This is a genomic window from Paenibacillus alvei DSM 29 (assembly GCF_000293805.1).
GTDB classification, from domain to species: Bacteria; Bacillota; Bacilli; order Paenibacillales; family Paenibacillaceae; genus Paenibacillus_B; species Paenibacillus_B alvei.
This window is the reverse complement of record NZ_AMBZ01000011.1, coordinates 1-52,512: the sequence shown is the minus strand read 5'-3', so window position 1 is coordinate 52,512 and position 52,512 is coordinate 1. Positions and strand designations below refer to the sequence as shown.

Genomic DNA, 52,512 nt, shown 5'->3' with positions numbered 1-52,512 from the left:
GATGAAGAATGGTGGATTGAGTACGAAGTCATACACGAACACTATAGCCTGTTGAAAGGAGATAGTAAGGATGCCTGAAACAACACAACAGCCGGCAAGAGACTGGGAAGATGATTGGATGCTTGTAAAGAATATGGAGCTTGAAACACTAAGTAACCGGGAACCGGGTGTCATATATCTATCGGCGGAAAGGGAGGAAGAACGGCTCGGTTACTGGCTACAACAGTATCGTATCAAGTCAGAATGTTACGAAGAGCTGAAAGAACAACTGGCAGGGATCAACTGCGATTACCACTCGCTTAAAACCAAATTCCTGAATATGAGGGAAGAGTGTGGAGCCGAGAAGAAACGAGCGGACGAAATGAAAGACATCTTACTTGATGCCATAGGTACATTAGCAATGCACGGACATAACGAAGAAGCCGACCGAATAGCGGACAAACTCAGAAACGTTGGAGCAGACAAGCTATGAACAAAATAACTGCTAAGACACATTGGGTATGGACGTCTCAGGCAGAAGAGACTTGGGACAACCGGTATAAAGGGCAGCAGCGCATTGCAGGGAAACCGATCAAAGGCGAGGCGGAAGAGTCCACAGAAGTAGAACCTGCTTGGCTGCTACGCGGTTATGTCATAGATGCATCTGATTATATATCTGAGGATGGACAGTTAGATCTATTCGAGATACTGGAGGGATAAGAATGGGGGAGCAGCTTTCTATGTTCAAATTGGACGAAAAGGAAACTTGGCGCCGCGTTGAGGAAAGATTGGAGTCTGCAAGGCTGTTCAAACGATTCGGATTCATCCGGCGTGAAGCAAAAGTTACTGCAACGTACAGCGATATGCCGCGAAGCAATACCAACGTTACCTCCGACCAGACGGCAGACTTATCCGTATACAATGTAGATCGTGAAGAGCAATTGCAGCGTGAATACGACCAGGTAATGCGTGCCGTAGGAAGGTTGGCAAGGATTCAGCGCAGAATAATCGAATTGAGGTATTTAGGAGAAGAGGATGTATATGATGTGAACGTGTACGTTGAACTGAACATGTCAGAGAGGGCATATTATTACGCAAAGTCAAAAGCTATTCACCGTTTGGCATTTGCACTGCGCCTGGAAGTATACGAGGAAGTATAAACATGGCCGTTAGGGGTAATCCCTAGCGGTTTTTATTAGCTATAAATATTGGTAAGGAAAGTATTGACATGCGCTAGCGCACGTGATATCTTAAATGTAGGAAGTGCGCTAGCGCACAAAACAAGGAGGAAGAGAAGATGAAAAACGTCATGACAAGAGCTTGGAAAATTGCAAAGTCGGCAGTGGTGAAATTCGGTGGTAGCGCAATAGAATACTTTGCAGAAGCTCTTCGAATGGCGTGGAAAGAAATTAAACAAGGAGGAGTTACATTGTTGGAGAAACTCGGGTTCCATAACGTGGGAAAGAAGCAAGATATGTTCCATTTCATTGTTAACTCAGATGTACAAGTCTTTCAAGTCCGTGTCAATAAAGATCCATACGGGAATAACTATGATATCAAAAAAGAGCTCGAGGCAATTGCGACGGGCAAAAGCAACAAGACAGGAATGGACATCAGGATGTACCGATTCGATGTATGCAGTGCTTACGAGTACGAGATTGCACTGGATAAAGAATCAGCGCGCTTTAAACTTGATAATAAAGGCCAACTTGTGTGGCTATAAGGAGGAATTATGAGTATGTATAATGAGCTTTTTCAGAACGAAAATCCATATTTCATGCACAAAGGATGTAAGATAAATCTGAAGGGGAAGCCGCGGATTGACCCGTGGTTTCTCCCAGGAAACCCGTGTTATGTTGATGCCTTCGGAATGGACGAGGAGGGCAGAGAATATATGCTTTCGTGGGAAGTAGTGACTGCAATCGATCCACATGCTACTAATGAGGAGATAGAGCGAATTGCTCTGCTGCCAGACACATGTGACTGGCGAAACCCAGTAGTGAAGATGTTCAACCAAAAAGCTCTCGAAAATATAATGACGGTAGAAGAAGCAGCGGAAGAATGGGGGCTTGCACCGGGCACAGTAAAAAACTACTGTGCGCAAGGGAAAGTACAAGCTAAAAAAGTCGGTAGAGATTGGGCGATTGATAGAAATCAGCCTAATCCTAGACAGAAGGCTTAATAACCGGCTACCGATACGTTAGGAGTGTAGCATATGTTGCTTGATCGGAATTGCCGCCAATGCAACGTTATATTTAGTGGCGGACCACGTGCATATTATTGCCCCGATTGCCGAGCGGAACGAACAAAGAAAGCTGGGAGAGATCACAAACGGCGCAAACGGCAAGGCAATACTAGGATATTGGGAAGCAGTGACACCTGTGAAAGATGCGGAAGCACATACATCGTTATGGGAGGGAGTCAACGACATTGTCCTGATTGCCAGCCAGTACATAATGCGGAGCATGACAGGAAGACAAGTCTAGAATATTACCATAAAAATAAGCAGGATCTTAACCCCATAAGAAACGAACGCCGCAGGGTGAAACGATAAAAACCTTGCAGTTTTTTTGCAGATATCTTGCAGGTCATTAGGTTTTTAAGGGTGTAAGATAGTAACATAGATGCAATGAACGAGAGGCGCGGCGAACAAACCCGGCGACAGCAAGAAGGATACCGGTGGAAACCGCGCAGCGTCTACATAATACGTTAATTCTATCCTTTTTTATAAAATAGCCGCTCCTTGATGAACGGCTATCCTCCTATTGATTATTGAAATAGAGACATAATGTTATTGATCAGATCGATAATTGCACTAATCAATTCAACTGCAAATAGTAGTATTTTTAAAAATAGTTTCATGGAATTACCTCCCTTCTTCGTATCATGTTTTGTTTTAGATTCGAAGAGAGGGATTGATAACTATCCTGTTGTTGAATGGTGTTTGATATGAGTTTGGAGGAAATACCTTCCTTACTGTCGAAATATGACATAAGGAGGTGAACGTCATTGAACTTTGATAGCCAAAATCGTGATCCTGAAGTAGAAAAACTTCTTGATTCTCTACCAAAAGAGGAAGCTAATATTTATCGATACATGAGAGAAGAGTATGACAGGGTAACAAATAACGGGGAAAACTACGACGAAACACATGATGACCTAGTAGCGAGATTAGCACGGGATAAATTCAACATTTCGGAAGAAAAGGCCGGACAAATTTATATAGATGTTGAATTTAAGGTTTCAAAATTCCAGAAAAAAAGATTCGAAACAATGTAAAGCACCCTACCCGGTGCTTTTTTCTATAGAAAGGATAACGGCGTATGAATTTAGATGAATTCAATCTAATGAATGTGGAAGAGGCTATGAGTAAGGCATTGCCAAAGGCAGAAGAAGCGGCAGAATCAATGAGAACGATTATGCGTCGTTTAAGCTTGAAAATGGAGGAGTGTACTTTATGCTTAAATACACAATAGTGAGTATAGACGATACCTCATTTGCAACCAAACGGATATCAGCCAGATACATAATTGAGGATCAAGCGATTATCGAAGATAAGGAAGCAATACGCGCTATCATTCTTGAACAGTTAGAGCAACTGAAAGTACATGCAGGCAAGACATTTGAAATAGTACATATGTACTATTACAGTTCGGCAGCTCAAGAGCACAACGGGTTACCATTCTGTCGGGTACAGTGGATATCGCCAGAATGTAAGTCAAAGCCTGACAAGATCAGTCACAACGAATACATGCAAGGCATCTACATTGAGTGGGATGAGATGTACAAGCATCTGAAGCTTTAGCAAAGAAGTCGCTCATTGCTTTTTGGTTTCGGGGAGAGTGAATTAAATGAAATGGATCATCGTAAGGATATATAACGATTACGAAGTATCTGTTGATGAATTTGAAACATATGACGAAGCAAAGGCTGAATATGATTCGCGGAATAACGAGAATAGTTTGTTTGAGAAAATTTATCTTGCGAAAATTGAAGAGAGTTCAGAACCAAGTCGCCAATAGGCGGCTTTTTATTATGTCCAGAAGGGATTGATACAGATGAATCCAGTAATAGAGAACAACTTTAAGTATCACGCACCAAAGGAAGGGCAGCCGGCTAAATACGAAGCTATCCGAGAGAAGGCAAAAGAATTGGCAAACGTGATCGAAGAACTGTGTCCAAACAGCCGTGAGAAGTCATTAGTAATGACCAACCTTGAACAAGCAATGATGTGGGCTAACGCTTCCATCGCACGTAACGAATAAGTCGAGGGAGCAACAAAACAACACTAACCAATTAATGGAGGTGGTGGTGATGACCTAATGGCAAGAGCACGCAGCCCAAACAGGGATAAAGCGAAGGAAATGTGGCTCGAAAGCGGCGGCGATATGAAGCTTAAGGATGTTGCTGCTGAATTGGGCCTAACAGAATCCCAGGTACGAAAGTGGAAGAGTATCGATAAATGGGATGACGATTTAAAAGGTAACGTTCCCTTTGACAATAGTAACGTTACCAATAAAGGAAAGCCCGGAGCGCCCAAAGGGAACAAGAACGCAGTCGGTAATGAAGGCGGCGCACCCAAGGGGAATAGTAATGCCGTTACACATGGCTTCTACCAAAAATACCTCCCAGAAGAGACGCTAGAAATCATGGGGGAGCTTTCAACGCGGTCGCCGCTTGACATCATCATGGATAACATAGTTATACAGCAAGCGGCAATAATCAGGGCGCAGAGCATTATGTTCGTCGAAAGCAAAGGCGAAATGATTAAGGAGCTTAAGAAAGCGAAATACGAGTATATTGAACGAGATAAAGAAGAAGACGGTAGCGGAGGCGGCTATGACAGAGTGGCTACTGAGGAAGAGTATGAGTTCCAGTTCGCTTGGGATAGACACGCTACCTTCCTAACAGCACAGAGCCGAGCAATGAGCGAGTTGAGGTCTTTAATTAGGCAATGCGAAGAAATGTGCCGCCAAGGGCACGCAGACGAAGAACAGCAGCTCAGACTCAAGAAGCTTAAGGGTGAGGTTGCTGTACTCGAACAGAAGGCGACCGGTAATGATGATAAGCCTATTGAGATTATGATTAAACGGGCTTCGAAGTCAGAAGGTAATGCCGATGGTTGAGAAAGAGGTAAACCCGCATTTTGAGGACTTTCTATTCGATTGGGATTATAAATTCTACTTCCTTGTTGGCGGATACGGCAGCAGCAAGAGTTACCATGTAGGCTTAAAGCTTATTCTCAAACTGCTGAGTGAAAAACGGACGGCGCTTGTAGTGCGGGAAGTATACGACACTCATAGAGATTCCACTTTTTCGCTTCTTGAGGAAATCATAGTTGATTTAGGTTTGGAAGGCATTGTTAAGCCGATGTCGTCACCAATGCAGATTCGTTTCCCTAATGGCTCCAAGATTATCTTTAAGGGGATGGATAAGCCTGCAAAGCTGAAATCAATTCATAACGTGTCTATCGTTTGGATTGAAGAATGCTCAGAGGTCAAATATGAGGGCTTCAAGGAACTACTGGGCCGGTTGCGGCACCCCAAATTGACATTACACATGATTCTTTCAACGAACCCAGTGGGAGAAGACAATTGGACATTCCTGCACTTCTTCAAAGATGAGTTGAAAGGCCGTATTGTTCTTGATGATTTGGAGTTGTATGAGAAACGCACTGTTGTAGTAGGCAACACGTACTATCACCATTCAGTGGCTGATGACAACCTATTCCTGCCGCTTGACTATATTACACAGCTAGAAGAAATGAAGGAATATGACCCAGACCTTTACCGGATTGCACGGAAAGGTCGTTTTGGTGTGAACGGAGTTAAGGTGCTGCCGCAATTCAGAGATATGCCACATGAAGAAGTCATGGAAGCTATAGGGCGGATCAGGAAACCGATTGAACGCGCTGGTATGGACTTTGGTTTCGAGACTTCTTACAATGCGTTGCTGCGTCTGGCCGTCGATCATGATGAAAAGATCCTATACATCTATTGGGAGTATTACAAGAACAAGATGACTGATGATCGCACTGCTGAGGATATTAAGGAGTTCAAAGAAACAGGTGAATTGATAAGGGGCGATAGTGCGGAACCGAAAACGATCAAGTATTTCAAGCAACAAGGATTCAACATTAAGGCAGCTAAGAAGTTTAGTGGTTCCCGCCTTCAGTACACCAAGAAGATCAAACGCTTCAAGAAGATAATTTGTTCAGACCAGTGCCCAAACACAATAAGAGAACTCAAATATCTGACATATAAGCAAGATAAGACAGGCAACATTATACCGGATGAATTCAAGATTGACCCTCATACATTTTCGGCAATATGGTACGCGCTGGACGATTACGAAGTGGCCGACTTGAAGAAAGGTGTTACATTTGCCTAGGAAGGAGGATGCCATGACACCTGAGATGAAGGAAGTTGTGAAGATATTGCAGGATGGGGCTAATTCTGCCATGACTTTAGAGCAGATCATCCAGACGGAGATTGCCGAATGGGAAGGTTCGGAAAAGCGCAAATGGATGTTGACCGGTGAGCGTTATTATCGTAATAAAACCGACATTCTAAAGCGAAAAAGAACCGCAATCGACGAGAATGGAATGCTGATAGAGGTTGAACATCTCCCTAATAACAAACTTGTGAACGGGTTTGTCCGTAAATTGGTTGACCAGAAAACGGACTATCTTCTCTCAAAACCTCTTAGCATTCAAACTGATAACGAAGAATATCAACAAAGTCTATCTAAGTATTTCGGGAAAAAGATGCTTAAGCTTCTGAAAAGTATTGGGAAGAGTTCCATAAACAAAGGCATTGCATGGATGCATGTGTTTTACGACGAAAAAGGTAATCTTTCATTTAAGGAAATACCATCTGAAGAGATTATACCTTTATGGAAAGATAAAGCTCATACGGAACTTGATGCCATCATTAGAAAGTATGAAGTTGTAGCATATGAAGGCATTAACAAGGTCGTGATAACTAAGATTGAATGGTGGGATACCGAGGGCGTAAAGCGCTATGAGTCTAGGAATTCGACTCTTAGGGCGGATGTTGAATTGGGAGATGTCGGATCACACTTCACGGCTTCAGACGAAAAGGGAAATGTAACACCTATGGTATGGGAAAAGGTTCCCTTTATCGCGTTCAAATACAATGATGAAGAACAACCGCTTGTTGAACTGATAAAGACCTTGGTAGATCATTATGACAGACGTAAATCAGATAACGCTAATGACCTGGAAGACTTGCCGAACACCTTAATCGCTGTCAGAGGTTTTGGAGGCAGTAGCGCCGGTGAAATTCGTCAAAATATTAATACTTACAAATTGGTCAAGATTGATTTAGACGACACTGGTGTAGGTGCTGGAATAGATGCGATTTCCATTCCAATTAATACGGAAGCTCACGAAGCGAATATGGCGCGAAACCGGAAGGACATTTATGAGTTCGGTCGGGGAGTTGATACGCAATCCGAAAACTTTGGCGGAGACAAGAGCGGTGTAGCACTGCAATTTTTATATTCAGACCTGGATTTGGATGCAAACGGCATCGAGACTGAATTTCAAGCCAGCCTAGAGCAGTTAAGATGGTTCATAGATTCTCATATACTAAATACCACAGGTAAGGATTTCTCAGAAGAAACAGTGGAATTCATCTTTAACCGCGACATAATCATAAATGAGAGTGAAGCGATTAAAAACGTCAAGGATAGTGTCGGCACGATATCTGATGAGACTATAGTCGCTAACCATCCTTGGGTTACTGATACCAAAAAAGAAATGAAACGTCGTGAAAAAGAAGCTAAACAGGCAGAAGGACGGTTTGAACAGTATGATTTCCCTAACGACAATGAACCAAAGTCAAAGGATGAGGGAGAATGAAGCCGGCTGAATATTGGCAGAAGCGTGCCGAGCAGGTAGGTGACTTGCAGCATGCAAAAGCAGGCCAGTACACCAAAACTCTGTACAAGGAATACGAACGCGCCAAACGCGTTATACAGCGCGATATTGAAGTGTTCTATGGACGCTACGCATCGAACAATGGAATCAGCCTTGCTGAAGCGAGGAAGCAACTCAGTGCAGGTGAATTGCAAGAGTTCAAAATGACTCTTGAGGAATTCATTGATAAGGCCAAGCACAACAGAGATGGTAAATGGACGAAGCAGTTAAACAACGTTTATTACCGGACGCGCGTTTCCAGGTTGGAGGCATTAGAGATGCAGATCGATGGTCAGATCCGCACACTAGCCCATAGTCAAGAACAGGGGCTATCTGACTTGCTAGGAGACGTTTACAAGGATATCTATTACCGAAGTATCTACGAGATACAAAAAGGCGTAGGAATTGGCGTGTCGTTTGCCAAAGTCGATCCCGTAGCAATAGAGCGCGTGGTGAAGACGCCATGGGCTGGAGGGAACTACAGCACCCGCATATGGGGCAATACTGACAAACTTGCATCACAACTTTCAACTACACTTACACAATCTATAATAAGTGGTCGGAGTACAGCGCAGACTTCGGCTGAACTCGCGAAACGAATGAATGTAAGCTATCGGGCAGCAGAAACATTAATAAACACAGAGACTGCCCACATCGTCACGGAAGCTACATTTGATGGATACCGAGAAAGTGGAGTAGTGAAGAAGTATCAATTCGTTGCTACCCTATCAGAGCGTACATGCCCGACGTGTGGGAGCATGGACGGTAGGACGTTCAAATTATCTGAAAAAATGACAGGGATCAACGCTGCACCTTTACACCCGCGCTGCCGATGTACCACTGTTGCTGCCTTCAACGATAACGAAGATGGAGGACAACGAATTGCCAAAGATGAAAAACGTATTATGTAGACGGTGACATGAACTACTCGCAGTGGAAAAAGAAATATGTTGATTAGCACAGGCCTTGATTGAGACTATCAGGGCCTTTTTGGACGTCTTGAAAAAGAAGAAGGCTGAGGTTGATTTAAATGTTACAACGGTACAAGAAAAACGTGTATATTGACGTGGTCGAGTTTACAAACACGCCTGAGAACCACAAGGCGATCATCGACTTCGCAGGCCTACCGATCAGTGTCGAGTATACCAGCGGAGGTGTGCAGTTGCGCGTGATCCGCGGCGCCTATAGCGTTTTGGTTGCGAAACTGGGTGAGTGCATTGTCAAAGAGGCCGACGGATCACTTCGGGTTTGCACAAAAGAGGCGCTTGCGGATGAGGGATACACCCTAGTTGAGTAACTCGGATAAACCTTTGCCCTGTCGTATGGCGTAAAACTAGGCATACTTAACGATCGGAGTATATCGGTCGACTCCCGTAGCTGGAGAGCAGCTATAAAAATCTATGGAGGTTGATTTATAGATGGAATGGTTAAAGGAATTACTAAAGAAATCTGGCTTCGACGAATCAAAGGTTGATGAATTGGTTGCTGATGTGAATAAGGAGTTACCAAAGCATTTTGTGGCCAAAACACAATATAACGATGTAGTTGAAGCGCGTAAAAAGGCTGAGAAGGAGGTTGCAGATCGCGACAAGCAACTAGGAGATCTGAAAAAATCCGTTGGGGATAACGATGAATTGAAGCAGCAAATCGCTAAACTCCAAGCAGATAACAAAGCCGCAGCAGAGAAGTATGCTTCTGATTTGAAAGAGCTAAAAACTAATACAGCTCTACGCCTTGCTATAGGTGATTCTGCTCATGATGCTGAATTGGTCTTGTCATTGCTGGATAAAACGAAAATTGAACTTGACGAAGACGGCGGCATAAAAGCTGGATTCGAAGAACAGTTGCAGAGTCTTCGTGAAACGAAGGCTTTTTTGTTTGCCCAAAAGCAGGAAAAAGAGGACGAGAAAAAAGGCCCGACATTCAAAGGGATTACACCGGCAGATGGGGCAGGCGGTAGCGGTGGACACCACGAAGTTGATTATGAAAATATGTCAGATGCAGAGTATTACAAGCTCATGGAGCAACAAAAAAACAAATAACAGGAGATGATATCCTATGCCAAATACATTCTTAACAGCCCAACTTATTGCACGTCAAGCATTACCTATTCTGAAAGAAAACATGACAATGCCGTTTTTAGTACACCGCAATTACGAAAATGAATATAAAAAGCAAGGTGACACTATTCAAATTCGTAAACCGGCTGTATTTAAAGCGGATGAGTTTGATAAAGAAATCCAATTGCAAGATGTGAACGAAGAAAACGTACTGGTGAAATTGGATAAAATTGCGGACGTATCGGTTCCAGTTACATCGAAAGAAATGACTCTCAATATTGAAGACTTCAACCAACAAATTCTTACGCCTGCAATGATAGCAATTGCTGAGAAAGTAAACCGTGATTTGCTCGGACTATATTCTGAAGTGCCGTATCATGTTGGCGTGGCAGGAAAAACACCTGATTCGTTGCAAAGCTTTGCCGATGCCCGTCGTATGCTGAATGAAAATAAAGTTCCCCTCGCCACACGGCGCGCAGTATGGAATCCAGAAGCCGATGCACAATTGACCATTATTCCGGCAGTTGTTAATGCTGAGAAATCGGGAACAACGCTTGCGTTACGCGAGGGTTCTATGGGACGTATTCAAGGACTTGATAACTTCATGGAACAGTCTGTATTTACACACAAAGCTGGCGGTTATACAAAGCTTGATGACGTTACAGTGTCCGCTTCTAAGGGAGCTACTACAATCAAGCTCGAAAGTGCTGCCAAGGCATCCACAGCATCACTTAAAAAAGGTGATGTATTCATGGTGGATGGTCACCAATATGTAGTTGTAAAGGACACTGCCCCTGCAGCAGCAGGAGTAATTGGAACTGTTGAAATCTACCCTGCTCTTAAAAATGACGTTAATGCAGGCGCTGTTCTTTTTGCGGATCAGAAGAGCGGTGGACACGTTGCAAACTTGGCTTTCCATGAATCAGCTTTTGCGCTTGTGTCAAGACCGCTTGAATTGCCACGCGGTTCGCAAGATGCATATATTACAAACTTTAACGGTTTGAGTTTGCGAGTGGTATTCGGATATGACGTTAAAACAAAAATGCAGACTCTTTCCTTAGATACATTGTATGGCGTTAAGTGTATCTATCCAGAATTGGCTACACGTATTTTGGGTTAAGGGGAGGGATTCTCCCCTAATTCTTTTCACAGGTGGTGGTAGTATGAAATGTCCTAATTGCGGAACTGATTATAGCGATTCTGTCTTACGTCTACATTTGGAACGCTGTGACAAGGTCGAAGAAGAGACACCTATTGAAGAGATGGGCCTGCCAGCACTTCGAGAATATGCTGCAAAGAACAGCATCGAACTAAATGGGGCGACTAAGAAAGCGGATGTCTTAGCGGCCATCTTGGGGGCTCACGATGACGGCAAATGATATTTGGGCTATTGTGAAAAGTCGCCTTGATCTTCCGGATGATTCTAAAATGGACTTGATTGGTACGTACATTGAGGAGATTGGCAACCGAATTAAGCATTATTGTGCAATATCTACAATTCCGGAAGCTCTCAAATTCGTGTGGGCATCAATGGTTATAGATGTATGCCGCATTGAATTGTCCCATATCGATGAAATAGACGACACTTCCGACAGGGGTGAATCTATCAAAGTGGGCGATACCTCGTCGGCACCAGCAACGAGTTCTGGGGTCACCAATACATCTAAGAAGGTCATTGATTCGGTTGTGACTAATTATCGTATTGACTTAAATCGGTACCGCAGATTGAGGTGGTAGATATGAATTATCGTAAGCATCGTAGGCAAATTGAGAAGACATACGAAGACAAGGCAACCATAAGCCGGTACGGGAAGGTAAAGAAGCCGAACGGCGAAACAAAGAATGAACTGTCGCCCGTATGTGTTGATCAACCTTGCCGTATCTCTCAAAAGGCACTAGCGGTGAACGGGCAACGCGAAGCGCAAAATGAAATCTCCTATGAAACAAGCTGTTTATTGCGCCAGAGTTGGATATCAGGCAAGGTGATCGTATTGAAGTTACAAGAGGCCATGTCAAAACAACATTCACAGCAGGCGAGCCATTCCCATATCCTACGCATCAAGAAATCATCCTGCAGCGAAAGGATAAGGCATAATGGCTAAATGGGGCAAGTTTGATATGAAAGAGTTCAAGGAATTCGCCGACACTCTTAAAAAAGCTAGTGATGAGAGAGTCATAGAACGTTTCATACGGGACTTTATCATGGAGATGGCCTACAGAGCCGAAAGGAAGATTAAGAAGCGCACGCCGGCTAACTCTGGCGAACTCAGACGGAAATGGGGAGTCGGAAGGGTACAACGCCGAGGGAATTCGTACATTGTTGAAGTATTTAATAACGTCGAATACGCTTCTTTTGTGGAAAACGGCTTCCGTTCTCACTGGGTTCCTGGATACTGGAAAGGGAACACATTTGTTTACGATTCTAGCGTCAAAAGCGGTATGCAGGTTGGGGAAAAAGGCGGATGGGTGGAAGGACGTTTTATGATGGCAATCAGCATGAAGGAAATAGAACGGGAGCTGCCAAAGTATTTGCAAAAGAGACAGACCGAGCTTCTGAACGACATCATGAATGGCCGCCCTGCTCGAAGGGATGGTGACGATGGTAACAGTTAACGATGTCCGCAGCGGCGTTATATCGGCACTGAATAGAATATACCCGGACATGGATATATACGGGGAGGAAATTAAGCAGGGCCTTGAGGAGCCTTGCTTTTTTGTTAAGCTCTTCCCCTTTTCACAGGATCGAGAGTTTGGCCGCCGCTACAAGAGATTCCATTCGTTCGATATTCATTACTTCCCTCGGTCGGAGACAGATGCGAATGAGGAAATGTTCGAAGTGGCGGAGAAGCTGCTGGATCACATGGAGTATATCGAGGTGGCCGGCAGCATATGCCGGGGGACGAATATGGAACATGAGATTGTAGACGGCATCCTGCATTTCAAAATCGATTATGACTTCCATGTTCTACGCCGAAAGAAAGACGAGCCAGCTATGAAAACGTTGGATCAGAAAGGGTTGATAAAATGAGCAAGGCAGCAGCCGCGACAACATACACCAAGGAGCAAATATTAGGCTCACAGCGCTTCTCTAATGTCCATAAGGACATATTGGGTGCGCTACTGGATGGAAGCCAGCAATACACCGTAGAACAAGCAGAGAAGCTTATCAAGGATTTTGAGAAGAAGGAGGCGCGATAATGCCAGGAGGAGCATGGACGACGCAGAACAAGGTTAGACCAGGCGTATATATCAATTTTGTAAGCGAAGGCAAACCGATAGGCTCGGTCGGAGAGCGCGGCATTGTAACCATGCCTCTGTCGCTCAGTTGGGGGCAAGAAAAGCAAGTAATTCAAATCAATGCTGGCGACAACGTCAGCGAACTACTTGGATATGATATTACGGCGCCGGAGTTGCTGTTGGTGCGCGAGGCGTTAAAACGCGCTAAAACGCTGCTCCTGTATCGGCTTAATGAGGGATCAAAGGCAAAGGTTACAGCAGGCACATTGACAGCTACGGCAAAGTACGGCGGATTACGGGGAAATGATATCAAGATTGTAATCCAAAAAAATATTGATGATGACACGGTATTTGATGTCATTACGGTATTTGCAGGACAGGCTGTAGAATTGCAGCTTGCCAAGAATGTAGAAGATCTGAAGCCGAATAGATGGGTAGACTTCAGCGGAACTGGTTCGCTTGAGGTGACGGCGGGGGCGCCACTAGTTGGCGGTACGGATGGCACGACCACAAACGAGGATCACACAAAGTATTTGACGGCCATCGAAGTACATGAATGGAATGCTATGGCATTGCCAAGCGCTGACAGTAGCTTAAAGGCCGTCTACGTTTCGTTTGTGAAGCGTCTACGGGATAAGGAAGGGGTAAAGGTGCAAGTTGCCCTAGAAAACTACCCTACGGCGGATTATGAAGGCGTGATAAGCGTTAAAAATGGTGTTGTCTTGTCAGACGGAAGAATGTTGACCGCTGCACAAGCAACGGCGTGGGTTGCAGCAGCTACGGCGGCAGCCAATGTTAACGAATCGCTCACATACACGGCCTATGACGATGCTGTGGATGTAGATAAACGATATACAAACTCGCAGATTGAGGCGGCGCTACTCAAGGGCGAGTTCATTTTTGTTGCTAATAATGGGCGTGCGGTGGCGGAACAGGATATTAATACCTTTACATCTATCACGCCAGAGAAAGGCAAACAGTTTTCTAAGAATCGTGTCATTCGAGTTCTGGACAGTATCGGTAACGACCTTAAACGTATCTTTGAGCAATCCTATATTGGGAAGGTCAACAACAACGAAGATGGCCGCTCTATTTTTAGGGCGCAATGTACAGATTACCTGAACACACTTCAAAATATAGCAGCAATACAAAACTTCGATCCACAGACAGATGTGATTGTTCTTCCGGGCAATGATGTGGACTCGGTGTATTGTGAACTTGCTGTCCAGCCGGTTGATGCTATCGAGAAGATCTATATGAAAGTGAAGGTGAAGTAATATGGGGTTCTTGCGTGCGAAAGATACGATTTCTGGACAAGAGGGCCGCGCGTATGCGACTATCAACGGTCGTATCGAGGAAATGTTCTACGTGAAGTCGCTGGAGGCGAAGGTTGAGAAGGAAAAACCGAGCTCAAAACACTCGGGCGCCGAGGTACGCAGCACAAGGCTACTGGTTGGAGTGGTAGCGGCAGCATGACTATCTATTACATGACGTCGATGTTTCGGCAGATGATGCTTGATTACATGAACCATGGCAAGGATACCTATTTCGATATCCAGATCATCAACGAAGATCCGACATCTAGCGTTGGAAAGCAAACGATTGTGTTGCAGGGCGTAAACCTAGACAGCATGGTTATTGCTTCACTGGACACGGATGCAGAAGCATTAGAAGAAGATATTGATTTCACTTTTGAAGGTGTAATAATGCAAGACCAATTTAAAACCCCGACATTGGGCTAGGAGGAATTATATTTATGAGTACTTTGAGTGCATTTTTCGCGCAAAACGCTTCGACTGAGGTTGTAGATGAATTGGTTGTATCGGACAGATTTAAGGACGAGAAGGGAGAGCCTATCCCTTGGAAACTACGCAGCATGACAGAAGAAGAAAACGAACAAGTCAGAAAGGCCTCTACGAAGAAGGTTAAAGGCAAAGGCGGAGTTTATACGCCTGAGACTGACTTCAACGAATACACTGCACGCCTGGTAACGACATGTGTAGTTTATCCAGATCTTAAGGATGCAGAACTACTAAAATCATATGGAGTCATGGGGGCCGAATCCTTGTTGAAGCGCATGCTTTTGCCTGGAGAGTACACAACGCTTTTGCAACGTGTGCAGGAGTTAAACGGCTTTAACAAATCCGAGCAAGACATGGTGGACGAAGTAAAAAACTAATTAAGGAGGGCGATCCAGAGGCGAATTACGCCTACTTCGCCCTTCATAAGTTACGAATACTTCCTCACGAGTTAATGGGCTTCAAGCCGTCTGAACGTGCAGCGGTCTATGCAATGATTGATATTCGGGTTGATGAGGAAAAGAGCGCGAGAAAGAAAAACAAGAAGTAAGACATAAACCCTTCTATGGAAGTTATAACCATGCTAGAATATGAGCATACGAACATTTATAGGAGGGATATATATGAAAAAAGGAATAATTGGTCTTGTTGCTGGTTTGTTCATAGGTTTGTCATTCTCTCTTGCTGGTCCTGCGTACTCAGCCGTTAAGCAGTACATCTTAACTGAGTTTACGCAGCCTGTAGTGGTGAATGGAGTTCAGTACAAGGATAAAGAGAATCCTATCTTGAGTTACAAGGGCATCACTTATATTCCACTTGCAAAAATCGGCGAGCTTACAGGCGTTGAATATAGATACAACAAAGATAAAAAGCAAGTGGAAATCGGTTCTCAATCAACTTCAAGTAGTATAAAGACATACGTTCCAGACAAAGGACGTGTAAGGGATAGTGATGCTATTTTGGCGGAAGAAGAAGCGATTAGAAAATTTACAGAAAGCAACAAAATCGAAGTAGAGAAACCGGAAGTACCAGAGGATTCTAGCTTCAAAGCAAAAGGGCCTATAGACTAAAATAAATAGTTTTCTCAATTAAGAGCGTCCCATTCGGGGCGCTTTTTTCATGCCCAAAAGGGGTGAGTGGATGGCAACAGTTGCATCAAGTCTAGCGTTGCATGACAACATGACTTCGGTGCTAAAGACAATTACGGGCGCAATGAACATGACCATGTCCACGATGCATGATATGCAATCGACAATGGGCAAGGCATTTGATACATCCAAAATGGACGCGGCAAGGAAAAGTATACGTGCTGCAGAAGTAGCCATACAGAGTATTCCAGCACCGATTGAACAAAGCACTAACAAGCAAAAACAATTTAATCAGCAACTGAAGAACGGAGCTAATTCGGCTGATGACCTTGCTAAAAAGGTTATGGGCTTTATTGCAGCATATGCTAGTTTCCGTACCACAATAGGAATGCTTAGTCATGGATTCGACTTATTTAAGAATTTTGAGCAAAGCATGGCAAATGTCCGGGCAATTACGGATGCGAATGAGCAAGAATTCATTGCACTCAGAAAAGAAGCCAAGCGTTTGGGTGAAACCACTGTCTTTAGTGCATCTGAGGCAGCGGATGGCATGAAATACCTAGGTATGGCCGGTTGGAATACAAATAGTATTCTTGCAGGCATGCCGGGGCTCCTTAACCTCGCTGCAGCAGCAGGAGAAGATCTTGCACGTACTGCTGACATTGTATCTGACACTATGACAGGCTTCCGCCTTTCCGCAGATAGAGCAAATCACGTTGCAGACGTTTTCGCATACACGGCCACTAAGAGCAATACTAACGTGGCAATGATGGGTGAAACGATGAAGTACGTTGCTCCAGTTGCTGAAAGCTTTGGGGCTTCGATAGAAAAACATCTGCGCTGATCGGCATTATGGCGAACGCTGGTATCAAAGCAAGCCAAGCAGGTACGTCATTACGTGCTGGCTTCTTGCGGATGGCCGACCCTAAAGCACGTGCAGAGATGTCCTTAGAACAACTAAATGTGTCCTTTACGGATGCAAAGGGCAACATGAAAGACATTAACGCTATTGTTAATGATCTATCAGTTGCATTTGGGCGGCTTACCGATGGCGACAAACTTGCTGCAGCACAACGTATTTTTGGTGTGGAAGCAGCTACGGGATGGCTGTCTATTATCAAAGAAGGCCCAGCAGCCTTAAATGAGTTCACAAAGGCTCTCGAAGGTTCTGAGGGGGCAGCAGCGAAGATGGCAAAAATTATGAACGATACCACTGCAGGGAAAATAAAGTTATTCCTTTCCGAGATAGAGTCCATATGGATTGACTTCTATGATGGCCTTGCTGCTGAAGGTGTGGGTGATGCATTTAGCGCTGTATTGGATGGGCTAGCGGTAAGTCTCAGATCTATATTACCTATCTTTAACGAGATAATCGTAGGGCTAGGAAATGTTGTCATGTTTATCCAGACTAATTGGACAATGATAGAGCCAATTATCTGGGGGATCGTTGCTGCATTCGGCGCGTGGTTAATCTCTACCAATTCGCAGGCGATAAGTACAGGGGTTCTCGCTGCTCGGATGGCTATTTTAACGGCAGCAATATTCACCCAAACTTTAATGACCCAAGGATTGGCCGCGGCATGGCGGACACTGAATGCTGCGCAAAGAGCGAATGTGTTTATTGTTCTCATTGGTGCAATTGTTGCATTGGTTGCATGGCTGATCCAACTTTGGAAAACGAATGATAAGTTTGCGGCTGCACTGATGCGTTCATGGAATGCTATTCTTGGATTTTTTGATCAAGTACCTATCTTCTTTGCACGAGTTGGTTTCGGTGTCGTAAATGCCTTCATGTGGATGAAAGCTAAGTCGCTTGAAATACTTGAGAATTTTATAAATGCAGTAATTGACGACATAAACGATCTTATCAAACTGTTGAATAACATACCAGGCGTATCAATATCCGCTGTAAATCACGTTCAGTTCTCTGCATCTGCACAAGCTGAAGCAGACGCAATGAAAAAGGCAGGCGAATCTGTTATCTCGCAGATGGAAGGGGAAGCAGCGAGAAAAGCAGCAGAACGGGAGCAAAATGTCCGTAACATGTTGCAAGAGCGTCAGGCCGAAAGAGATAAAGCAGCTAAAGAGCAGAAGGATCAAGCGGACAAGCTAAAGAATCAGAACCAACTTAATGGTGGCATCAGTGGTGGCAAAGGTGGCACAGAGCGTCTGAAAGGCATCGATGAAGTAGGGAAAGTAAAAAAGATCGAAGGGAAGGTTGACGTTGCTAGCGAGGATTTGAAAGTAATGCGTGAGCTTGCCGAAATGAAGAGCATTCAAAACTTTGTGACTCTTACACCATCTGTGAGTGTGGGTAAAGTCGACATCCGTAATGGGGCAGATGAAAAGTCATTCGTGGCACACATCACGAAAGAACTCCAGGAGCAGATGGTTACAGCAGCACAGGGGGTGTATGGTCAGTGAGCTACGGGATACAGTTGAGTTGGAACAATAAGCAGGAAGTTATAGAAATCCCCGTCATGCCTCCTTCCATTGGACTTACAGAAGGGGGCAATGGCAAGGGATACAATGTAGTGGGCTTGGGTGAGATAAATGTTATCAAAGATGCGAAGCTAACGGAATATCAGTTTAGTAGCATTTTTCCGGCCACACGATATCCTTTCGTGCATACAAAAACACTGCTTTCTCCAGGTCAATATGTGGAGTTTTTAAATCGATGGATACGGAAACGCCACCCTATCAGGTTGATAATCAAAAGTGATCTCTATGACATCAATACTCCGGCCAGTATAGAATCTTTTGAATGGAAAGAGAATGCAGGGACGCAGGATATCGAATACTCGTTAAAATTGAAAAAGTACATCTTTTACTCCGCCAAGCAAGTAAAAGTGATTAAGTCGGCTTCTGGTAAGAAGGCTACCAAGCCTACAACGCAGAAGAAAACGCGTCCTAATGAGAAAGTGACTCCAAAGACTTACAAAGTCCAAAAAGGGGACTATATGTATGCAATATCCAAAAAGACATTGGGGGATGGCAATAGGTGGCGTGAGATCAAAACTTTGAATAACATGTCCGACGCTGACATCAAAAACCTAAAGGTCGGGCGTGTGCTTAAAATCCCGACAACCGGGGTGAAAAGAAATGATAGAGGTCTTAATTGACAATAAGAACGGGAACATGTGGGACATATCCGAAATTGTTACCGGAATCCAATGGAAGACATCCCGATTTGGAGGAGCTGGAAGCCTCGATTTCACTTTAGTAAAGAATGCAATTTACCAGGCAAGAGCCTTCACATACCATAATGGCGATATTGTGAAGGTAAAGAAAGACGGTAAAAACGTTTTTTACGGGTATATCTTTAGCATCGATGGTGGCAAGGACGAGGATGTAAAAATAAAAGCATACGATCAATTGAGGTATCTGCAAGCAAATGATACCTACAAGTTTGTCGGTCAAACAGCAGGAGCAATAATAAAACGCATTGCAAGCGATTTTAAACTTAAGACTGGTACAATTGCCGATACAAAATATAAGATTACAATGCTAGAAGATAACAAGAAGCTTCTGGATATCATCTATAAAGCGCTCGATTTGACGATTATTAATACCGGCAGTAATTATGTTTTTTATGATGACTTTGGTAGCCTAACGCTAAAGAACGTCAAGGATATGTTGGTGGATTTCTACATTGGCGAAGGAAGCTTGTTGACCAACTACAGCATTAAAACGTCAATCGATTCTGACACATACAACCAGATTGTATTGTACAAGGACAATGAAGAAACGAAGAAACGCGAAAAGTTTGTTGCCAAGGACAGCGCAAATATAAAAAAATGGGGCGTGCTACAGCTTTATCAAAGTGTCGATCAAAACATGAATACTGCACAGATTAATAAGCTCTTGGACACGCTGGCAAAGATCAAGAATCGAGAGTCCAAGACGCTTAAAATAGAAGCACTTGGGGATTTACGAATAAGGGCTGGTAGTTATGTACGGATACTCATTTCTGAGTACGGCATAAACCAGCCTTTTCTTGTGGATTCCTGTACACATTCATTTGACGGAGCAGACCATACTATGACATTGGAGATGAAGGTCATATGAATCTACTCGAAGTTATTAAGAAGGCTGCAGCGGATGCCGTAGACGCTGGCAGTCCTATGAATGTCCTATATGGCACTGTTATAAGTTCGGCACCAATTAAAATTACCGTTGATCAGCGATTTTCCTTAACTAAGGAGTTCTTGATATTATGCGAAGCTGTACAGGAACTAAATGTGGAAATCTCCGGGGCTAAGCATGTAATAAGAAAGGGATTACAGGCTGGAGATACTGTTATATTGCTGCGAGTACAGGGCGGGCAACAGTATGTCGTATTGGATAGGGTGGTGGTTACATGATTCCAGAAGGAAACAGCGTAGATGAGGAACTAGAAGAGGTGGAGGAACCCACAAAAACATGGTTCCTAGACTTCGAGGCAGGGCGGGTGGTGGATATTACAGACGGTTTACAAGCTATCCAACAAGCCGTGTTTATGGCGCTATCGACTACAAGGTACGAGCAGTTGATTTTTTCTGAGGAGTACGGAAGCGAGCTGGTTTCGCTGATTGGATCAAATCCGGTATTCATCGAATCAGAAATACGACGTATGATCGAAGAAGCATTAATGCCTGATGACCGCATTTCAGGTGTCGAGGATCTAACCGTAGAGTACAAAGGGGACGAGTTACTTGCACGGTTTACCGTTGTGTCATCTTACGGCAATTTTGATGCCGAACAGGTGGTGAAATAGAAATGTATGAAAACCAAACATACGAAACCATTCTCGAACGCATGCTAGACCGCGTACCGGATGATGTAGACAAGCGAGAGGGTTCGGTCATTTATAATGCATGCGCGCCTGCAGCGTGGGAGCTTGCTGCAATGTATGCCGAATTAGGCATTAACATGGAGCTTTCCTTTGCAGACACGGCGAGCGGCGAGTATCTTTCCAGGAGAGCTGCTGAATTTGGGGTGAACAGAAAGCAGGCATCAAAGGCGAAGCGAAAAGGAACTTTCTTTGATGCCAATGGACAACCGCTTGACGTTCCCATTGGAAGCAGATATGCAATAGAAAATATCAGTTTTGTTTCTACCAGCAAAGTTGAAGCAGGTTCGTTCACACTTGAGTGTGAAGAAAGTGGATCAATCGGTAATAAAGTGTTTGGGGCACTGCTGCCGATTGATTATGTTGAAAAATTGGCCCGAGCTGAATTGAGTGACATACTTGTACCTGGTGATGACTTAGAATCCGATGACTCTTTACGACAACGTTATGTAGCTGCTGTAAATGAACCCGCCTTTGGTGGGAACGTCTCAGATTACAAACAGAAGTTAACATCTATTGATGGCGTTGGAGCCGTGAAAGTATTCCCAGTTTGGCAAGGGGGCGGAACCGTAAAATGCACCTTGTGTACATCTGAATGGATGGTACCACCTCCGTCAATGATTGACGATATACAGACGCTGGTTGACCCTGTGGTAAACAATGGGAAGGGGATTGGGCTTGCTCCTATCGGTCATAAGGTAACAATTGCAGCAGTAAAAGATGTGGCAATTGATATCGTAACAAAAGTTGTGCTGGACACCGGGATGACGGCTGGACAAGTAGAAGATTCCATAAAAGAAGCTATAGAAACCTATTTGTTAAACCTCCGCAGAAATTGGGCAAAGGTGACAAATATAGTCGTTCGAATTGCTCAAATCGAGGCAGCAATATTGAATGTTACCGGTGTGATTGATGTATCAGGTACAACACTGAACGGCCAAACAAATAACTTAATACTTGGAGACGAAGAAATCCCGATGCTTAAGGCGGTGAAGGTGGATGTCTGATGAGATCAGAAAACACTGGCCGTCTTTTTGTTGGGGATTATTGATTTTGTGAAGCTGGCTGAAGCACAAGAACCAGAGCTGGGAGACGCACGCGAGAAAATCGATAGGCTGCTTGATGATCAATTTGTAATGACATCGAGTGCCGAGGGGATCAAACGGCGTGAATCAATGCTAGGCATACAGGCCGACCCTGCCACCGAACCTATTGAGTTTAGGCGGCAGCGTATTTTGAACCGTTATCAGATGAAACCGCCCTTTTTCGATTCGCTTCCTCCAGCAGCAGCTTGACATGCTCGTTGGCCCTGGGATGACGATTGTCTCCCAAGACGTGGAAAAACATTTGCTTACGGTTACTGCCAATATTGACAAAGCCAGTGTATTCAAAGAGGTGCTGCATACGATCGAGACCATAAAACCAGCTAACCTTGTGTATCAGCAAAACACAGCTCTTGAGGGCGCTATAGAGTTCAAGGAGCATGTCAGTATAAAGAAAATGACCTGGAATTATAAGCTGGACGGGTCTTGGAAGTTGGGAGAAAACCCGTTTGTGACCTATGGAGTGGAGGTGCTAATTAAATGATAACTACAGGCTTGTTACATGATGTAGCGGAGTATGTGAATAGCCGGGTGGCAAAAGTGGTCATCAACAAAAACTACACCATTACGAAGTTTGAAGTTAAAGCCGTTACCAACAATGTACTGGCCCTTAACTATGTGGTTCCGGTCTCGGAAGTCTCTTTGATCACATTGGTCGAATTGAAAGACGCGGCGGATAATGTACTCTCATCTGATCCGGTAAACGTGCCGATCGCCGCAGATCATTTAATGTTGCAGACAATAGAAGTGAAAGAGAAATAAAAGGAGGGGCGATATGTCCTACAACGGAAAGACGGATTGGAAGTTAGACGATACGGTGCTTAATTCTGACCTAAACCGGATAGAAAAGGTATTAAAGATGCACACGATTCGATAGATAATATCTCTCAATCACTTACACCGGAATCAATCGGAGCGGCAACACAGGAGGATCTTAGTGCACACGTCCAGGACAAGAAGAGGCATGTAACAGAAGATGAACGTAATAACTGGAATAGCAAAGCCCCAGGAACACATAAACACGATGCCAACGATATTACCTCGGGCACTATGTCGGTTGATCGATTGCCAAGTGCGTCCACTTCCAACCCTGGTATTACACAGTTATCAACAGCAACAAACGGCACTCGGTCGAATGTAGCTGCAACAGAAAGTGCTGTTAAGGCGGCAATGGACAAAGCGAATGAGGCTTTTCAATCTGGCGTTGAGTGGAGGGGGAGAATCGCGGGTGCGATCAACGCCAAGGGGGTTCCAGCATCCGGGGTAGATGAATGGGGTACGCTTGAATGGAAAATTAGCCAGATTACAACGGGCGTGCCAATGGTAAGGATTACGACATCCGTATCTGAGTCGCAAAAAAATTTCCTTATTTCAGAAGGTGACACAACTACGTGGGGACTTTATTACATTATAGTCACCGGACTGAGTTTCCAAGCAAAAGGCATTGTCGTTTTTGGTGAAAATTTTTATTCATTGGCAGCATTTGATTTTTATACTAACCCAAGAATTTCGGTAAGCGGAGCGACGTATAATCATCAGGTAGTTTATCGTGATACGCTCCCCCCCAACAAGAGTGGTCTATACTGGCTACAGTAACGCCTAATAGTTTTATAGTACCTGTATCGCGTTATGATAGTGACAGCAATAGACCAGCAAACGTTATAGTTTATGGTTAGGGGTCAGAATGTGAAACACGGCCAAGAAATTGAAACGAGTAAATAAGGCGCTACCGCTTATAAACGGTTGGCGCTATTTTTATGCCCTCACAACTAAGTGGGGGCTATTTTATTACGAAGGGAACGAAAGGCATGCCAGATCCACAGATTGAAACATTGCAGCGATTAACACGGGTTGAAACAAAGATCGACGGCATAGAGGAAAAGTTGGACGACGCCATAAATGGCCGAGATGTGGCGATTAAAGCGTTAAGTTCTGCTGATTCAGCTCATCACCGTCTGAACAAAATCGAAGATAACCAAAAATGGTTGTGGCGTACCGTTACCGGGTCAGTTATTGGCATCGTAGTAGCGGCAATCGTCGCAGCAATTAAATTAACTTAGGAGGTACTTAATTATGCCTACGGAATGGAACATGATTTTTGAACTGATTAATCCTGCATTGATCGTTGTTGTTGCTGCATGTTGGGTGATTGGATTTGCTTTGAAACATACGCCGTTGGTACCAGACTGGACAATTATCTTTTTCGTAACAGCGATTGCAATTGTATTTACTACATCGATCCTTGGGCTTAGTGCTGAATCTGTAATTCAGGGTATTTTGTGTGGTGCTGTTGCTGTATTTGGGCATCAATCAGTGAAGCAAGCAAAGAAGGGCGGTGCTAAGAATGACTGAGGTTATTGTTGAATGGGATAGCGGTCATGGCGGTAGAGATCCTGGTTCAGCAGGGAATGGTGTCGTCGAAAAGAATATAGCTCTCAAAGTTGCAACAGAAGCAGCGAAGCGGATGGAGCGGGATTATGAAGGCGTTAAGTGTTTGCTGACTCGTTCCTCCGATGTTTACTTGTCTTTAGAGGAGCGAACGAACAAGGCAAATGCTGCAGGTGCTGATGTATTTGTTAGCGTCCATTGCAATGCTGGCGGTGGTAAAGGGGGCTTTGAATCGTTCACATACATCGGAACGCGTGACGCGACTACAGCAGCATTCCAAGATGCTCTCCATACTGAGATTATGAAGCATCTGAAACCGCTTGGAGTTATCGACAGGGGGCAGAAGAAAAAGGACTTGCACGTATGTAGGGAGACCCGAATGCCTGCCGTACTGACAGAAAACTTGTTTGTTGATGTCGCTAGTGATGCAGCTAAGTTGAAACGTCCAGAAGTGATCGAAGCCATCATTTCCGGCCATGTATCCGGTGTGGCGAAGTTCTTGAAGCTACAACCGAAAAAAGCGCAGCAGCCAGTTAGCAAGGAAACGAACATCATAGGTAAGGCATCGGCTACAGCGGAACAAGCAAAGGCATGGGCACGCAGCATGAAGGCACCTGCTGAGTTTGTGGAGTTAGCGGATTTGTACTGGCAGCTTGCACCACAATGCGGCGGCGTTGATCCAGCCATTGCTTACGTGCAGTTCGGGCATGAGACTGGATATTTGTACCGAGATGGTCGGAGTGCAGCAGGAATTGATGCCACTTACCACAACCCGTGCGGGCTAAAGATTACCCAAGGCGGAGGAGACTATCAGGCGAGTGCTCACAAGCGGTTCCGTGACTGGAAAGAAGGAGTAACAGCACACTTAGACCATCTCGCTCTTTACGCTGGAGCTGCGGGTTACCCGCGTTCCGATACTCCAGATCCTAGACACTTCCCATATCTGTATGGAACGGCGAAGACGTTGGAGCAGTTGGGCACGAAGTGGGCACCATCAAGTACGTATGGCACAGATCTGGTTGGCAAACTTTCGAAGCTTCGAGGCGCGGTAGCGTTGGACAAGCCTGCCACAGTGAAGCCTAGCGGAGAATCCGCAACGGTAGAGTTGAATGGAAAGGTAGTTGTAACCGGGGAATTTATGAACGGCCTTGTTACTGTCCCAGTTCGGCAGCTTGCCGAGGAGTTAGGGGCGACTGTTGGTTGGAACGGCTCACACGCCACTGTCAACGGAAAGGTGATAGTGGGCAGTAGGAAGGTTGGGGATACCGCTTACGCCCCAGTTAGGGAAATTGTTGAGGCAGCTGGTGGTAAAGTTACCGGTTGGGATGGAAAATTGCTGAAGGTAATTATTCAGAAGTAATTACGAATTCATGAGCCGCAGGAGGATGCTTGCGGCTCTTACACTTTTCAAGGGATGTGACATCTATGATCTACAACATGGAATGCATTGAAGGGGCTAAACAGTACATTGGGGACGAGACACTAGACCTCATCATCTGTGATCCGCCATATAATCTTGGATTCGGCGGGACTAACTTTACCAAGAATAAAAAACCGAGATTCGATATCATTGCCAACGACGCACTGTCTCCACGTGAATACCAACGGTTTACATTGGCTTGGCTACATGAAGCATACCGAACGCTGAAGACGGGCAGACATATATATATTTTCATTGACTGGCGTATGTATCCGTTAATGGCTTTATGGGTTCAAAGGGCGGGATTCGTTATCAAGAATTGCATCGTATGGGATAAAGAACGCATGGGGATGGGATGGCAATATAGATATCGCCATGAATTCATAATCATGGCCGTGAAGGGAAAGAAAAAGGTGCGCCGTATCTCGAAGCGCTCGGATACAGACGTATGGCGTATTCCTCGCATACCTGGAGCAAAGACTATTCATCCTACTGAAAAGCCAGTTGCACTTATGGAACGCATTATCCTGAATAGCAGCGAGGAAGGGGAACTAATAGGGGACTTCTTCCTTGGATCGGGACCGGTAGTAGAAGCGGGACATAAACATGGCCGATTCGTAACCGGGTTTGAGATTGATCCAACCCATTTCAAAAATGCTATGAAGAGAAACTAAAAATAAAAAAATTATAGCCGCGAGGAGCTATTGTTCCTCACGGCTTATTTTATCCCACAATTTATTTGTACTAGTCACTTGAAAGTGTCTAAGGAAAGTACCCACGTCAGGCATTCCTTCTTTTTTAAAGAGTTCACGCATTATCCTTACTGTGGGCTTACCATATTTTTTGTTGAAATCAACTAACATTTCCTTGAGTTCCTCTGTGTCATACTTAGAACCACGGCGTGACGTATCGAGACCGGCTCTTTTTCTTAAATTATTCAGTGTCCCGAATCGTAAAGCAAACACGTTTGGAGAATAAATATCCGATGAGCGTAGCAAATCGTTGTAGGTAGCAGGGTATCCGAGTTTGCCAGAAAAATCAACGTACATTTGGATTAATTCTTCATCGCTTTCTGTCACTATAGGCGTTCTAATTGTATTTGGTTCATAACCAGCGGAGATGATCGCGTCATTAAATGTGGGGAATATCTCCCTTATCTGACCGCTGTACCCCGCAGCTTTCCATTCATCGATTGTAGGAACGCCACCATGTGTGTCCACGTAATCGCGTATTTGACGTATGTACTCTTCTTTCGAAGTGCGATATAGATTAACTTCATCCTTCGTAAATCCTGCACGAATCAAGAAGTTGTTCCACCCCTTGAAACGAATGTTTAGGTACGAGCACGATGGTAAGTCTTCGCCTCTATTAGCTTCGTAATCATTCTTTTTTGTTGAGCCTATCTTATCAAACAACGGACGAACCATACTAATCAATTCATCGTCTGTGATGTCCCATCCTTTTTTAGTGTGAAATTCAGGCGTCAGACCGGCAGCGATGAGAGCCTTGTTCCACGAACCGAACCTACGAGAATAAATTTCGCGATCTCCCATTTCTAAAGCCCGGGGATTTCTTCCTAATGCTACTGCTTTTTTCCGTAGATCTTGAAGTAAATCTTCATTACTGACGCTTTTCCACTTCTTACTGTACTTTCGGGTCAAATTAATCCCTCCCGAACCGACTTTTTAGCCAAAGAGGACGCCCCTCGACAAAAGCGTCTGGCGTAATCATCTTCCCGCGATAATCAGGCTTAGACGCCGCTTTTGCAGACTTGTCAATGTTTTGGCGGGATGTACCGTAGTAATTCGCCAACCACGGTACATCTACATATTCGAGGGGCGTTGTTACTTTCCCGTAGATTCTTCGTATTCGCGCTCTATTTCAAGCATTTCCTCGTATGTAATTACGTCCGACAATCCAGCAAAAGCTGAAAAGTCTTCCCGAACTACCGCCTCTCCGCAATCTACCGATCCAGCATGCCCGTCCTCAAGCATTTCCTCGGATATTTGTCTCCATTCCGTATATTTCTCGATCAATGTTTTCATGATTAATTTCTCCTTTCGTCCTCATCCGGCATCTCCGGCTTGTTGGCTTGTCCGTATCTCGTGGTGTTGAGTTAAATATAACATCTATGGTTGTCGATGACAACCGAACATAGTACGAACAAGAGTTTAATTTTCCCAGATGCAAACGATAAAAGTGCCGTTGAGGAAAGAATCCCACGGCACTCATTTTTGTGTACATTAACCCTTTAGCTTTTCGAAGGCGCTTCTTGTGTTTTCAAGCCATATTGTCGCTTCTGCTTTATCCGGCTCAGTCGTTCTATCCGACTCCATAAACTTATGGATATTAGATTTATGTTTGGAAAGTGATCTTAGAATTTCTTCTTTCTCACCATCACTAAAGTATATTGCTTTGGATTGGATAGAAAGCAATAATGCCAGTTGATCGATTTGTAACGTTTTAATAAATTGAGCAAGTTCGATCCAAGTCAGGCGACTTGATTCAGGAGAACGAAAAGCACTCTTTAATTCAATCCGGTTAAGTTTTTCTTGGATAGAATCGCTCTCCGGGAAAGTCGCCTTTATTGTTTCTAAAAGTCCGTCTAACATATATAACGCTCCCTTCGTTTTTAAATATACGACGACGCAGATATTTTATCCTCTTTATGGATATCCGCGACCATCGCCCCGAAGGGCTAGGTTTCGGCCTGTATCCACCACATCATCAGGCGGAAATTTTATTTAAGCATATCGTCGTAAACAATATCTTTTAGGCAGTCAGGTTGCCAGTTCCCAGCTTCCGGCCATACCTCCAGTTGTTTTATTCTAGGGTTTCGTTTCTTAATCTTTGCTACGGCAGCGTCTGCAGCTTCTTGTGTTAAAAAACTGCCGAACTTCTTCAGTTTGCTTCTCACAACATACTTTGTTGTTATCATACCGAATCCCTCCACGTTCGCCCGCTGGCATATTTGAGAGGGGCAGAAGCCCCTCAGCAATTGAATTTAAGCATAAGCAACATCGCCAATGTAAAGAGGCTGACACACAGCGCCGTGAGTGAGATAACCAACGTCAGATCCTTTGCTTCATCTTTCTTCATATGCGTCCTCCTTGATCTCGAAGTACGACATGTTATACTATTCTTGACGACCGAACCACTACCCGCCCCCGTAGGGGCGAGTAGCTTGCTTGTCATTTTCCTTTTACAAGGACGATGACAAACGTTAGGAGAGCGACTATGAGTTGAGTAATCGCAGTGGCTAGCTGGATCAACTCTTTTGTCGAGGCTCGGTCGTCTTTTCGTTTGGTGGTTCTTGTTGTTCTGGTTCCTTTTGGGGAGCCGGATTTTTCTTATTATGTCGGTGTTTCTTTGACATTGTTGTTCACCTCCTTTCTATATTCATTATACGATATCGCATAACATATGTCAACGAATATTGCCTTAAAATATTCGATATCGTATAATAGGAATTGGAGGTGGACAGGGTGAATGTTACGCCAAGACTTACTGAAATATTGAATGAACGAGGAATTACCCAAACGAAACTATCCGAAATGAGCGGGGTTCCACAGGGATCGATTTCAAGATTTGATAAAAATAGCCGCCACGAAGACGCCCATTTATTTGCCATAGCTAGAGCTTTAGGGCTAAGCGTAGAGGATTTATTTCATGTTAGCGAAGAGTAACCTGTCATAGTGGCAGGTTATTTTTTATAAAAAAGCCGGGGAATAAATCCCACGGCTTATACAGCGAAGTCCACAAAAACAGGGCTCCTAAGTAACCCGGCTTTAGTCCAGTTTCGTGTCTTCACCTTCGCACGAAGCACTGGCTGAATATATACGTTATTTTTATCTTCATTAATAACTATTGAATCTTTGACCCCATAAAAAGCTTTCTTATGAATAGGGGTTACTCCTAGTTCAATTACTCCTACTGGCCTCATTCTTCCGTTACCTGAATCGACAGCAGCAAGCCAGCCAAATTCCTCTTTACGATATCCAGTCAACCAAATATCTACGTATGTCCAGTTGATTATTTTTAACCAGGCATCAGAGCGGCGACTGACATACGTACTATCCTTACGTTTGCACACGATGCCTTCCAAGCTACGCATGCAGATGTCAGCGAAGAGAGCTTCACCAGCAGTATCGATAAAAGGGCATATAGTAATATGCTTATTTTCAGGGAGTGAAGCTGAAGCGAGTATTTCTTTACGCTGCATCAAAGGAAGACCACGTAAGTTCTCGCCTTTATACATTAAGATATCAAAGACCACAAAAGTGACCGGCATTTTATCCAAAAACCGTTTAATACTATCAGACCGCCGTGCTTGGAACCGTGTCATAACGTCCTCGAAGTTTACGCTGCCCGATTGATCTATACATACAATCTCACCATCGAGGATCATGTCCTCTGTAAACGGCGCGCAGGTTAGCTCCGGGTATTGTCTGGTGCATTCATTGTTATGGCGAGTATATATGTGGGGCTGGCCGTCGATGCATGAGAGGATCGCGCGGTGCCCATCAAATTTTGGTTCAAAGATAAAACGATCGTCACTAAATGCTTTTTCGCTTGTTTCTAGCAGCATTGGAGATATAAACATTTGATCACCCCTGTTCCATTGTAACAATAGAAGGGAAATAGATGTTTAGTAAGTTTTTACTATTGTTAAACGAATATTAGTTCACATATAATAAGAACAAATGTTCTAATGGAGATGAATGAGATTGAGCAAGCTTAATGGAAACGGAATTTTTGAAGGTTCACGCTTTATACTACCTGAGCATCGGGAAGCGTATTTAGAGCAGCAGCACGAGCGCGCTCGTCGGCAGCGTCCAATGATAGATGAACAGGAATGGGAACAAATTGGAACCAGGCTGCAGCAAGCCATGCAAGATCGTGAGACGGTCACATTGGAGATGTACGACCCGTTTGAAGTGTGCCAATTAACGGGTGAGGTGATTGATATAGACATCCTAAATCGACGTGTACGGCTTCTGCTGGACGGCGAAAAGCAATGGGTGAAGATAGAGGACATATTGGAGGTGCGGTCATGAAGGATTGGCGGGAAGAAATGCAATGGACTCTGCCAACTCAAAAGCCAATTGAACCAGTGCAGCCCTATTTGTGCAACTGCAAAGCTGCAATGAAGGGTAAATGGATAGACGGAGTATATACATGTATTAAATGTAACAAGCCCGTCTATGACACTATGCGACCGGCACCAAAGAAGTAAGCCCCGGATTATTATTCCGAGGCTTTTTTATATTGGATGCCATAAGTATGAACAGATACATAATTAAACATATAAATAAAATGTTTGATATTCTAAACATTTTAGCTTAATATGGAAGTTACATAGGGTGGTGAATGGTTATGGGTTTCAGTTATAAACCACTGTGGCATTTGCTCGTACAGCGAGAAATGACTAGGACGGAATATAGACAGGCAATAGGAATATCAACTGCTACATTAGCGAAGATGGGGCGGGGGGAGTACGTCTCAATGGACGTACTGGATAAAACATGTGCATTCTTTAGAGTCCCATTAAGTGATGTTGTAGAGCATGTAGAAGACGAGTGAAGGAGACTGATATGATGGATGGTCAAAATGGAAAGCTTCAATCCGAAAGCTATGCCGAGAAATATGCACGCCAAAGATCTGAATACATTAATTCTTGTTTGAAAGGTACTATTTATGCTGTTCACAATAAAAAAGGGCACAAGAATGATAATGTGTGGACATTAAGCCCTCAGCAAGAAGAAGAAGGATGGGAAACGGACGGCGGAGAGCCTGGTTATGGCCTGTATCCAGAAGTTGCTGCATTTTATACAGCCTGTATTAATGGGTACCCAAAGGCTATAGAGCAGATACAACAGATTCGGGAAATGGTGCGTACAGAGGCCCCAGAACTTCTGTCTAGGTTAGACTCGATTTTGAATGATATAAATGAATAACTTTCAAAAATCATATTTCGGAGGTTGATTTGAATGGGACAAAAGAATGCAATTATTTATTGCCGTACAGCAACTACTGAACAAGATATTGATGCTCAATTGGGACGTTGCAAAAAATATGCCGATGAACATGGGTACAAGGTTGGAAATGTTTTTATGGATCACGGACTCAGTGCTAATTCTGAGCGACCGGAACTTGAGAATGTAAGAAAATTCATGGATGAAAATCCAAATGGGACGCTGATTGTTGCCTCGTATGATAGATTGTACCGGGACTCGATGAAAATGTATGAGTTCTGTCAATACATCAAAGAAGTAAATTATAACGTGGTATCGGCAAACGCCAATGATAGGAGCTTGAAGGAATTAGAATTTATCTGCGGCATTGATAAAATAAGAAAAGAACAGGAAGCCTCGGAATAATCCGGGGCTTTCCTTATGCACAATTACTGCATGTTGTGTAATAATGTATTTATTAAGATTATGAGGTGATTATAGTGATGGCAGTGGATTCGATTGCTCAAAAGATGAGAGAACATAAGGACAATCCGGTATCATTAATGGCATATACTCTAGGGTTAATAAATGGGATTGTCATAGAATCAGGAGAAGGGGAGGAAGCGAAAACGCTTGAAACGATAAAAAAAGTATATGATGCATACCATATTGTAACTGCTGAGACTTCGCCTGATAAAATATTGAATTGATTACATAATAAAGCCTCGGAATAAGTTGACAGCTTGATGTTTTTTAGTGTTTGATGTACAGTTATTTTCTACCTATAATTGGATCAACGAGGTGAGGAATAAGTGAGCGTGTGGTATATTTCAGTAGGCGCAATAGAAGCGTTTGCGCTATTAACAGCGACTTTAAGACTTTTCCGATTTAGGGCGAATTATTATCGAATAAACATCGTTGTAATGTCTATTGTACTAGCGTTATCATCTTACTTAATAAGGATTGTTTTTGAAGAGCCTTGGTTTGATATACCACTAACGATGTGCGCAATAATAGTGTTTATGAATTATATTATTAAAGTAAAGTTACAATATGCTGTTATTATAACTTTATCAGGTTATGTTTTTTATACCGCTGTTCAATCAGTAATTTTTTTAGTATTAAATATTGCAATTAATTTCGAGAGTAGTATGTTGTTGGAATCTTCCGGAGTGTATCTTTATTTACTTCAGACAGCAACCGCTGGAGTGATGATACTCATTTCACGCTATCTGTATAAAATCGGGCTTGGTTTTTCTTTTATCATTCATCCTCCACATAGTTATTATTCGAAATTTAGTAAGAAGGAAAACACTATATTTTATGCAGCACTTGTGAGTTTCCTAGTCCTAACAGCAACAATCGCATTTTCCTTATCAGGATATGCGTGGCTAACCTGTATAATCGTTTTACTAAACTTTTCGCTTCTATACTATTTACTCCACCGTAGGAGTGAACAAGATTGATAGAAAACGTTTCTAAAGGACTCGCCACATTTTTAAAACGCAATGGTAGTCACGTAAGCCATGAAGTGCTTACGTATGCATTTGCCAACATACTGAATATTTTTTTTGTAACGACTTCATCTATCACTATAGGTTTTATTTCTGGAAGACCCATCGATACCATTGTTTCTTTACTCGCTTTTGGTGTAATCAGGCATTTTTCAGGTGGATTGCACGCGAAGACGATGGATCAATGTTTCGTCGCATCAACCATGGTAATCGTTGTTCCACCACACATCATGTTATCAACGAACGTAGTACTAGGTATATCGATACTCGGACTAATAAGCTATATACTGTTCGCACCGAATGTCACCGAATACTTGAGCAGCACGAAGGATCACAAACTTCGAAATAAGTTTATTTCTATTTTGCTGGTCGGCGCAAACCTATATATACAATCATCAACACTTGCGCTTGTTTACCTGGCACAAGCTTTGTTGATTATTCCATATTCATATTCTAGGAAAGGAGGTTAATATAATGAAAAAACAATTGGTTAAGGCAGCATCTAATGTTCTTTCCGTTGCAGCAAATAGCTTTTCAAAGAAGGCAAAGGTATTTCTAGGTTCTCTTCCCGTGCCTACAGAGTTGCGCAAGAAATGATGATAAGGTGTTGATATGGAACTACTAGGGATTAAAGTCGAGAATGGGAAACCAATAGGCGATTTCGATACATTTACTATTGATGACCTTTACTTTGCTGAGACATTTCAACCGAAACCCAATTATGTTTTGCCGCTTTTTCACACGCGAAAGGGTACATTCACGATACTAAGAACTTTAGGCGAACATTATGAAGCGTTCTCAAAATATGAATGTATCAAACTTTTAGACTCAAGTAACTTTGCGAATATTAACAACATTGAATATGCGAGACCCGATGGCAGGGGGGCGGTTGCGTATTTTAAAGACTACCCTATTCCAGCATACATCTCTCGTGATAAGAAAAAACACATTCGACATTTAATGACAAAGAGCCTTTAGTGAAAAAGGCTCTTTTTTCATTTCTAATACCATGAAAATAATTGTAAGTCAAGGCCAGATCAACTAAGTTAATCTGGCCTTTTTGTTCGACTTAATCCGACAAAAAATATCCAACAAGAATGCTAGAGTAATAAACAACGATTCTAATACATTAAACATAAGGGAGATGACTCAGATGGTATTAGATACACAACAGGTTAATCAAGCAAATGACTTTCAATTAATGTTTAGGATCTTTTGTGATGAGGTAAGGTATAGAGATCCGTTGGTCGCTGAAGGGTTGATCGAGATTGAAAGTATCATGAATACATACATGAAAATTGGTTCCTCGCAACTTACGTTTAAAGATGTACGAGAAAACTGTGCGTTAACAACGGATGAGGTTTCTGAAAAAACTGGAATCAACAAAGCTGTAATCGAAAATATTGAACAGGATTGTAGTGAAATTTATATGGATGTGATCCTTAAGCTTTGTAATTGTTATTGTATTTCACCTGATCATATCCGGTTACGAAATTCAACGCTTTGAAATAGAAAAAGCCCTATTTAACGGGCTTTTTCTTAAGTTATTATGTTTTCATATATATTATACTTCTTCTTACCAAAACTCCAGTGACTAAACCGGGTAGGCATGCCGTAAGCCCCAAATGTATAAACGATTTCGGCCGGGCAAATTTCATAGCGCATCGGATAGAAATCGAGTCCGAAGCCCTCGGCGATTTCGGTAATTTCGTCGATGGCATACTCTAATTCCTGCATGTTATTTGCACTCATGTACGGCTCCCTCCCGGCTGTTTTTTAAAAAAGTGCTTCAGCGCCCGGTACACCTCTCCCTTTTCCTTAATGACATAGTGCATAAAATGGGGCAGTTGAATATTGCGGTAGGCAGACATGAGGGTGCTGCTGCGGTTGTATTGATTTACTTCGCCGTAGCCGAACATGTTGGCTCTCTTTAGGATTTGGCCGATCAGCTTCACACAGCGCTCGTTATCGCTCGTTAGGTTGTCACCGTCAGAGAAATGGAATGGATAAATATTGTAGCTGGCAGGCGGAAAACGTGAATCGATGATCTCCAGCGCCTTCACATAAGCGGATGAGCAGATCGTGCCGCCGCTCTCGCCACGTGTGAAGAACTCCTCTTCGGTTACTTCCTTGGCTTCGGTATGGTGGGCAATGAATACCAATTCGACCTTCTCATACTGCTTGCGCAAGAAGCGCGTCATCCAGAAGAAGAAGCTGCGCGCACAATACTTTTCGAAGCTGCCCATGGAACCAGAGGTGTCCATCATCGCAATAATGACGGCACTCGATTGCGGCTTAATGATTTCCTCCCACGTCTTGTAGCGCAGGTCGTCAGGGCTGATGTGGTGAATGCCAGGCTTGCCGGTTAGGGCATTGCGCCGCAAATTTTCTAAAATCGTACGCTTCTTGTCTATGTTGGACATAATGCCCTTCTTACGGATGTCATTGAATCGAATATCGGTAACCTCGACCTGTTCTTTGTCTTTCTGCTGAAGATTAGGCAGCTCCAATTCGTCGAACAGCATGGTTTCCAAGTCTTCGATACTGATCTCAGCCTCAATAACATCCGCACCGGCCTGATCGCCAGCCTGCTTTCCCTTTCCTTGCCCTTGAGATGAACTGTCCGTGCCGAGCACATCTCCAACCTCACTGTCACCGTCTCCCTGACCGACATGCTTCTTCTTGTTGAAGTTATAGACGAATCGGAATTCGTCCAGACTGCGAATAGGAACTTTAATGATTTGCTTGCCATCGGACATGATAATGTTCTCTTCGGTAACAAGATCGGGCAGGTTTTGCTTTATCGCTTCACGCACCCTCTGTTGATGGCGCGCTTGATCTTGATAGCCTTTGCGATGGAGCGACCAGTCCTCGCGGGACACAATGAACGTCCGTTCATTCAATGGCTGACACCTCCTGTTGGACGTATTAACTAATGCCTGTGCTGCTAGTTATGATCAATATATTCACGGGTTGCCGGGATAATGAAACGAGTGCTGTGCCAGCAGCGCGATCTCAGCATGCAGAGTGTCGTATGCGTACGATATTTACAAATGAGGTAGTCGAACAGGTTGTGATACAATACAAGGTACTTGACAACCTATTTCAGAGTAAGATGTAAATGAAGAAAAGGAGGGACATAGGATGACTGTTGGTTCAGAAGAAGAAGTACAAGGATTGAAGGAAATCGGCAAAATTGTAGCGTTGACTATACAAGAAATGAAGAAAAGTGCAAGACCAGGGATGACGACCAAGGAGTTGGATGAAATCGGCGGTGAAATTCTGGCCCGCCATGGGGCAGTGTCTGCACCAATGAAAGATTATAACTTTCCCGGACATTCGTGCATCAGTGTAAATACAGAGGTTGCGCATGGAATACCTGGCAAGCGGGTTCTAAAACCTGGGGATTTAGTGAACGTGGATGTATGCGCGAAGAAGAATGGATTTGTGGCCGATTCGGGACAATCGTTTCAACTTGCGCCTCTAGATACGAAAATTACTGCATTGTGCCGATATACGCAAGAAACGATGATGAAGGTCATTTCTTCATTGAAACACGGGGTGAAAATAAACACAATTGGGAAAATGTTTGAGAAGGCTGCTGAACAAGGAGGATATACGGTCATTCAAAATTTGTGCAGTCATGGCGTAGGCAGAGCGGTGCATGAAGAGCCAAGCATTCTTCCGATCTATAATCGACTTGATACGAGGATCTTGAAGGAAGGCATGGTCATTACGATTGAGCCATTTTTATCAACAGGTGCGGATTATGCAGTACAGCAGGCTGACGGCTGGACATTATGCACACCGGATGGAAGTATTGCCGCACAATTCGAGCATACGATTATTATTACGAAGCAAAAGCCTATTATTGTCACGGTTGCATAGCGCTTCGCACGAGACTTCGAACGATCCAGACTTGCTTCATGTATAGAAGCAGCTCTGGGTCGATTCAGCTTAGCTTCCTTAAAGCTTGCAGAGTAACGAAAAATCTACATTTATAAAAGTGGGAGAGAATGCTAGGTTTGACATGAAACCATTTGGTATCCTATAATCATAACACCAATACGAAACCATTTGGTTCCGTAATAATGTACTTATCGTTGGTACATGCTGACAATACAATGATGAACTGGAGGACTGACATCCATGACAAATCAAGCATCTCAATCTCTACAAGATATCCGCAAAACGATTACATTGAACGCACCGATCCAGAAGGTGTGGGACGCAGTAGCCACATCGGAAGGAATAGCTGCCTGGTTTATGCCAAATGATTTTCGGCCTGAGCTAGGTTATGAATTTCATTTGAATGCAGGGCCGTTCGGGAATTCACCATGCAAGGTGACAGAGCTAGACCCGCCAAATCGTTTGTCATTCCGTTGGGGCAAAGACTGGACGCTGACGTTTGCCTTGGCCGAAATGAACGGGGCAACGGAATTTACCTTAATTCACTCTGGGTGGAGTCCAGAGGCAGTTACAGAGTTTGGCGAATCGCATGCGATCGTACGCGAGCGCATGAACAATGGATGGGACGGTCTGGTTCAGAAGCTGCGGTCCTACATTGAGGCGTAACATGGGAGCATCTGCACCGAAGCATGATGTCTTTCAGGCGATAGCAGACCCTACAAGGCGCAAGCTGCTGGAACTGCTCGCAGATAACGAGCTTCCAGTTACAGTCATAAGCGGGCATTTCCCCATGACTCGAACTGCAGTGTCCAAGCACTTGCGAATTCTTGCAGAAGCGGGACTTGTGAAGGATCGAAAGATCGGCAGAGAGGTCAGATACCGGCTCGATCCGGATCCGCTGTTGGAATTGAAGCGATGGCTGGCCTATTATGACCGTTATTGGGATAATAAGCTGTCCATGCTTCAGCATTATGTAGAGAGTATAGGGAATTCGGAACGGACTGAGGAGAGTGCCGGCTTGCAGGAACTGATTAATAACAGCAATAGTAACAGTAACAATCGCAGTGACAGCGAGAAATAAACCGTGATGTAGCTGTTTACTAAAAGTTTCGACCAGTCAGTACAAGTAAGTACAACTTCGCAATCCGCCAATCCGCAGCAATCTGCTATAAGCAGGGCGTTGCGGATTTTTTTATATTGAACGGGAATGTCTATATGATGTCCACCTTCTTTCTCACCTTGCCAAACTGACTAAAATGATCTAACAAAAATTGAAAAACAACCGATAAATAAGTAAATAGTTCTGAAGAGGACGTACATGTGAATTTTGCCGACAGCGCATCTGTAGATCACGATGGATCGAGGAATTGCCGTATGGACAACCCTTGTCCATACCTATGTTATCAATGTCATATGATGTGTTCCTCCAAATCGATATGATTACCTCATATATATAATGAAGCGAAATGTTGAGGTCGATCAAAATGACAAAACATCACCAACCACAGGAAAGCATGCCCCTGCCTCCAGTGCCGCATACAGCGCACGATAGCACCGAAGGGCCGAGAATACGGAGAGAAAAGCGGACTGTTCTATTGATGATTCGCATATATTGTCGTAATCATCATTTATCAGAAATGTCTCATTATGAAAATGGAGATCATGGGCATTGCAGTTTATGCCCCAACTGCAATGAATTGCTCGCCTATGCATGGAAGCGACTTACTCATTGCCGATTCGGTGAGAGCAAGACGACTTGTGAGCGTTGTACCGTGCATTGCTACAAGCCAGATAAGCGTGACGCCATTCAGCGTGTCATGCGTGAAGTAGGACCCAAAATGCTGTATAAACATCCGATTGTTGCTCTCCGGCATGCATGGGATCATTTCCGCCCATCTAAAAGAGGAAAATAAAACCACAGGCTGAGAACGCCTTGTCCCACTTGAATTGTTAGTGGAAAAACCACAGTAATTCAGATAATATAGTAACGTATCTAATATAGTTAAAAATTGCCGAAATGTGGCATGAAGGGGCGAACATCATGTTGCGACGCTATACAATTATAGGAAGTATAAATATGCTTTTATCTGTCGCTCTTGGGGCATTTGGGGCGCATGTCATGAAGGGGCTGCTGACGCCGGAGCGGATGGCGACTTTCGAGACAGCTGTTCAATACCATATGGCGCACGCGCTTGGATTGCTTTTTATTGCAATATTGGCAGATAAACTGGCTGATCAGAAAAAGGCTGCATGGTCAGCAAGGCTGATATTTATCGGTATCATTGTGTTCTCTGGCAGCTTGTATCTGCTTTGCTTTACGGGGATCAAAGTGCTAGGAGCGATTACACCGATTGGAGGAGTTGCATTCATCGCTGGTTGGTTGATGCTTGCTCTTGCTGCACGTCGATGATCGTTCGTATTGACTTCAACGCTGGAAGGAAGATACTTAGTGAGTGACCGTAAGGTACAGAATGAACGGCAATTGCAGAAGCGGGATCGCTCAATTCGATGTGCTTTAATTGTAATGGCTGTCTCTTTAATTACGGCAATCGTATGTACAGGGTTGGCTTTGCTTCAGCTGGAAGGAACGGCGCGATTGTGGATGCTTGTACTATTAACAGCGATGCTTGGATATGCTGCAGCTGCGAAGCTTAAATCTTCTTACGACCAGGGGCTCAAACAGGCACATCATCCTTCAGATGCAAAGATTGCGCCGGATTCCTCCGAGCAGCCAACTTGGAAGTCTTATTACGATCATCTGCCTGTTCCGATGCTATTTGTTCGCCAAAATGGAGAGGTTGAGGGGATGAACCCTTCCTTTCAAGAGGTGACTGGATTTGATGTGCCACCCCGCTCGATTAGTCAATGGATGGAGGAACGGGATTGTACGAAGCTCCTTCGGGCAATGCCTCAGGCGATGAGCGGGCAAGAAGTGGAACTGGAAGTTGTTAGTTGTTCTAAGGATGGATTTCCTCAGGACTGGGTCATTCAAATGGCCCAGCTGCCTTTATTGTCACATTACTCCGAGCAGGATGTGATCTTTTCAGTAAGCCTTCGAGATCCAAGTCCGAATCGATATATGGAAGAACGCATTCGTTACATGGCTTATTATGATGATATGACAGGTTTACCGAATCGGCGCATGTTCATGCAGCGGTTGGAGGAAGCACTTGAAATGGCCGCTTATGCCTCATTTTCCGTTGCAGTGCTATACATGGATCTTGATAGGTTTAAGCGCATTAACGATACTTTTGGCACGGACTTCGGCGATATGCTTCTTATGCAAATTGCGGATAGATTGCTCAGGTCGATGACAGAAAACGACGTCATTGCCCGGATGGAGGGCGATGAATTCATCTGCTTCATGACGAATGCAGGCTCAGAGGACGAAGTAACTGAACGTATTCGTCTACTATTATCGGTGTTGGAGGAGCCGTTCGAATTGAACGATATCCCCGTTCACGTTACGATGAGCATTGGCGTGAAGCTTATCCATGAAGATATGCGCATTCATGATGCAGGTCTTGCCGTTCAGCAAGCGGATTATGCCTTGTCCCGGGTAAAGGAACTGGGGAAGAACGGATACCTTTTTTCGTTCCAGGCATGAACGATCGTCCGCTTGAGCGCATTACATTAGAGCATGACATGCGCAAGGCACTCACAAGAGGCGAATTCGAGCTCTATTACCAGCCGCAGGTAGATATGTCTACTTGCCGCATTGTAGGGATGGAAGCTCTTGTACGCTGGAACCATCCTGAGCGTGGGCTTATTCCTCCGGGGGAATTTATTCCCTTGGCCGAGGAGAACGGCTTCATCGTATCACTAGGAACTTGGATCATGGAAGAAGCCTGCAGACAAAATAAGAAGTGGCAGGACAAAGGGCTTGAACGTATTCCAGTATCCGTCAATCTGTCGGTTAGACAATTTGAAATGAACAACTTAACGGAGACGGTTCAGGATGTACTGCGGCGCACCGGTTTGGAGCCGCAATATTTAGATTTGGAAATTACAGAAAGCATGACAATGGAAGTGTCTCGTGCATCTCAAACATTGCGCAAATTGAAGGATATGGGTGTGGCAATCAGTATTGATGATTTCGGGACGGGTTATAGTTCTCTTCACTATTTGAAAAATTTCCCGATTCATCGTTTGAAAATTGATCGATCCTTCGTCCGTGATTTGCAGCAGGATCCGAATGACGCTGCAATTGTATCCGCAATTATTGCCTTAGGGCACAATATGAACATGCAAGTGATTGCTGAGGGAGTAGAGACGAAGGAACAGCTGGTATTTTTACAAAATAACAACTGCGACAATATACAGGGCTATTATTTCAGTCCTCCATTGCCGCGAAGTAGCTTTGAATCGCTATTCCGCAAACATTCGCAGCATGCTGGGAACAGTACAATGCTGAATACATAAGTGAATCAACGAGAAATGCAACAGCCGCAATGGGAGTCGACTGATCTGACTTCATTGCGGCTGTTGTGCATTCATGAGCTATAGAATTAGGGCTGCATGTCTTCTATTTCATTCAGATTAAAAGCGTATACCTGCTTTTCATCGACATGGTATACGTTCAGCAGCTGATTCGAGGCGTCATAATTGAGGATTCGGCAGGGGAGACTCATCGTTATGCCTTTTCCTTTGTTAATGCGCAAGCGCAGTAAGCAATTCTGATCGATGTAGTTCCGAAGCTGCTTTTCAACATCCTGCAGGCGGGCATCATCGGCTTGTTGCTTGTTAGTCTGTTTAGGTTCATTGGCTGCGTTTTGTAATGCTTTGTCCGCTGTGGACCCGGAGCCTGTTGCATTTTTCTTGCTATGAGTCCGAGCTGCGGGGCTGTCCATCCGAGTATCAACAGTCGTGGAACTGGCCTGAGCTGCATGCGTCTGAGTCAGCTTGTCAAACGGTGATTGCTTCATATTATGCTGCTGCATAGCTTCGGCAAGCTCCAACAAAGAACCGAGCTCACTCCCAGATTGGACACGAGCATCCAGAATGTCAGGGTGCTGCTGCAGCAGTTGCAGCAAAGCTTCTAGCGCAGCCACGTTGGATTCGCCTTGTACAAGGATGTCTACATTGAACTTGAAGACGGATCGTTGAGATGAAGTAGGATAAAGCATGATCTGTAATTCCTCCAACCTGGACATTTTGCCTAGATGATTACATTATAATACGGGAGAAATTCCGACAAATATAGTTCATTAGTACTAAATATTGATTCTCGACTCATTCGTTCCAAAAATACGGTAAATGCATAAGATGATACCATCCTGTTATGACAAGAAGGAGGCATTTGGAGTGATACGGTTAATACCCATGCATATTGGCGAACAAACCGTGTTGGGCGTAGAAGTATTGTTGCCCAAAACGACACTATTGTCTATCTCTACAGATAAGGGGTACATCATGTGCGGGGCGCTTGATGTAGAGTTGTTGAATACGAAGCTGCAAGATCGAGGGATTATTGCAGGGCGCGCCGTTGGTGTGCGAACACTGGAGCAACTGCTCGAAGCTCCGCTTGAATCCATTACCCATGAAGCGGGAAATTTGGGCATATTTGTAGGCATGAAAGGCCGCGATGCGCTGCAACTGATGTTCTAATCTACATCTAAAACAAGGGTATGATCTATGCGCTAGGGACACATAATATTGGAGAATTTTCAATTTTGCGTGTATGAAGTGTCATAGCTGATTGGAAGAGCTTGCGTTACACTAATGGCCTCAAGTCCTTATGGGACGCCGTGTTGCGATGATTCATTTCACGTGGACACGGGTACATATATAGTAGCCGAGCAGTATCCGTTGGTAAGGAAAAGATACAAGTTTCACCAGAAAATATTACCAAACAGTTTTGTGTAAGAAAGTCTTGAAAAATAGTTAATATTACTTTAGAATTATTATCAATAAGAAATTGATATCAATTAGGAGGCGTATCGATTATGGCAAATAACGAAAAACTTCAATCTCTGTTGAATCAACAAGTGGCAAACTTGAATGTATTGTATGTGAAGCTTCATAACTACCACTGGTATGTAAAAGGTCCATTGTTCTTCACCCTGCATGAGAAATTCGAAGAATTCTATAATGAAATTACAGCGAAGATGGATGATGTAGCTGAGCGCTTGCTTACAATTGGAGGCAGACCATACGCAACAGTGAAGCAATATTTAGAGCATACAACACTGCAAGAAGCGACAGGCAATGAAACAGGAGAAGAAATGGTAAAGCAGCTTATTAAAGACTTCAATCAATTGATTGCAGAATGCGGCGTAGCTCAAGAAGCGGCGCAAGCTGCTGGGGACGAGCCTACAAATGATTTATTCATCGGCATTCAATCCGATCTTGAAAAGCATGTATGGATGTTGAATGCACTTCTTGGGTAAGCAAGGCTGCATAATATAAATGACTAACCTTGATGAGAAACATATAAGCGCATCCTGAGAAGGGTGCGCTTTTTACTGAAATTATATATAAAATTGGCAGGCGATGTGACTCTAGCAGATTGCGCGCTTTTGTAACGAATAAAGGAGTTATTTGGCGAAAGATAGAGGCAGCATGGGTGGGGCGCTGGTTGATTTATACAAATGATTGTTTTAAAATTATATTGAGAATCAATGATAATCATTTTATAATGATTACAATGTGATAAATCTTATAGCGTGGATAAAGATTTATTGTTCTTTCAGTATACATCTTTTCTACAAATCCATCAATCTGGAGGTTACAACACAATGTCAACTCAATTCGTCATTAATGGTTTAAAGGCGACCATTGAAGGTAAAGAGATTCTGAAAGGAATCAATCTGGAAATGAAGGGTGGCGAGGTACATGCTATCATGGGTCCTAACGGAACTGGTAAAAGTACACTCGCTTCTGCTTTGATGGGCCATCCTAAATATGAAGTAACAGAAGGTTCTGCTACAATTAACGGAGAAGATTTGCTTGAGATGGAAGTTGACGAGCGCGCTCGTGCGGGTCTGTTCCTTGCGATGCAATACCCAAGCGAAATCGCAGGTGTAACGAACTCCGACTTCTTGCGCAGCGCAATCAATGCTCGCCGCGGTGAAGGCAACGAAATCTCCTTGATCAAGTTCATTCGTCAAATGGAAGGCAAGATGAAAGAACTGGAGATGAATGAAGAATTCGCTCATCGCTACCTGAACGAAGGCTTCTCCGGCGGGGAGAAGAAGCGTAACGAAATCTTGCAAATGATGATGCTGGAACCGAAAATCGTAGTCTTGGACGAAATCGACTCCGGTTTGGATATCGACGCATTGAAAATCGTTGCAAATGGTGTAAATGCTATGCGCAGCGAAGATCGCGGATTCTTGGTTATTACGCACTATCAACGTTTGCTGAACTATGTGAAGCCTGACTTCGTACACGTTATGATGCAAGGTCGTATCGTGAAATCCGGCGGTCCTGAACTGGCTGAGCGCCTTGAGGCCGAAGGTTACGACTGGGTGAAGGAAGAACTCGGCATTACAGACGAAACAGTTGGACAAGGCGAGTAATTCATTCTAGCAAACGATTGACAGGAGGAGCGATAGACCGATGAGCACGAATACGACATTGCCAGTGAGCCGTGAAGCGGTCGCTGCGCTTTCGAGCCGCAAGAGTGAGCCTGCATGGCTTGCTGAATTGCGATTGCAAGCGTTGGATCAAGCAGCGGCACTGGATTATCCGATATTTGAAAAACAAAAATTGAACGCTGGGATCTTCAAGCATATGGTGAGTATGTAGACAGCCAACAAGTTTCTGCTTTTGCTGATATTCCGAGAGAAGTTCGTACTATATTGACTGGGGATGAGTCTTCCGCACAGGTAGACAACGTACTGGTTCAGCACAATTCCGGGGTAGTATATCGTCAATTGCAAGCAGAACTGGCAGCGAAGGGCGTTATCTTTACAGACTTGGAAACGGCGGCTCGTGAGCATGAAGAGCTGGTGAAGCCGCATTTGATGCAAGCGCTGAAGGCTGACGAGCATCAGTTGGCAGCTTTGCATGCCGCAGTATGGAATGGCGGCGTATTCTTATACGTGCCGAAAAACGTAGAAGTAGATATTCCGCTTCAAGCATTGTTCTATACAGATAATGCAAAGGCTACATTCGCACCGCATGTATTGATTGTTGCGGATGTGAACAGCCGTGTAAACTATGTAGACTACTACGTATCTGGTGCTTCTACTGATGCTTATGTTCATAATGGTGTTGTTGAAGTGTTCGTGAAATCCGGAGCGAAGGTAACTTACGCATCTGTACATCATTTGGATGAGAAAGCAACGGATATTACGATTCGTCGCGCAGTAGTTGAAAATGACGGCCGCATTGAGTGGGTTGTAGGCGAAATGCACAACGGCTATGCAGCGTCTGAAACGAACTCCATTCTCGTAGGCAACGGTTCTACATCCGATACAAAAGTAATATGCGTAGGAAATGGCGATCAAAAGCTGAACATTACGACGAAAGCTGTTCACTTCGGTAAGAGCTCTGACAGCCAAATGATTACACGCGCAGTTATGCGCGAAAATGCTTCCGCAATCATCAACGGAATTACGAAGATTGAAAAGGGAGCAACCAAAGCAAATGGTGAGCAAACAGAGCGCGTACTTATGCTGAGCCCGAAAGCGCGTGGTGATGCGAATCCAATTTTGCTTATTGATGAGGACGATGTAACAGCGGGTCATGCTGCTTCTGCTGGTCAAGTGAACCAAGAACAGGTTTATTACATGATGTCGCGCGGTATTGCTCGTGAAGAGGCGGAGAACTTGATTATCCGCGGATTCTTGGCACCAGTTGTAGCTGAACTGCCAGGAGAGCATTTGCAGCAATTGCTGAAGCGTTACATCGAAAGGAAGCTGGGACAATGATTGGACGCGAGCTTCGTGAGCAATTCCCGATTTTAAATCAGGATGTTAATGGTCATCCGTTGGTGTATTTAGACAGTGCGGCAACCTCACAGAAGCCGAGATCCGTAATTGATGCGATACAAGCGTATTATGAAAAGGACAATTCCAACGTACACCGCGGCGTCCATACGCTCGGTTCCCGAGCGACAGACGCTTACGAAGGTGCGCGGGAGAAAGTTGCCCGGTTCATCAACGCGAATCGTACGGAAGAGATTGTATTCACTCGCGGTACGACAAGTGCGCTTAATCTTGTTGCATCTTCCTATGGACGCAGTGTATGCGGCGAGGGTGATGAAATTGTCATCACACAAATGGAACACCACAGCAATCTGATTCCGTGGCAGCAGGTCGCGAAAGCGACAGGGGCTACGTTGAAATATATCCCGATGCAGGAAGATGGCACGCTTTTGCTTGCAGATGTGGAGCAGACGATTACGGCTCGAACGAAGATTGTATCGATTGCGTATGCATCCAATGTGCTCGGAATCGTAAATCCAGTCAAACAAATTGCGGAGATCGCACATCGCTATGGGGCAGTTATCGTGGTAGATGGCGCGCAAAGTACGCCGCATATGCGGATCGATGTTCAGGAGCTGGATTGCGACTTCTATGCATTGTCAGGGCACAAAATGTGCGGACCAACTGGAATCGGGGCATTATATGGGAAGATGGCACTGCTCGAGAAAATGGAACCAATCGAGTTCGGCGGCGAAATGATTGACTTCGTTGATTTGTATGAATCAACGTGGAAAGATGTTCCTGCCCGATTTGAAGCGGGAACACCGATCATAGCAGGTGCTGTCGGACTAGGCGCTGCGATTGATTTCCTAAACGAAATAGGGCTGGACAACATTCATAAACATGAGATGCAGCTTGGCGCCTATGCGGTCGAGCGTTTGTCTGAGATTGATGGACTCTCGATCTATGGCCCTCGCCGCGAGCGGATCGGGCTCGTTACATTCAATTTGGATGATATCCATCCGCATGATGTAGCTACCGTTCTGGATGCGAAGGGGATTGCCGTACGTGCCGGACATCACTGCTGCCAGCCGCTGATGCGTTGGCTCAAGGTAAGTGCGTCGGCACGCGCAAGTTTCTATTTGTACAACACGGAAGCAGACATTGACCGGTTGGCGGAAGCCTTGCGGGAAACGAAGGAGTATTTCAGCGATGCAATTGGATGATCTGTATCGCCGAGTCATCATGGATCACTACAAAAAGCCGCGCAACCGCGGCACGTTCGAGGACGACACGGTTACCGTTGACCTGAACAATCCGACTTGTGGTGATCGCATATCTCTGCAGCTTAAGTTGAACGATGGCATTGTTGAGGATGCCAAATTCACAGGCGAAGGCTGCTCGATAAGCATGTCTAGTGCATCAATGATGACGGAAGCGGTCAAAGGTAAAACGTTGGAGCAAGCACATGAATTGGCTGAGCGCTTCTCTGCCTTGGTAAAAGGCGAGAACGCTACGTTTGATGAATATGAAGATATCGAGGCTCTATCTGGTGTAAACAAGTTCCCAGCCCGCATTAAATGTGCGACATTGGCTTGGAACGCGCTTCGCAAAGGGATCGATAAGCCTGAATAGGCGATCAAGTGCGACGTTCGCACAGAGGAGGTACAACAACTATGGCGAAAAAGATGCCTGAAATGGAAGAGTATAAATATGGCTTTCGCGATAATCACCAAGCAGTCTTCCAATCCGGTAAAGGGCTGACGCCGGAGATCGTTACTGAGATCTCCCGTATTAAGGGCGAGCCTGACTGGATGCTGGAATTCCGCTTGAAGTCGCTTGAGCAATTTAACAAAATGGCAATGCCTCGTTGGGGCGGCGATTTGGATGAGTTGGACTTCAACGACATTCAATATTATGTGCGTCCTTCTGAGAAGCAAGGTAAGACATGGGAAGAAGTTCCGACTGAGATCAAGGAAACATTCGATAAGCTCGGCATTCCAGAAGCGGAACAAAAGTTCCTTGCTGGTGTATCGGCTCAGTACGAATCTGAGGTTGTTTATCACAGCATGCAGAAGGATCTCGAAGAGCAAGGCGTTATCTTTATGGATACGGACACTGCACTTCGTGAGCATCCGGAGATCTTCCGCGAGCACTTCGCATCTGTCGTTCCTCCGGCGGACAACAAGTTCGCTGCATTGAACAGTGCAGTATGGTCGGGCGGAAGCTTTATCTACGTGCCAAAAGGCGTGAAGTGTGAAATTCCGCTTCAAGCATATTTCCGTATCAACTCCGAGAATATGGGTCAGTTCGAGCGTACGCTCATCATCGCAGATGAGGACAGCTTCGTACATTATGTTGAAGGTTGTACAGCGCCTATCTACAGCACGAACTCCCTTCATAGTGCGGTCGTTGAGATTATCGTGAAGAAAAATGCGCGTGTTCGTTATACAACAATCCAAAACTGGGCGCCGAACATTTACAACCTGGTTACGAAGCGTGCTGTTGCGGAAGAGAATGCGAACATGGAGTGGGTTGACGGCAACATCGGTTCCAAGCTGACTATGAAATATCCAGCAGTCGTATTGAAAGGCCGCGGAGCAAAAGGCTCTGTACTGTCAATTGCGGTAGCAGGTAAAGGTCAGCATCAGGATGCTGGTGCGAAGATGATTCACCTGGCTCCAGATACAACGTCGACCATTATTTCCAAATCGATCTCCAAGCATGGCGGTAAGGTTTCGTATCGCGGCTTGACATCGTTCGGTCGTGATTCTGACGGTGCAAAATCAAACGTAAAATGTGATACTTTGATTTTGGATAACGAATCTACGTCTGATACAATTCCGTACAACGAGATCCGCAACGACAATATTCAATTGGAGCATGAAGCTACTGTATCCAAGGTATCCGAGGATCAGCTCTTCTACCTGATGAGCCGCGGCTTAACTGAAGATGAGGCGACTCAAATGATCGTTATGGGCTTCATCGAGCCGTTCACGAAGGAACTGCCAATGGAATATGCGGTTGAGATGAATAGATTGATCAAATTCGAAATGGAAGGCTCTATCGGTTAATTACTTACAACCCTTGGTGCAACAAGGGTTGTAAGGTGATTATATAGTGGGGCGATATCGCTTGTGCCGATTTCGTGCCGATTCAAATTTCATCTTTTTGTGTAGGAGGCGAACTTTTTTAGTTCGTCTTCTTCAATTTTCTTTGTAATAGCGAGGTAAGTATCTGCGGTTGTTTTGATTGTTTTATGTCCAAGTCGTTTAGAAACAAAAAGAAGGCTTACACCAGATTCCAGCAGTAATACTGCATGAGTATGTCTGAATCCATGAGTACCTTTATACTCGACACCAGCTTTCTCACAGTATTTTTTAATCGAATCTCGCACCGTCGAAGGAGTTAAGTAATTACCTAAATAGTTTTGAAAAATGATTTTGTCCTTATTTTGAATAAATAGTCCTCTTTGAATATGGTCGCTTTGTATGAGTCTGAATTTTTCTAGTTCTTGAAGTACATCTTCTTCCAAACGAATTGTGCGATATGAAGAAGTGTTCTTAAGGGTTGTTAATTTAAGATTGTTGTTTTTGTCTCTGCTTGTTTGTCTTTCAACAGTCAAGTGCCCATTTTGAATATCTGTCCAGCGCAATGCAAGAGATTCGCTTATTCGAAGCCCAGACTGACTCAAAAAGTACATAAGAGTATAGTAGATCTGATACTTTTCGAATCGCTGATGCCGATAATCTTTCATAAAATCAAGCAATTGATTCAATTCGGTCAACGAATAGTATTTAACAGCCTCGTCCTTCTCAGTTGAATCTTTAACAGGAACCCTTAGTTTATCAGCAGGGTTTTTTTCTAGTACCTCAAGCTCAAACACTGCAAAATGAAAGATACTCTTCATGACTGACAAATATCTGAGGCATGATCCAAATGAGTATTTAGGCTTTCCTTTTTCGTCTAAAGCATCAACATAACCCTGAATCCATTTTTTGATTTCAAAGCGGCGGATTTTCATGATTCTTCTGTTTTCAAATTCTGGTTTTATATGAAGCTTAAGAGTTCGCTCCAGATGCTCATATGTTGATTCTTTTACCTCAGGCCGCTTATGTTTCAGCCATTCATCCGCAACCTCACCGAACAACATATTTCGGTCATTCAGTGTCTGCCCATAGTAGATCCTTTCTTCTACTTTACCAGCTTCAATCTCAGCTTCTTTTTTGTTCTGAATGTTCCAATACTGAATTCTTCTCCATCCCTTGATACCCTAGCTTGCCAATTACCACTAGGTAGTTTTCTGTACGTAGCCATTTCCCTTGAACACTCTCCTTATAACGGAACATATGTTCGGTATTTAAGTATATATTAACAGCCTTGCTGGCTGGAGATTGCAAGTCATTCAAACATTTCTAAAACTCCCAGTGGTTCAAAACAAATAGTATATATTCCATAAGAAGCATACATTCCGTATTTCTCTTTGTATCTAGATATTGATGAATCGAGAAACTCCTCTGTAATGCATAAAAACTCAGCTAGTTCTAACGGTTACTTATCCCTCTTAGATGAGCATCAACGAACGATGAAAGAGGGATCAGCTTTTTATATGCATTCCGCGCTAGCTTTTCTTGTTTCCTATTACCTAATTTATTTTGGTTCAGTATGTCTCCAACAGTAGTATGATGGTGGCCGAGTTCTTCGGCGAGAACACATTTCTTTTCGTAGTCAGTTTCAATATTTCTATTAATCCAAATATTATTGTCACAATACAATCCTTTGATGGTAGATTTCATGAGCTTTTCATATACATCAATACCACATCTATCTGCTTCGACCAACAGCATTTCACATGACATAGAGTCACTCCTGATGTTTACGTTTTGATCTTACAAACTCCTTAAACCGTTCGATTTCTTCCATTTCTTCGGCTGTCCATACTTCTCCCTCGTGATGAGCCGCAATGGTGTCAATTGATCTTACTTCTTCACCCATTAATTCATAAACTTTAGCATCAATAGCTGATGCAATTGTTTGTAAAGTATCGACACTTGGGTTGTATCGGTCACGCTCAACATCAGCGATGTAAGAACGTGATAATTTAGTTTTTGTGGCTAAATCAAACTGTGTCATGCCTTTCTTTTTACGGAAGTATTTAATGTTTTCTCCAAGAGTCATTCTGTATTTCTCCTTTTAAATGACGTGTATAACCGACGTTTAAGATTAGTATATCCATGAAATGTCGGGAATACAATATCAAAAATGACGTAAATACAAGTAAAAATGAGCAAAATGACGTGAATTGACGATATTATAGTTGTTTCTCTTCAATTTGCTGCAATTTAATGCAATTTGGGCTTTTACAATATGACGTGAATACTGTACATTATATGCAGGAGGTGACGTAAATGCTAGACAAAATAATATTGGGATTGTCAATTAAAAAGGCAAGAAAGAAAAAGAAAATGAGCCAAATGAAGTTATCCGTTTTAACAAACCTGTCTCGATCATACATCTCCGATGTAGAAAACGGACGCTATGCACCTAGTTTGGAAACACTGATGCGCATTTCTATTGCCCTGGATGCTTCTTTAGATGAGTTAGCTTATGGAAAGGTGGCCTAGGAATGATTAGCGTTTCTGTTGATGAAGTAGAAGTAAAGCGAATGTGTCGTGAAAAAATAACGGCAATGATAAAGGAAATAGACGCAGAATTTGTGTATTGGGATACTGCGGAATTGAAACGTAGAACTAAAATGAGTTGGAATTTAATTCAGAAAACGTTCTTTTTCGATAAGAGATTCCCAAAACGGAGGGTAGGACGAAACTGGTATTATCCAGCTCGTGAAACTAGGGACTTTTTAGAGACATGGTTAATGGAACAACCAGATAGCTAGAGAAAGGAGATAAACCAGCATGAACCAATTACAAGTGTTCAAACACCCAGCATTTGGTGAACTTGAAGCGATATCAGTAGATGGACAACCTTGGTTTGGTGCCACGAAGGCCGCGACAATGTTGGGGTATGCGAATCCTCAAAAAGCTGTTCGTGACCATTGCAATGAAAAGGGGTGCACGTTTCGTTCAGTCCTTACTAACGGCGGGGAACAGCAGATCAAGTTCATTTCTGAAGGTAATCTTTATCGACTGGTGTCGCGCTCCAAATTAGATGAGGCCGAGAAATTCGAATCATGGGTATTTGATGAAGTCTTACCAACCATCAGAAAGACAGGCGGATATGTAGCAAATGAGGATCTATTCATTAGCACATATCTACCGCATGCAGATGATCAAACGAAGCTGATATTTAAGGCAACACTTGAAACGGTACGGAAGGCAAATGAGCAGATTTCAGTCATGCAGCCTAAAGCAGATTACTTTGATGCATTGGTTGACCGCAACTTGCTTACCAACTT

At 43.9% G+C, this 52,512-nt stretch carries 80 protein-coding genes and 3 pseudogenes (1 of these 83 only partly in view); 72 read left to right on the top strand and 11 right to left on the bottom strand.

Going from position 1 to position 52,512, the window contains the following annotated elements; genetic code table 11:
* The 43 genes and pseudogenes from PAV_RS27105 to PAV_RS26910 all read left to right on the top strand — a co-directional run.
* A protein-coding gene (locus PAV_RS27105) for a YopX family protein (RefSeq protein ID WP_005551368.1) crosses the window boundary here: on the top strand, positions 1–78 show its 3' end. 462 nt of this gene lie to the left of the window's left edge; the window shows 78 of its 540 coding nt (coding positions 463–540); its start codon lies beyond the left edge, outside the window; it ends in the stop codon at positions 76–78.
* Positions 71–472 carry a hypothetical protein gene (locus PAV_RS27100; RefSeq protein ID WP_005551367.1) on the top strand — a complete coding sequence of 134 codons (402 nt, stop codon included), beginning with the start codon at positions 71–73 and terminating at the stop codon, positions 470–472. Before PAV_RS27105 ends, PAV_RS27100 begins: the two co-directional genes overlap by 8 nt.
* Positions 469–699: a hypothetical protein gene (locus tag PAV_RS27095; RefSeq protein ID WP_005551365.1), complete on the top strand. Its 231-nt coding sequence runs from the start codon at positions 469–471 to the stop codon at positions 697–699. Before PAV_RS27100 ends, PAV_RS27095 begins: the two co-directional genes overlap by 4 nt.
* A 2-nt stretch (positions 700–701) precedes the next feature.
* Positions 702–1,139, top strand: a complete 438-nt coding sequence (locus tag PAV_RS27090; protein ID WP_005551363.1) for an ArpU family phage packaging/lysis transcriptional regulator — start codon at positions 702–704, stop codon at positions 1,137–1,139.
* Positions 1,140–1,276: 137 nt separating this feature from the next.
* On the top strand, positions 1,277–1,702 hold the full coding sequence (locus PAV_RS27085) for a hypothetical protein (protein WP_005551361.1): 426 nt from the start codon (positions 1,277–1,279) through the stop codon (positions 1,700–1,702).
* Positions 1,703–1,711: 9 nt separating this feature from the next.
* Positions 1,712–2,161, top strand: a complete 450-nt coding sequence (locus tag PAV_RS36610; RefSeq protein WP_238555933.1) for a helix-turn-helix domain-containing protein — start codon at positions 1,712–1,714, stop codon at positions 2,159–2,161.
* A gap of 88 nt (positions 2,162–2,249) precedes the next feature.
* The gene (locus PAV_RS27075; RefSeq protein ID WP_157267318.1) at positions 2,250–2,465 is read left to right on the top strand and encodes a hypothetical protein; all 216 of its coding nucleotides are present in this window, start codon (positions 2,250–2,252) and stop codon (positions 2,463–2,465) included.
* 523 nt (positions 2,466–2,988) lie between these two features.
* Positions 2,989–3,258, top strand: coding sequence for a hypothetical protein (locus tag PAV_RS27070; protein ID WP_005551356.1), 270 nt, complete (start codon positions 2,989–2,991; stop codon positions 3,256–3,258).
* 44 nt (positions 3,259–3,302) lie between these two features.
* Positions 3,303–3,455 carry a hypothetical protein gene (locus tag PAV_RS34955; protein ID WP_005551355.1) on the top strand — a complete coding sequence of 51 codons (153 nt, stop codon included), beginning with the start codon at positions 3,303–3,305 and terminating at the stop codon, positions 3,453–3,455.
* Positions 3,437–3,784: a hypothetical protein gene (locus PAV_RS27065; protein WP_005551354.1), complete on the top strand. Its 348-nt coding sequence runs from the start codon at positions 3,437–3,439 to the stop codon at positions 3,782–3,784. The genes PAV_RS34955 and PAV_RS27065 overlap by 19 nt, the downstream gene beginning before the upstream one ends.
* Positions 3,785–3,830: 46 nt before the next feature.
* Positions 3,831–4,001, top strand: a complete 171-nt coding sequence (locus tag PAV_RS34950; RefSeq protein ID WP_005551353.1) for a hypothetical protein — start codon at positions 3,831–3,833, stop codon at positions 3,999–4,001.
* Positions 4,002–4,037: 36 nt separating this feature from the next.
* On the top strand, positions 4,038–4,244 hold the full coding sequence (locus tag PAV_RS27060) for an Acb2/Tad1 domain-containing protein (RefSeq protein WP_005551352.1): 207 nt from the start codon (positions 4,038–4,040) through the stop codon (positions 4,242–4,244).
* Between the two features lie 57 nt (positions 4,245–4,301).
* Positions 4,302–5,105: a phage terminase small subunit gene (gene terS, locus PAV_RS27055; protein ID WP_005551351.1), complete on the top strand. Its 804-nt coding sequence runs from the start codon at positions 4,302–4,304 to the stop codon at positions 5,103–5,105.
* Positions 5,098–6,369 (top strand): PBSX family phage terminase large subunit, encoded by a 1,272-nt coding sequence (locus PAV_RS27050; RefSeq protein WP_005551350.1) that lies wholly within the window; start codon positions 5,098–5,100, stop codon positions 6,367–6,369. Before terS ends, PAV_RS27050 begins: the two co-directional genes overlap by 8 nt.
* Before the next feature lie 13 nt (positions 6,370–6,382).
* On the top strand, positions 6,383–7,864 hold the full coding sequence (locus PAV_RS27045) for a phage portal protein (protein WP_005551348.1): 1,482 nt from the start codon (positions 6,383–6,385) through the stop codon (positions 7,862–7,864).
* Positions 7,861–8,832: a minor capsid protein gene (locus PAV_RS27040; RefSeq protein ID WP_005551346.1), complete on the top strand. Its 972-nt coding sequence runs from the start codon at positions 7,861–7,863 to the stop codon at positions 8,830–8,832. The genes PAV_RS27045 and PAV_RS27040 overlap by 4 nt, the downstream gene beginning before the upstream one ends.
* A gap of 119 nt (positions 8,833–8,951) precedes the next feature.
* Positions 8,952–9,218, top strand: coding sequence for a hypothetical protein (locus PAV_RS27035; protein WP_005551344.1), 267 nt, complete (start codon positions 8,952–8,954; stop codon positions 9,216–9,218).
* Positions 9,219–9,339: 121 nt separating this feature from the next.
* The gene (locus PAV_RS27030) at positions 9,340–9,963 is read left to right on the top strand and encodes a phage scaffolding protein (protein ID WP_005551342.1); all 624 of its coding nucleotides are present in this window, start codon (positions 9,340–9,342) and stop codon (positions 9,961–9,963) included.
* Positions 9,964–9,979: 16 nt separating this feature from the next.
* On the top strand, positions 9,980–11,101 hold the full coding sequence (locus PAV_RS27025; RefSeq protein WP_005551340.1) for a major capsid protein: 1,122 nt from the start codon (positions 9,980–9,982) through the stop codon (positions 11,099–11,101).
* Between the two features lie 43 nt (positions 11,102–11,144).
* The gene (locus tag PAV_RS27020; RefSeq protein WP_005551339.1) at positions 11,145–11,360 is read left to right on the top strand and encodes a Rho termination factor N-terminal domain-containing protein; all 216 of its coding nucleotides are present in this window, start codon (positions 11,145–11,147) and stop codon (positions 11,358–11,360) included.
* Positions 11,347–11,718 (top strand): hypothetical protein, encoded by a 372-nt coding sequence (locus PAV_RS27015; RefSeq protein ID WP_005551338.1) that lies wholly within the window; start codon positions 11,347–11,349, stop codon positions 11,716–11,718. The genes PAV_RS27020 and PAV_RS27015 overlap by 14 nt, the downstream gene beginning before the upstream one ends.
* Positions 11,719–11,720: 2 nt before the next feature.
* Positions 11,721–12,083 (top strand): hypothetical protein, encoded by a 363-nt coding sequence (locus PAV_RS27010; protein ID WP_005551336.1) that lies wholly within the window; start codon positions 11,721–11,723, stop codon positions 12,081–12,083.
* Positions 12,076–12,594, top strand: coding sequence for an HK97 gp10 family phage protein (locus PAV_RS27005; protein ID WP_005551335.1), 519 nt, complete (start codon positions 12,076–12,078; stop codon positions 12,592–12,594). Before PAV_RS27010 ends, PAV_RS27005 begins: the two co-directional genes overlap by 8 nt.
* A complete protein-coding gene (locus PAV_RS27000) occupies positions 12,581–13,009 on the top strand; it encodes a phage tail terminator family protein (protein WP_238555932.1) in 429 nt (142 codons plus the stop codon). Before PAV_RS27005 ends, PAV_RS27000 begins: the two co-directional genes overlap by 14 nt.
* A complete protein-coding gene (locus PAV_RS34945) occupies positions 13,006–13,179 on the top strand; it encodes a YqzN/YkzM domain-containing protein (protein WP_005551333.1) in 174 nt (57 codons plus the stop codon). Before PAV_RS27000 ends, PAV_RS34945 begins: the two co-directional genes overlap by 4 nt.
* Positions 13,179–14,495 (top strand): phage tail sheath family protein, encoded by a 1,317-nt coding sequence (locus PAV_RS26995; protein WP_005551332.1) that lies wholly within the window; start codon positions 13,179–13,181, stop codon positions 14,493–14,495. The genes PAV_RS34945 and PAV_RS26995 overlap by 1 nt, the downstream gene beginning before the upstream one ends.
* Position 14,496: 1 nt before the next feature.
* A pseudogene (locus PAV_RS26990) lies at positions 14,497–14,960 on the top strand (phage tail tube protein).
* Positions 14,961–14,974: 14 nt separating this feature from the next.
* Positions 14,975–15,397 carry a phage tail assembly chaperone gene (locus PAV_RS26985; protein WP_005551329.1) on the top strand — a complete coding sequence of 141 codons (423 nt, stop codon included), beginning with the start codon at positions 14,975–14,977 and terminating at the stop codon, positions 15,395–15,397.
* A 243-nt stretch (positions 15,398–15,640) separates the two neighbouring features.
* On the top strand, positions 15,641–16,087 hold the full coding sequence (locus PAV_RS26980) for a hypothetical protein (RefSeq protein WP_005551328.1): 447 nt from the start codon (positions 15,641–15,643) through the stop codon (positions 16,085–16,087).
* Positions 16,088–16,136: 49 nt separating this feature from the next.
* Positions 16,137–18,529 (top strand): annotated as a pseudogene (locus PAV_RS26970) (phage tail tape measure protein).
* Between the two features lie 14 nt (positions 18,530–18,543).
* Positions 18,544–19,227: a LysM peptidoglycan-binding domain-containing protein gene (locus PAV_RS26965; protein WP_238555931.1), complete on the top strand. Its 684-nt coding sequence runs from the start codon at positions 18,544–18,546 to the stop codon at positions 19,225–19,227.
* The gene (locus PAV_RS26960; protein WP_005551323.1) at positions 19,208–20,173 is read left to right on the top strand and encodes an XkdQ/YqbQ family protein; all 966 of its coding nucleotides are present in this window, start codon (positions 19,208–19,210) and stop codon (positions 20,171–20,173) included. The genes PAV_RS26965 and PAV_RS26960 overlap by 20 nt, the downstream gene beginning before the upstream one ends.
* Positions 20,170–20,469, top strand: a complete 300-nt coding sequence (locus PAV_RS26955; protein WP_005551321.1) for a DUF2577 domain-containing protein — start codon at positions 20,170–20,172, stop codon at positions 20,467–20,469. Before PAV_RS26960 ends, PAV_RS26955 begins: the two co-directional genes overlap by 4 nt.
* A complete protein-coding gene (locus PAV_RS26950) occupies positions 20,466–20,861 on the top strand; it encodes a DUF2634 domain-containing protein (RefSeq protein ID WP_005551320.1) in 396 nt (131 codons plus the stop codon). The genes PAV_RS26955 and PAV_RS26950 overlap by 4 nt, the downstream gene beginning before the upstream one ends.
* Positions 20,862–20,863: 2 nt before the next feature.
* Positions 20,864–21,943 (top strand): baseplate J/gp47 family protein, encoded by a 1,080-nt coding sequence (locus PAV_RS26945; RefSeq protein WP_005551318.1) that lies wholly within the window; start codon positions 20,864–20,866, stop codon positions 21,941–21,943.
* A 48-nt stretch (positions 21,944–21,991) separates the two neighbouring features.
* The gene (locus tag PAV_RS36605) at positions 21,992–22,231 is read left to right on the top strand and encodes a putative phage tail protein (RefSeq protein WP_005551316.1); all 240 of its coding nucleotides are present in this window, start codon (positions 21,992–21,994) and stop codon (positions 22,229–22,231) included.
* Position 22,232: 1 nt separating this feature from the next.
* Entirely contained in the window at positions 22,233–22,523 is a 291-nt protein-coding gene (locus PAV_RS36600) for a hypothetical protein (protein ID WP_005551315.1), read from the top strand.
* Positions 22,520–22,801 carry a hypothetical protein gene (locus PAV_RS26935; protein WP_005551314.1) on the top strand — a complete coding sequence of 94 codons (282 nt, stop codon included), beginning with the start codon at positions 22,520–22,522 and terminating at the stop codon, positions 22,799–22,801. Before PAV_RS36600 ends, PAV_RS26935 begins: the two co-directional genes overlap by 4 nt.
* A gap of 288 nt (positions 22,802–23,089) precedes the next feature.
* A complete protein-coding gene (locus PAV_RS33900; protein ID WP_005551312.1) occupies positions 23,090–23,635 on the top strand; it encodes a phage tail protein in 546 nt (181 codons plus the stop codon).
* 161 nt (positions 23,636–23,796) lie between these two features.
* A complete protein-coding gene (locus tag PAV_RS26925) occupies positions 23,797–24,099 on the top strand; it encodes a hemolysin XhlA family protein (RefSeq protein WP_005551311.1) in 303 nt (100 codons plus the stop codon).
* Between the two features lie 13 nt (positions 24,100–24,112).
* Positions 24,113–24,391, top strand: coding sequence for a phage holin family protein (locus PAV_RS26920; RefSeq protein WP_005551310.1), 279 nt, complete (start codon positions 24,113–24,115; stop codon positions 24,389–24,391).
* Entirely contained in the window at positions 24,384–25,787 is a 1,404-nt protein-coding gene (locus PAV_RS26915; RefSeq protein WP_005551309.1) for an N-acetylmuramoyl-L-alanine amidase, read from the top strand. Before PAV_RS26920 ends, PAV_RS26915 begins: the two co-directional genes overlap by 8 nt.
* 65 nt (positions 25,788–25,852) lie before the next feature.
* Entirely contained in the window at positions 25,853–26,521 is a 669-nt protein-coding gene (locus PAV_RS26910; protein ID WP_051135236.1) for a DNA-methyltransferase, read from the top strand.
* Between the two features lie 27 nt (positions 26,522–26,548).
* Here the strand turns inward: PAV_RS26910 and PAV_RS26905 are convergent, their stop codons facing one another.
* From PAV_RS26905 to PAV_RS26890, 4 genes are all read right to left on the bottom strand, one after another.
* The gene (locus tag PAV_RS26905; RefSeq protein WP_005551306.1) at positions 26,549–27,508 is read right to left on the bottom strand and encodes a homing endonuclease associated repeat-containing protein; all 960 of its coding nucleotides are present in this window, start codon (positions 27,506–27,508) and stop codon (positions 26,549–26,551) included.
* Between the two features lie 183 nt (positions 27,509–27,691).
* Positions 27,692–27,892, bottom strand: a complete 201-nt coding sequence (locus PAV_RS26900; protein WP_005551304.1) for a hypothetical protein — start codon at positions 27,890–27,892, stop codon at positions 27,692–27,694.
* Between the two features lie 198 nt (positions 27,893–28,090).
* Positions 28,091–28,459, bottom strand: a complete 369-nt coding sequence (locus PAV_RS26895; protein ID WP_005551303.1) for a hypothetical protein — start codon at positions 28,457–28,459, stop codon at positions 28,091–28,093.
* 128 nt (positions 28,460–28,587) lie between these two features.
* Positions 28,588–28,785 carry a hypothetical protein gene (locus PAV_RS26890; RefSeq protein ID WP_005551302.1) on the bottom strand — a complete coding sequence of 66 codons (198 nt, stop codon included), beginning with the start codon at positions 28,783–28,785 and terminating at the stop codon, positions 28,588–28,590.
* Between the two features lie 547 nt (positions 28,786–29,332).
* Between PAV_RS26890 and PAV_RS26885 the strand changes: the two genes are divergently transcribed.
* The gene (locus tag PAV_RS26885) at positions 29,333–29,533 is read left to right on the top strand and encodes a helix-turn-helix domain-containing protein (RefSeq protein WP_005551299.1); all 201 of its coding nucleotides are present in this window, start codon (positions 29,333–29,335) and stop codon (positions 29,531–29,533) included.
* A gap of 56 nt (positions 29,534–29,589) precedes the next feature.
* Here PAV_RS26885 and PAV_RS26880 read toward each other — a convergent pair whose 3' ends face one another.
* The gene (locus PAV_RS26880) at positions 29,590–30,450 is read right to left on the bottom strand and encodes an ATP-dependent DNA ligase (RefSeq protein WP_005551298.1); all 861 of its coding nucleotides are present in this window, start codon (positions 30,448–30,450) and stop codon (positions 29,590–29,592) included.
* A 124-nt stretch (positions 30,451–30,574) separates the two neighbouring features.
* Between PAV_RS26880 and PAV_RS26875 the strand changes: the two genes are divergently transcribed.
* From PAV_RS26875 to PAV_RS26830, 10 genes are all read left to right on the top strand, one after another.
* Entirely contained in the window at positions 30,575–30,904 is a 330-nt protein-coding gene (locus tag PAV_RS26875) for a YolD-like family protein (RefSeq protein ID WP_005551297.1), read from the top strand.
* A 319-nt stretch (positions 30,905–31,223) separates the two neighbouring features.
* Positions 31,224–31,430: a helix-turn-helix domain-containing protein gene (locus PAV_RS26865; RefSeq protein WP_005551294.1), complete on the top strand. Its 207-nt coding sequence runs from the start codon at positions 31,224–31,226 to the stop codon at positions 31,428–31,430.
* An 11-nt stretch (positions 31,431–31,441) separates the two neighbouring features.
* The gene (locus tag PAV_RS26860) at positions 31,442–31,804 is read left to right on the top strand and encodes a hypothetical protein (protein WP_005551293.1); all 363 of its coding nucleotides are present in this window, start codon (positions 31,442–31,444) and stop codon (positions 31,802–31,804) included.
* Positions 31,805–31,837: 33 nt separating this feature from the next.
* Positions 31,838–32,227: a recombinase family protein gene (locus PAV_RS26855; RefSeq protein WP_005551291.1), complete on the top strand. Its 390-nt coding sequence runs from the start codon at positions 31,838–31,840 to the stop codon at positions 32,225–32,227.
* A gap of 77 nt (positions 32,228–32,304) precedes the next feature.
* Positions 32,305–32,511, top strand: coding sequence for a hypothetical protein (locus PAV_RS26850; RefSeq protein WP_005551289.1), 207 nt, complete (start codon positions 32,305–32,307; stop codon positions 32,509–32,511).
* 102 nt (positions 32,512–32,613) lie between these two features.
* Positions 32,614–33,267: a hypothetical protein gene (locus tag PAV_RS26845; RefSeq protein WP_005551288.1), complete on the top strand. Its 654-nt coding sequence runs from the start codon at positions 32,614–32,616 to the stop codon at positions 33,265–33,267.
* A complete protein-coding gene (locus PAV_RS26840; RefSeq protein ID WP_005551286.1) occupies positions 33,264–33,785 on the top strand; it encodes an accessory gene regulator B family protein in 522 nt (173 codons plus the stop codon). The genes PAV_RS26845 and PAV_RS26840 overlap by 4 nt, the downstream gene beginning before the upstream one ends.
* 4 nt (positions 33,786–33,789) lie before the next feature.
* Positions 33,790–33,912, top strand: a complete 123-nt coding sequence (locus tag PAV_RS37060; protein ID WP_005551285.1) for a hypothetical protein — start codon at positions 33,790–33,792, stop codon at positions 33,910–33,912.
* A gap of 15 nt (positions 33,913–33,927) precedes the next feature.
* Positions 33,928–34,293 (top strand): LytTR family DNA-binding domain-containing protein, encoded by a 366-nt coding sequence (locus PAV_RS26835; protein ID WP_005551284.1) that lies wholly within the window; start codon positions 33,928–33,930, stop codon positions 34,291–34,293.
* A 175-nt stretch (positions 34,294–34,468) separates the two neighbouring features.
* On the top strand, positions 34,469–34,822 hold the full coding sequence (locus PAV_RS26830; RefSeq protein ID WP_005551283.1) for a helix-turn-helix domain-containing protein: 354 nt from the start codon (positions 34,469–34,471) through the stop codon (positions 34,820–34,822).
* A 65-nt stretch (positions 34,823–34,887) separates the two neighbouring features.
* On the opposite strand, the pseudogene PAV_RS26825 reads toward PAV_RS26830, so the two are convergent.
* A pseudogene (locus PAV_RS26825) lies at positions 34,888–35,067 on the bottom strand (SpoVR family protein); the annotation flags it as partial.
* A complete protein-coding gene (gene yhbH / locus PAV_RS26820) occupies positions 35,064–36,218 on the bottom strand; it encodes a sporulation protein YhbH (protein ID WP_005551281.1) in 1,155 nt (384 codons plus the stop codon). The pseudogene PAV_RS26825 and the gene yhbH, both read right to left, overlap by 4 nt.
* Positions 36,219–36,459: 241 nt before the next feature.
* Between yhbH and map the strand changes: the two genes are divergently transcribed.
* From map to PAV_RS36590, 7 genes are all read left to right on the top strand, one after another.
* The gene (gene map, locus PAV_RS26815; RefSeq protein ID WP_005551280.1) at positions 36,460–37,203 is read left to right on the top strand and encodes a type I methionyl aminopeptidase; all 744 of its coding nucleotides are present in this window, start codon (positions 36,460–36,462) and stop codon (positions 37,201–37,203) included.
* A gap of 261 nt (positions 37,204–37,464) precedes the next feature.
* Positions 37,465–37,890 carry an SRPBCC family protein gene (locus tag PAV_RS26810; protein WP_005551279.1) on the top strand — a complete coding sequence of 142 codons (426 nt, stop codon included), beginning with the start codon at positions 37,465–37,467 and terminating at the stop codon, positions 37,888–37,890.
* Position 37,891: 1 nt separating this feature from the next.
* A complete protein-coding gene (locus PAV_RS26805; protein WP_005551278.1) occupies positions 37,892–38,305 on the top strand; it encodes an ArsR/SmtB family transcription factor in 414 nt (137 codons plus the stop codon).
* 385 nt (positions 38,306–38,690) lie between these two features.
* A complete protein-coding gene (locus PAV_RS33895) occupies positions 38,691–39,137 on the top strand; it encodes a nitrous oxide-stimulated promoter family protein (RefSeq protein ID WP_326100960.1) in 447 nt (148 codons plus the stop codon).
* A 128-nt stretch (positions 39,138–39,265) separates the two neighbouring features.
* Positions 39,266–39,634, top strand: a complete 369-nt coding sequence (locus PAV_RS26795; protein WP_040737014.1) for a DUF423 domain-containing protein — start codon at positions 39,266–39,268, stop codon at positions 39,632–39,634.
* A 39-nt stretch (positions 39,635–39,673) separates the two neighbouring features.
* Positions 39,674–40,831 carry a GGDEF domain-containing protein gene (locus PAV_RS36595; protein WP_238555930.1) on the top strand — a complete coding sequence of 386 codons (1,158 nt, stop codon included), beginning with the start codon at positions 39,674–39,676 and terminating at the stop codon, positions 40,829–40,831.
* Positions 40,828–41,646 carry a putative bifunctional diguanylate cyclase/phosphodiesterase gene (locus tag PAV_RS36590; RefSeq protein ID WP_238555929.1) on the top strand — a complete coding sequence of 273 codons (819 nt, stop codon included), beginning with the start codon at positions 40,828–40,830 and terminating at the stop codon, positions 41,644–41,646. Before PAV_RS36595 ends, PAV_RS36590 begins: the two co-directional genes overlap by 4 nt.
* Before the next feature lie 86 nt (positions 41,647–41,732).
* Here PAV_RS36590 and PAV_RS26785 read toward each other — a convergent pair whose 3' ends face one another.
* Entirely contained in the window at positions 41,733–42,350 is a 618-nt protein-coding gene (locus tag PAV_RS26785) for a hypothetical protein (RefSeq protein WP_005551274.1), read from the bottom strand.
* A gap of 178 nt (positions 42,351–42,528) precedes the next feature.
* Between PAV_RS26785 and PAV_RS26780 the strand changes: the two genes are divergently transcribed.
* The 8 genes from PAV_RS26780 to sufB all read left to right on the top strand — a co-directional run bounded on the left by PAV_RS26780 (position 42,529) and on the right by sufB (position 49,171).
* On the top strand, positions 42,529–42,831 hold the full coding sequence (locus PAV_RS26780) for a YunC family protein (RefSeq protein ID WP_005551272.1): 303 nt from the start codon (positions 42,529–42,531) through the stop codon (positions 42,829–42,831).
* Between the two features lie 338 nt (positions 42,832–43,169).
* Positions 43,170–43,613, top strand: coding sequence for a Dps family protein (locus PAV_RS26775; protein WP_005551270.1), 444 nt, complete (start codon positions 43,170–43,172; stop codon positions 43,611–43,613).
* A gap of 348 nt (positions 43,614–43,961) precedes the next feature.
* Positions 43,962–44,744 (top strand): Fe-S cluster assembly ATPase SufC, encoded by a 783-nt coding sequence (sufC, locus tag PAV_RS26770; RefSeq protein WP_005551268.1) that lies wholly within the window; start codon positions 43,962–43,964, stop codon positions 44,742–44,744.
* 40 nt (positions 44,745–44,784) lie between these two features.
* Positions 44,785–44,973 (top strand): hypothetical protein, encoded by a 189-nt coding sequence (locus PAV_RS37775; protein WP_005551266.1) that lies wholly within the window; start codon positions 44,785–44,787, stop codon positions 44,971–44,973.
* Positions 44,974–45,026: 53 nt separating this feature from the next.
* Positions 45,027–46,100, top strand: coding sequence for a Fe-S cluster assembly protein SufD (gene sufD / locus PAV_RS26765; RefSeq protein WP_005551264.1), 1,074 nt, complete (start codon positions 45,027–45,029; stop codon positions 46,098–46,100).
* Positions 46,097–47,323, top strand: coding sequence for a cysteine desulfurase (locus PAV_RS26760; protein ID WP_005551262.1), 1,227 nt, complete (start codon positions 46,097–46,099; stop codon positions 47,321–47,323). The genes sufD and PAV_RS26760 overlap by 4 nt, the downstream gene beginning before the upstream one ends.
* A complete protein-coding gene (sufU, locus tag PAV_RS26755; RefSeq protein WP_005551261.1) occupies positions 47,310–47,732 on the top strand; it encodes a Fe-S cluster assembly sulfur transfer protein SufU in 423 nt (140 codons plus the stop codon). Before PAV_RS26760 ends, sufU begins: the two co-directional genes overlap by 14 nt.
* 41 nt (positions 47,733–47,773) lie before the next feature.
* Positions 47,774–49,171 (top strand): Fe-S cluster assembly protein SufB, encoded by a 1,398-nt coding sequence (sufB, locus tag PAV_RS26750; protein ID WP_005551259.1) that lies wholly within the window; start codon positions 47,774–47,776, stop codon positions 49,169–49,171.
* Positions 49,172–49,260: 89 nt separating this feature from the next.
* Here the strand turns inward: sufB and PAV_RS26745 are convergent, their stop codons facing one another.
* The 3 genes from PAV_RS26745 to PAV_RS32785 all read right to left on the bottom strand — a co-directional run bounded on the left by PAV_RS26745 (position 49,261) and on the right by PAV_RS32785 (position 51,275).
* Positions 49,261–50,250, bottom strand: a complete 990-nt coding sequence (locus PAV_RS26745; protein WP_005551258.1) for a tyrosine-type recombinase/integrase — start codon at positions 50,248–50,250, stop codon at positions 49,261–49,263.
* Between the two features lie 391 nt (positions 50,251–50,641).
* A complete protein-coding gene (locus PAV_RS26740; RefSeq protein WP_005551256.1) occupies positions 50,642–50,956 on the bottom strand; it encodes an ImmA/IrrE family metallo-endopeptidase in 315 nt (104 codons plus the stop codon).
* A 4-nt stretch (positions 50,957–50,960) separates the two neighbouring features.
* Positions 50,961–51,275: a helix-turn-helix domain-containing protein gene (locus PAV_RS32785; RefSeq protein WP_005551255.1), complete on the bottom strand. Its 315-nt coding sequence runs from the start codon at positions 51,273–51,275 to the stop codon at positions 50,961–50,963.
* A gap of 230 nt (positions 51,276–51,505) precedes the next feature.
* Here PAV_RS32785 and PAV_RS26730 point away from each other — a divergent pair, with 230 nt between their 5' ends.
* The 3 genes from PAV_RS26730 to PAV_RS26720 form a co-directional block, all read left to right on the top strand.
* Positions 51,506–51,721, top strand: coding sequence for a helix-turn-helix domain-containing protein (locus PAV_RS26730; protein WP_005551254.1), 216 nt, complete (start codon positions 51,506–51,508; stop codon positions 51,719–51,721).
* A gap of 2 nt (positions 51,722–51,723) precedes the next feature.
* Positions 51,724–51,993 carry a hypothetical protein gene (locus PAV_RS26725; protein WP_005551253.1) on the top strand — a complete coding sequence of 90 codons (270 nt, stop codon included), beginning with the start codon at positions 51,724–51,726 and terminating at the stop codon, positions 51,991–51,993.
* A gap of 19 nt (positions 51,994–52,012) precedes the next feature.
* Positions 52,013–52,512, top strand: a 500-nt coding sequence (locus PAV_RS26720; protein ID WP_040737038.1) for a BRO-N domain-containing protein, incomplete at its 3' end; no start/stop codon positions are given.

Excerpts from the sequence above, each read along its gene's own strand:
- PAV_RS27100 (WP_005551367.1), top strand. The coding sequence starts at position 71 with ATGCCTGAAACAACACAACAGCCGGCAAGAGACTGGGAAGATGATTGG.
- PAV_RS27095 (WP_005551365.1), top strand. The coding sequence starts at position 469 with ATGAACAAAATAACTGCTAAGACACATTGGGTATGGACGTCTCAGGCA.
- PAV_RS27090 (WP_005551363.1), top strand. The coding sequence starts at position 702 with ATGGGGGAGCAGCTTTCTATGTTCAAATTGGACGAAAAGGAAACTTGG.
- PAV_RS27085 (WP_005551361.1), top strand. The coding sequence starts at position 1,277 with ATGAAAAACGTCATGACAAGAGCTTGGAAAATTGCAAAGTCGGCAGTG.
- PAV_RS36610 (WP_238555933.1), top strand. The coding sequence starts at position 1,712 with ATGAGTATGTATAATGAGCTTTTTCAGAACGAAAATCCATATTTCATG.
- PAV_RS34955 (WP_005551355.1), top strand. The coding sequence starts at position 3,303 with ATGAATTTAGATGAATTCAATCTAATGAATGTGGAAGAGGCTATGAGT.
- PAV_RS27065 (WP_005551354.1), top strand. The coding sequence starts at position 3,437 with ATGCTTAAATACACAATAGTGAGTATAGACGATACCTCATTTGCAACC.
- PAV_RS34950 (WP_005551353.1), top strand. The coding sequence starts at position 3,831 with ATGAAATGGATCATCGTAAGGATATATAACGATTACGAAGTATCTGTT.
- PAV_RS27060 (WP_005551352.1), top strand. The coding sequence starts at position 4,038 with ATGAATCCAGTAATAGAGAACAACTTTAAGTATCACGCACCAAAGGAA.
- terS (WP_005551351.1), top strand. The coding sequence starts at position 4,302 with ATGGCAAGAGCACGCAGCCCAAACAGGGATAAAGCGAAGGAAATGTGG.
- PAV_RS27050 (WP_005551350.1), top strand. The coding sequence starts at position 5,098 with ATGGTTGAGAAAGAGGTAAACCCGCATTTTGAGGACTTTCTATTCGAT.
- PAV_RS27045 (WP_005551348.1), top strand. The coding sequence starts at position 6,383 with ATGACACCTGAGATGAAGGAAGTTGTGAAGATATTGCAGGATGGGGCT.
- PAV_RS27040 (WP_005551346.1), top strand. The coding sequence starts at position 7,861 with ATGAAGCCGGCTGAATATTGGCAGAAGCGTGCCGAGCAGGTAGGTGAC.
- PAV_RS27035 (WP_005551344.1), top strand. The coding sequence starts at position 8,952 with ATGTTACAACGGTACAAGAAAAACGTGTATATTGACGTGGTCGAGTTT.
- PAV_RS27030 (WP_005551342.1), top strand. The coding sequence starts at position 9,340 with ATGGAATGGTTAAAGGAATTACTAAAGAAATCTGGCTTCGACGAATCA.
- PAV_RS27025 (WP_005551340.1), top strand. The coding sequence starts at position 9,980 with ATGCCAAATACATTCTTAACAGCCCAACTTATTGCACGTCAAGCATTA.
- PAV_RS27020 (WP_005551339.1), top strand. The coding sequence starts at position 11,145 with ATGAAATGTCCTAATTGCGGAACTGATTATAGCGATTCTGTCTTACGT.
- PAV_RS27015 (WP_005551338.1), top strand. The coding sequence starts at position 11,347 with ATGACGGCAAATGATATTTGGGCTATTGTGAAAAGTCGCCTTGATCTT.
- PAV_RS27010 (WP_005551336.1), top strand. The coding sequence starts at position 11,721 with ATGAATTATCGTAAGCATCGTAGGCAAATTGAGAAGACATACGAAGAC.
- PAV_RS27005 (WP_005551335.1), top strand. The coding sequence starts at position 12,076 with ATGGCTAAATGGGGCAAGTTTGATATGAAAGAGTTCAAGGAATTCGCC.
- PAV_RS27000 (WP_238555932.1), top strand. The coding sequence starts at position 12,581 with ATGGTAACAGTTAACGATGTCCGCAGCGGCGTTATATCGGCACTGAAT.
- PAV_RS34945 (WP_005551333.1), top strand. The coding sequence starts at position 13,006 with ATGAGCAAGGCAGCAGCCGCGACAACATACACCAAGGAGCAAATATTA.
- PAV_RS26995 (WP_005551332.1), top strand. The coding sequence starts at position 13,179 with ATGCCAGGAGGAGCATGGACGACGCAGAACAAGGTTAGACCAGGCGTA.
- PAV_RS26985 (WP_005551329.1), top strand. The coding sequence starts at position 14,975 with ATGAGTACTTTGAGTGCATTTTTCGCGCAAAACGCTTCGACTGAGGTT.
- PAV_RS26980 (WP_005551328.1), top strand. The coding sequence starts at position 15,641 with ATGAAAAAAGGAATAATTGGTCTTGTTGCTGGTTTGTTCATAGGTTTG.
- PAV_RS26960 (WP_005551323.1), top strand. The coding sequence starts at position 19,208 with ATGATAGAGGTCTTAATTGACAATAAGAACGGGAACATGTGGGACATA.
- PAV_RS26955 (WP_005551321.1), top strand. The coding sequence starts at position 20,170 with ATGAATCTACTCGAAGTTATTAAGAAGGCTGCAGCGGATGCCGTAGAC.
- PAV_RS26950 (WP_005551320.1), top strand. The coding sequence starts at position 20,466 with ATGATTCCAGAAGGAAACAGCGTAGATGAGGAACTAGAAGAGGTGGAG.
- PAV_RS26945 (WP_005551318.1), top strand. The coding sequence starts at position 20,864 with ATGTATGAAAACCAAACATACGAAACCATTCTCGAACGCATGCTAGAC.
- PAV_RS36600 (WP_005551315.1), top strand. The coding sequence starts at position 22,233 with ATGCTCGTTGGCCCTGGGATGACGATTGTCTCCCAAGACGTGGAAAAA.
- PAV_RS26935 (WP_005551314.1), top strand. The coding sequence starts at position 22,520 with ATGATAACTACAGGCTTGTTACATGATGTAGCGGAGTATGTGAATAGC.
- PAV_RS33900 (WP_005551312.1), top strand. The coding sequence starts at position 23,090 with ATGTCGGTTGATCGATTGCCAAGTGCGTCCACTTCCAACCCTGGTATT.
- PAV_RS26925 (WP_005551311.1), top strand. The coding sequence starts at position 23,797 with ATGCCCTCACAACTAAGTGGGGGCTATTTTATTACGAAGGGAACGAAA.
- PAV_RS26920 (WP_005551310.1), top strand. The coding sequence starts at position 24,113 with ATGCCTACGGAATGGAACATGATTTTTGAACTGATTAATCCTGCATTG.
- PAV_RS26915 (WP_005551309.1), top strand. The coding sequence starts at position 24,384 with ATGACTGAGGTTATTGTTGAATGGGATAGCGGTCATGGCGGTAGAGAT.
- PAV_RS26910 (WP_051135236.1), top strand. The coding sequence starts at position 25,853 with ATGATCTACAACATGGAATGCATTGAAGGGGCTAAACAGTACATTGGG.
- PAV_RS26900 (WP_005551304.1), bottom strand. The coding sequence starts at position 27,892 with ATGAAAACATTGATCGAGAAATATACGGAATGGAGACAAATATCCGAG.
- PAV_RS26895 (WP_005551303.1), bottom strand. The coding sequence starts at position 28,459 with ATGTTAGACGGACTTTTAGAAACAATAAAGGCGACTTTCCCGGAGAGC.
- PAV_RS26890 (WP_005551302.1), bottom strand. The coding sequence starts at position 28,785 with ATGATAACAACAAAGTATGTTGTGAGAAGCAAACTGAAGAAGTTCGGC.
- PAV_RS26880 (WP_005551298.1), bottom strand. The coding sequence starts at position 30,450 with ATGTTTATATCTCCAATGCTGCTAGAAACAAGCGAAAAAGCATTTAGT.
- PAV_RS26865 (WP_005551294.1), top strand. The coding sequence starts at position 31,224 with ATGGGTTTCAGTTATAAACCACTGTGGCATTTGCTCGTACAGCGAGAA.
- PAV_RS26860 (WP_005551293.1), top strand. The coding sequence starts at position 31,442 with ATGATGGATGGTCAAAATGGAAAGCTTCAATCCGAAAGCTATGCCGAG.
- PAV_RS26855 (WP_005551291.1), top strand. The coding sequence starts at position 31,838 with ATGGGACAAAAGAATGCAATTATTTATTGCCGTACAGCAACTACTGAA.
- PAV_RS26850 (WP_005551289.1), top strand. The coding sequence starts at position 32,305 with ATGGCAGTGGATTCGATTGCTCAAAAGATGAGAGAACATAAGGACAAT.
- PAV_RS37060 (WP_005551285.1), top strand. The coding sequence starts at position 33,790 with ATGAAAAAACAATTGGTTAAGGCAGCATCTAATGTTCTTTCCGTTGCA.
- PAV_RS26835 (WP_005551284.1), top strand. The coding sequence starts at position 33,928 with ATGGAACTACTAGGGATTAAAGTCGAGAATGGGAAACCAATAGGCGAT.
- PAV_RS26830 (WP_005551283.1), top strand. The coding sequence starts at position 34,469 with ATGGTATTAGATACACAACAGGTTAATCAAGCAAATGACTTTCAATTA.
- map (WP_005551280.1), top strand. The coding sequence starts at position 36,460 with ATGACTGTTGGTTCAGAAGAAGAAGTACAAGGATTGAAGGAAATCGGC.
- PAV_RS26810 (WP_005551279.1), top strand. The coding sequence starts at position 37,465 with ATGACAAATCAAGCATCTCAATCTCTACAAGATATCCGCAAAACGATT.
- PAV_RS26805 (WP_005551278.1), top strand. The coding sequence starts at position 37,892 with ATGGGAGCATCTGCACCGAAGCATGATGTCTTTCAGGCGATAGCAGAC.
- PAV_RS33895 (WP_326100960.1), top strand. The coding sequence starts at position 38,691 with ATGTTGAGGTCGATCAAAATGACAAAACATCACCAACCACAGGAAAGC.
- PAV_RS26795 (WP_040737014.1), top strand. The coding sequence starts at position 39,266 with ATGTTGCGACGCTATACAATTATAGGAAGTATAAATATGCTTTTATCT.
- PAV_RS36590 (WP_238555929.1), top strand. The coding sequence starts at position 40,828 with ATGAACGATCGTCCGCTTGAGCGCATTACATTAGAGCATGACATGCGC.
- PAV_RS26785 (WP_005551274.1), bottom strand. The coding sequence starts at position 42,350 with ATGCTTTATCCTACTTCATCTCAACGATCCGTCTTCAAGTTCAATGTA.
- PAV_RS26775 (WP_005551270.1), top strand. The coding sequence starts at position 43,170 with ATGGCAAATAACGAAAAACTTCAATCTCTGTTGAATCAACAAGTGGCA.
- sufC (WP_005551268.1), top strand. The coding sequence starts at position 43,962 with ATGTCAACTCAATTCGTCATTAATGGTTTAAAGGCGACCATTGAAGGT.
- PAV_RS37775 (WP_005551266.1), top strand. The coding sequence starts at position 44,785 with ATGAGCACGAATACGACATTGCCAGTGAGCCGTGAAGCGGTCGCTGCG.
- PAV_RS26760 (WP_005551262.1), top strand. The coding sequence starts at position 46,097 with ATGATTGGACGCGAGCTTCGTGAGCAATTCCCGATTTTAAATCAGGAT.
- sufU (WP_005551261.1), top strand. The coding sequence starts at position 47,310 with ATGCAATTGGATGATCTGTATCGCCGAGTCATCATGGATCACTACAAA.
- sufB (WP_005551259.1), top strand. The coding sequence starts at position 47,774 with ATGGCGAAAAAGATGCCTGAAATGGAAGAGTATAAATATGGCTTTCGC.
- PAV_RS26745 (WP_005551258.1), bottom strand. The coding sequence starts at position 50,250 with ATGTTGTTCGGTGAGGTTGCGGATGAATGGCTGAAACATAAGCGGCCT.
- PAV_RS26740 (WP_005551256.1), bottom strand. The coding sequence starts at position 50,956 with ATGTCATGTGAAATGCTGTTGGTCGAAGCAGATAGATGTGGTATTGAT.
- PAV_RS32785 (WP_005551255.1), bottom strand. The coding sequence starts at position 51,275 with ATGACTCTTGGAGAAAACATTAAATACTTCCGTAAAAAGAAAGGCATG.
- PAV_RS26730 (WP_005551254.1), top strand. The coding sequence starts at position 51,506 with ATGCTAGACAAAATAATATTGGGATTGTCAATTAAAAAGGCAAGAAAG.
- PAV_RS26725 (WP_005551253.1), top strand. The coding sequence starts at position 51,724 with ATGATTAGCGTTTCTGTTGATGAAGTAGAAGTAAAGCGAATGTGTCGT.